Annotated in this window: 50 protein-coding genes; 13 read left to right on the top strand and 37 right to left on the bottom strand. The window is 49.0% G+C overall.

Annotation, left to right across the window (positions count from 1 at the left end; translation table 11 throughout):
• Window positions 1–97: 97 nt before the first annotated feature.
• From kduD to ADU23_RS15675, 4 genes are all read right to left on the bottom strand, one after another.
• Window positions 98–853 (bottom strand): 2-dehydro-3-deoxy-D-gluconate 5-dehydrogenase KduD, encoded by a 756-nt coding sequence (gene kduD, locus ADU23_RS15690; protein ID WP_053374584.1) that lies wholly within the window; start codon window positions 851–853, stop codon window positions 98–100.
• A gap of 3 nt (window positions 854–856) precedes the next feature.
• The gene (locus ADU23_RS15685) at window positions 857–1651 is read right to left on the bottom strand and encodes a DeoR/GlpR family DNA-binding transcription regulator (protein ID WP_053374583.1); all 795 of its coding nucleotides are present in this window, start codon (window positions 1649–1651) and stop codon (window positions 857–859) included.
• Between the two features lie 25 nt (window positions 1652–1676).
• The gene (gene kduI, locus ADU23_RS15680) at window positions 1677–2507 is read right to left on the bottom strand and encodes a 5-dehydro-4-deoxy-D-glucuronate isomerase (protein WP_053374582.1); all 831 of its coding nucleotides are present in this window, start codon (window positions 2505–2507) and stop codon (window positions 1677–1679) included.
• Window positions 2508–2692: 185 nt separating this feature from the next.
• A complete protein-coding gene (locus ADU23_RS15675) occupies window positions 2693–3232 on the bottom strand; it encodes an NAD(P)H-dependent oxidoreductase (RefSeq protein WP_053374581.1) in 540 nt (179 codons plus the stop codon).
• A gap of 255 nt (window positions 3233–3487) precedes the next feature.
• Between ADU23_RS15675 and ADU23_RS15670 the strand changes: the two genes are divergently transcribed.
• Window positions 3488–3895: a winged helix-turn-helix transcriptional regulator gene (locus ADU23_RS15670; RefSeq protein ID WP_053377657.1), complete on the top strand. Its 408-nt coding sequence runs from the start codon at window positions 3488–3490 to the stop codon at window positions 3893–3895.
• 214 nt (window positions 3896–4109) lie between these two features.
• On the opposite strand, the gene ADU23_RS15665 is transcribed toward ADU23_RS15670, so the two are convergent.
• The 3 genes from ADU23_RS15665 to ADU23_RS15655 form a co-directional block, all read right to left on the bottom strand.
• Window positions 4110–5126 (bottom strand): DUF2332 domain-containing protein, encoded by a 1017-nt coding sequence (locus ADU23_RS15665; RefSeq protein WP_053374580.1) that lies wholly within the window; start codon window positions 5124–5126, stop codon window positions 4110–4112.
• A gap of 310 nt (window positions 5127–5436) precedes the next feature.
• A complete protein-coding gene (locus ADU23_RS15660; protein WP_082311300.1) occupies window positions 5437–5823 on the bottom strand; it encodes an HIT family protein in 387 nt (128 codons plus the stop codon).
• 70 nt (window positions 5824–5893) lie between these two features.
• Window positions 5894–6670, bottom strand: a complete 777-nt coding sequence (locus ADU23_RS15655) for an SDR family oxidoreductase (protein ID WP_053374578.1) — start codon at window positions 6668–6670, stop codon at window positions 5894–5896.
• Between the two features lie 207 nt (window positions 6671–6877).
• Between ADU23_RS15655 and ADU23_RS15650 the strand changes: the two genes are divergently transcribed.
• Window positions 6878–7996, top strand: a complete 1119-nt coding sequence (locus ADU23_RS15650) for an ATP-binding protein (RefSeq protein WP_231637408.1) — start codon at window positions 6878–6880, stop codon at window positions 7994–7996.
• Window positions 7997–8136: 140 nt separating this feature from the next.
• On the opposite strand, the gene ADU23_RS15645 is transcribed toward ADU23_RS15650, so the two are convergent.
• The 10 genes from ADU23_RS15645 to ADU23_RS15600 form a co-directional block, all read right to left on the bottom strand.
• Window positions 8137–8751 carry a DUF4362 domain-containing protein gene (locus tag ADU23_RS15645; protein ID WP_053374577.1) on the bottom strand — a complete coding sequence of 205 codons (615 nt, stop codon included), beginning with the start codon at window positions 8749–8751 and terminating at the stop codon, window positions 8137–8139.
• A 105-nt stretch (window positions 8752–8856) separates the two neighbouring features.
• A complete protein-coding gene (locus tag ADU23_RS15640; protein WP_053374576.1) occupies window positions 8857–10899 on the bottom strand; it encodes an alpha-glucuronidase family glycosyl hydrolase in 2043 nt (680 codons plus the stop codon).
• A 28-nt stretch (window positions 10900–10927) separates the two neighbouring features.
• Complete coding sequence (locus ADU23_RS15635; protein WP_053374575.1) at window positions 10928–11953, bottom strand: endo-1,4-beta-xylanase; 1026 nt, start codon at window positions 11951–11953, stop codon at window positions 10928–10930.
• 19 nt (window positions 11954–11972) lie between these two features.
• Window positions 11973–12893 (bottom strand): carbohydrate ABC transporter permease, encoded by a 921-nt coding sequence (locus ADU23_RS15630; RefSeq protein WP_053377655.1) that lies wholly within the window; start codon window positions 12891–12893, stop codon window positions 11973–11975.
• Between the two features lie 39 nt (window positions 12894–12932).
• Window positions 12933–13907, bottom strand: a complete 975-nt coding sequence (locus ADU23_RS15625) for an ABC transporter permease (RefSeq protein ID WP_053374574.1) — start codon at window positions 13905–13907, stop codon at window positions 12933–12935.
• A 96-nt stretch (window positions 13908–14003) separates the two neighbouring features.
• The gene (locus ADU23_RS15620; protein WP_053374573.1) at window positions 14004–15704 is read right to left on the bottom strand and encodes an ABC transporter substrate-binding protein; all 1701 of its coding nucleotides are present in this window, start codon (window positions 15702–15704) and stop codon (window positions 14004–14006) included.
• Between the two features lie 136 nt (window positions 15705–15840).
• Window positions 15841–17571 carry a sensor histidine kinase gene (locus ADU23_RS15615; protein ID WP_053377654.1) on the bottom strand — a complete coding sequence of 577 codons (1731 nt, stop codon included), beginning with the start codon at window positions 17569–17571 and terminating at the stop codon, window positions 15841–15843.
• 94 nt (window positions 17572–17665) lie between these two features.
• On the bottom strand, window positions 17666–19246 hold the full coding sequence (locus ADU23_RS15610) for a response regulator (RefSeq protein ID WP_053374572.1): 1581 nt from the start codon (window positions 19244–19246) through the stop codon (window positions 17666–17668).
• Between the two features lie 23 nt (window positions 19247–19269).
• Complete coding sequence (locus tag ADU23_RS15605) at window positions 19270–20064, bottom strand: Nif3-like dinuclear metal center hexameric protein (RefSeq protein WP_053374571.1); 795 nt, start codon at window positions 20062–20064, stop codon at window positions 19270–19272.
• 182 nt (window positions 20065–20246) lie between these two features.
• A complete protein-coding gene (locus ADU23_RS15600) occupies window positions 20247–22220 on the bottom strand; it encodes a glycoside hydrolase family 127 protein (RefSeq protein ID WP_053374570.1) in 1974 nt (657 codons plus the stop codon).
• 136 nt (window positions 22221–22356) lie between these two features.
• Between ADU23_RS15600 and ADU23_RS15595 the strand changes: the two genes are divergently transcribed.
• Window positions 22357–23232, top strand: a complete 876-nt coding sequence (locus ADU23_RS15595) for a helix-turn-helix domain-containing protein (RefSeq protein WP_231637407.1) — start codon at window positions 22357–22359, stop codon at window positions 23230–23232.
• Between the two features lie 140 nt (window positions 23233–23372).
• Here ADU23_RS15595 and ADU23_RS15590 read toward each other — a convergent pair whose 3' ends face one another.
• Window positions 23373–24398 carry a dienelactone hydrolase family protein gene (locus ADU23_RS15590; protein WP_053374569.1) on the bottom strand — a complete coding sequence of 342 codons (1026 nt, stop codon included), beginning with the start codon at window positions 24396–24398 and terminating at the stop codon, window positions 23373–23375.
• A gap of 176 nt (window positions 24399–24574) precedes the next feature.
• On the opposite strand from ADU23_RS15590, the gene ADU23_RS15585 reads away from it, so the two are divergent.
• Window positions 24575–25786 carry an aspartate aminotransferase family protein gene (locus tag ADU23_RS15585; RefSeq protein WP_053374568.1) on the top strand — a complete coding sequence of 404 codons (1212 nt, stop codon included), beginning with the start codon at window positions 24575–24577 and terminating at the stop codon, window positions 25784–25786.
• 240 nt (window positions 25787–26026) lie between these two features.
• On the opposite strand, the gene ADU23_RS15580 is transcribed toward ADU23_RS15585, so the two are convergent.
• Window positions 26027–26761 (bottom strand): SDR family oxidoreductase, encoded by a 735-nt coding sequence (locus ADU23_RS15580; protein WP_053374567.1) that lies wholly within the window; start codon window positions 26759–26761, stop codon window positions 26027–26029.
• Window positions 26762–26863: 102 nt separating this feature from the next.
• On the opposite strand from ADU23_RS15580, the gene ADU23_RS15575 reads away from it, so the two are divergent.
• Window positions 26864–27106: a hypothetical protein gene (locus ADU23_RS15575; RefSeq protein WP_053374566.1), complete on the top strand. Its 243-nt coding sequence runs from the start codon at window positions 26864–26866 to the stop codon at window positions 27104–27106.
• A 26-nt stretch (window positions 27107–27132) separates the two neighbouring features.
• Here the strand turns inward: ADU23_RS15575 and uxaC are convergent, their stop codons facing one another.
• Together uxaC and ADU23_RS15565 are read right to left on the bottom strand one after the other, a co-directional pair.
• Window positions 27133–28539, bottom strand: coding sequence for a glucuronate isomerase (gene uxaC, locus ADU23_RS15570; RefSeq protein ID WP_053374565.1), 1407 nt, complete (start codon window positions 28537–28539; stop codon window positions 27133–27135).
• An 18-nt stretch (window positions 28540–28557) separates the two neighbouring features.
• On the bottom strand, window positions 28558–29850 hold the full coding sequence (locus ADU23_RS15565; RefSeq protein ID WP_053374564.1) for a Gfo/Idh/MocA family protein: 1293 nt from the start codon (window positions 29848–29850) through the stop codon (window positions 28558–28560).
• Between the two features lie 129 nt (window positions 29851–29979).
• On the opposite strand from ADU23_RS15565, the gene ADU23_RS15560 reads away from it, so the two are divergent.
• The 4 genes from ADU23_RS15560 (at window position 29980) to ADU23_RS15545 (ending at window position 34089) form a co-directional block, all read left to right on the top strand.
• A complete protein-coding gene (locus ADU23_RS15560) occupies window positions 29980–30834 on the top strand; it encodes an AraC family transcriptional regulator (protein ID WP_053374563.1) in 855 nt (284 codons plus the stop codon).
• Between the two features lie 150 nt (window positions 30835–30984).
• Window positions 30985–31989: a Gfo/Idh/MocA family protein gene (locus tag ADU23_RS15555; RefSeq protein WP_053374562.1), complete on the top strand. Its 1005-nt coding sequence runs from the start codon at window positions 30985–30987 to the stop codon at window positions 31987–31989.
• Window positions 31990–32028: 39 nt separating this feature from the next.
• Entirely contained in the window at window positions 32029–32976 is a 948-nt protein-coding gene (locus tag ADU23_RS15550) for an AraC family transcriptional regulator (RefSeq protein WP_053374561.1), read from the top strand.
• Window positions 32977–33009: 33 nt separating this feature from the next.
• Complete coding sequence (locus ADU23_RS15545; RefSeq protein WP_053374560.1) at window positions 33010–34089, top strand: Gfo/Idh/MocA family protein; 1080 nt, start codon at window positions 33010–33012, stop codon at window positions 34087–34089.
• Window positions 34090–34251: 162 nt separating this feature from the next.
• Here the strand turns inward: ADU23_RS15545 and ADU23_RS15540 are convergent, their stop codons facing one another.
• From ADU23_RS15540 to ADU23_RS15505, 8 genes are all read right to left on the bottom strand, one after another.
• Window positions 34252–35205: an aldo/keto reductase family protein gene (locus tag ADU23_RS15540; protein ID WP_053377652.1), complete on the bottom strand. Its 954-nt coding sequence runs from the start codon at window positions 35203–35205 to the stop codon at window positions 34252–34254.
• A gap of 89 nt (window positions 35206–35294) precedes the next feature.
• Window positions 35295–35990 (bottom strand): SDR family oxidoreductase, encoded by a 696-nt coding sequence (locus tag ADU23_RS15535; RefSeq protein WP_053374559.1) that lies wholly within the window; start codon window positions 35988–35990, stop codon window positions 35295–35297.
• Window positions 35991–36051: 61 nt separating this feature from the next.
• Complete coding sequence (locus ADU23_RS15530; protein WP_053374558.1) at window positions 36052–36510, bottom strand: VOC family protein; 459 nt, start codon at window positions 36508–36510, stop codon at window positions 36052–36054.
• A 254-nt stretch (window positions 36511–36764) separates the two neighbouring features.
• Window positions 36765–37814 (bottom strand): LacI family DNA-binding transcriptional regulator, encoded by a 1050-nt coding sequence (locus ADU23_RS15525; RefSeq protein WP_231637406.1) that lies wholly within the window; start codon window positions 37812–37814, stop codon window positions 36765–36767.
• 427 nt (window positions 37815–38241) lie between these two features.
• Window positions 38242–38391 (bottom strand): 50S ribosomal protein L33, encoded by a 150-nt coding sequence (gene rpmG / locus ADU23_RS15520; protein ID WP_053377650.1) that lies wholly within the window; start codon window positions 38389–38391, stop codon window positions 38242–38244.
• Between the two features lie 42 nt (window positions 38392–38433).
• Complete coding sequence (locus ADU23_RS15515; RefSeq protein ID WP_053374557.1) at window positions 38434–39684, bottom strand: GTP-binding protein; 1251 nt, start codon at window positions 39682–39684, stop codon at window positions 38434–38436.
• A gap of 267 nt (window positions 39685–39951) precedes the next feature.
• Window positions 39952–41025, bottom strand: a complete 1074-nt coding sequence (locus ADU23_RS15510) for a Gfo/Idh/MocA family protein (RefSeq protein WP_053374556.1) — start codon at window positions 41023–41025, stop codon at window positions 39952–39954.
• A 5-nt stretch (window positions 41026–41030) separates the two neighbouring features.
• Window positions 41031–42158, bottom strand: coding sequence for a Gfo/Idh/MocA family protein (locus ADU23_RS15505; RefSeq protein ID WP_053374555.1), 1128 nt, complete (start codon window positions 42156–42158; stop codon window positions 41031–41033).
• A 173-nt stretch (window positions 42159–42331) separates the two neighbouring features.
• Between ADU23_RS15505 and ADU23_RS15500 the strand changes: the two genes are divergently transcribed.
• From ADU23_RS15500 to ADU23_RS15490, 3 genes are all read left to right on the top strand, one after another.
• Complete coding sequence (locus ADU23_RS15500) at window positions 42332–43189, top strand: helix-turn-helix transcriptional regulator (RefSeq protein WP_053374554.1); 858 nt, start codon at window positions 42332–42334, stop codon at window positions 43187–43189.
• A 97-nt stretch (window positions 43190–43286) separates the two neighbouring features.
• Complete coding sequence (locus ADU23_RS15495; protein ID WP_053374553.1) at window positions 43287–43715, top strand: MarR family winged helix-turn-helix transcriptional regulator; 429 nt, start codon at window positions 43287–43289, stop codon at window positions 43713–43715.
• 54 nt (window positions 43716–43769) lie between these two features.
• Window positions 43770–44990: an MFS transporter gene (locus ADU23_RS15490; RefSeq protein ID WP_053374552.1), complete on the top strand. Its 1221-nt coding sequence runs from the start codon at window positions 43770–43772 to the stop codon at window positions 44988–44990.
• Here the strand turns inward: ADU23_RS15490 and ADU23_RS15485 are convergent.
• The gene (locus ADU23_RS15485; protein ID WP_197286070.1) at window positions 44985–46823 is read right to left on the bottom strand and encodes a PAS domain-containing protein; all 1839 of its coding nucleotides are present in this window, start codon (window positions 46821–46823) and stop codon (window positions 44985–44987) included. The two genes, ADU23_RS15490 and ADU23_RS15485, sit on opposite strands and share 6 nt — an antisense overlap.
• A 244-nt stretch (window positions 46824–47067) precedes the next feature.
• Between ADU23_RS15485 and ADU23_RS15480 the strand changes: the two genes are divergently transcribed.
• A complete protein-coding gene (locus ADU23_RS15480; protein WP_053374550.1) occupies window positions 47068–48066 on the top strand; it encodes an NAD(P)/FAD-dependent oxidoreductase in 999 nt (332 codons plus the stop codon).
• A gap of 37 nt (window positions 48067–48103) precedes the next feature.
• Here ADU23_RS15480 and ADU23_RS15475 read toward each other — a convergent pair whose 3' ends face one another.
• The 7 genes from ADU23_RS15475 to ADU23_RS32160 all read right to left on the bottom strand — a co-directional run.
• A complete protein-coding gene (locus ADU23_RS15475; protein ID WP_053374549.1) occupies window positions 48104–48751 on the bottom strand; it encodes a helix-turn-helix transcriptional regulator in 648 nt (215 codons plus the stop codon).
• A gap of 303 nt (window positions 48752–49054) precedes the next feature.
• Window positions 49055–50263, bottom strand: a complete 1209-nt coding sequence (gene odhB, locus ADU23_RS15470; protein ID WP_053374548.1) for a 2-oxoglutarate dehydrogenase complex dihydrolipoyllysine-residue succinyltransferase — start codon at window positions 50261–50263, stop codon at window positions 49055–49057.
• Between the two features lie 6 nt (window positions 50264–50269).
• Window positions 50270–53185, bottom strand: a complete 2916-nt coding sequence (locus tag ADU23_RS15465) for a 2-oxoglutarate dehydrogenase E1 component (protein WP_053374547.1) — start codon at window positions 53183–53185, stop codon at window positions 50270–50272.
• Between the two features lie 319 nt (window positions 53186–53504).
• Complete coding sequence (locus tag ADU23_RS15460) at window positions 53505–54473, bottom strand: acetylxylan esterase (RefSeq protein WP_053374546.1); 969 nt, start codon at window positions 54471–54473, stop codon at window positions 53505–53507.
• A 146-nt stretch (window positions 54474–54619) separates the two neighbouring features.
• Window positions 54620–55327: a DNA alkylation repair protein gene (locus ADU23_RS15455; protein WP_053374545.1), complete on the bottom strand. Its 708-nt coding sequence runs from the start codon at window positions 55325–55327 to the stop codon at window positions 54620–54622.
• A 453-nt stretch (window positions 55328–55780) separates the two neighbouring features.
• On the bottom strand, window positions 55781–57307 hold the full coding sequence (locus ADU23_RS15450; RefSeq protein ID WP_053374544.1) for a leucyl aminopeptidase: 1527 nt from the start codon (window positions 57305–57307) through the stop codon (window positions 55781–55783).
• Between the two features lie 190 nt (window positions 57308–57497).
• Window positions 57498–57671, bottom strand: a 174-nt coding sequence (locus ADU23_RS32160) for an IS3 family transposase (protein ID WP_157266115.1), incomplete at its 5' end; no start/stop codon positions are given.

Here is a 57671-nt window from a genome sequence, read left to right as displayed (position 1 = left end):
AATTCGCACTATACGCATGTATTAACTGTATTATACGAAAAAAAGGCTTCCCCACTCGCAGGCTGCGCTGCGCTGGGAAAGCCCTATTATAATCGTTCTACCTAACTAACCAACCGCCGTCTACTGCCAATATATGACCATTCATATAATCAGAGGCAGCGGAGGACAAAAATACGGCCGGGCCAATCAAATCCTCAGACGTTCCCCAGCGTCCCGCAGGGATGCGCTGCAAAATTTGGGCGCTGCGCACCGGGTCCTCACGAAGCGCTTCCGTATTGTCCGTGCTCATATATCCAGGCGCAATCGCATTCACTTGCAAGCCTTTGCCCGCCCATTCGCTAGCAAGCGCTTTGGTGAGCCCTGCTACCGCATGTTTGCTGGATGTATAACCAGGAACGTTAATCCCCCCTTGGAAGGAGAGCATCGATGCGATATTAATGATTTTGCCGGAGCCTTGCTCGATCATATGCTTGCCCGCAAGCTGGGAAAGGACAAAGACCGAATTCAAGTTAACGTCGAGCACATCCTGCCAATCCTCATAGCTATGCTCAGCAGCAGGAGTCCGGCGAATAATGCCGGCATTATTGACCAAAATATCGATGCGTCCCAGTTCATCAACCGTACGTTCGATAATGCCCGCAAGCTTGGCGCGATCCGAAATATCGGCTTGGATCGTAATCGCCTTGCGCCCCAGCGCCCGAACGGCGTCCGCTGCTTTGTCAGCAGGCGTGCTGTTCGTGACAAGCGCCACATCGGCGCCCGCCTCGGCTAGTCCAAGCGCAATCGCTGCGCCAAGCCCACGGCCTGCGCCCGTTACGATAGCTGTTTTTCCCGTTAAATCAAACAAACCCATCGGTTATGTCCTCCCTCTCGCACGCTTCCCGCTTTCTGGAAGCTCCGCCTTCATCATCTTTATATCAAGTGCCTCGTATTTCGCTGCAACCTCGGACGAGATGCCATCATCGGTAATGATATAGTCAATCTCGCTCAGCTCAGCAAAAGTAATCAAGGCGCCTTTGTCGAATTTGTTATGATCAGCCAGACAATAGACAGTCTTGGCGTTCTCCAAATACAGCTTCTTCAGCTTCGACAATTCCTCTGTAAAGATCGTAAGCCCGTATTCCAAATGAATGCCCGTGGTGGATAGGAACAGCTTATGGACATTCAACCGTTTAATCCACTCCTGCGATTCCGCGCCAATGAGCAGATTGTTGTGGCGGTAGCCGCCGGGAATAACGAGCCTAACTTGATCCTTCAAGGTCAGCTCCCGAATAATAAGCAGATCATTCGTAAGCACGGTTACGGGGATATTCGGCAGCCGCTTCGCCATCTCAAGCGTCGTGCTGCCCGCATCCAGCGCGATGATATCGTTAGGCTCGATGCAGGTGAGCGCAAGCGCCGCAATGGCCGACTTCTCCTGTTGATGCTTGCTGTTTGGAAATTGCAAGGGATAAAGGCTATCTTCACCCTCCTGCTCCACGACAGCTCCGCCATGCGTTCGTTTCAGAAGTCCCTTCTCCTCGAGCTTCTCCAAGTCCTCGCGAACCGTCTTTTCTGTAACGCCAAATTGCTCGCTTAGCTCGGAAACCTTAACCGCGCCAAGCTGCTCTAATTTTTCTATAATTTTACGATGCCGTTCAGCAGCAAGCATGGTGCACCCCCTGTAGCGAATGTTTCTATTTTAGCTCGCTTGCAGGTACCGCGTCCATGTCTGTAAAGGTATAGTTCTCACCTGCCATCGACCAGCAGAACGTGTAGTTGCTCGTCCCCACGCCGGAGTGGATCGACCAAGGCGGCGAGATGATCGCTTGCTCGCTTGCTACAACCAGATGTCTCGTCTGCGAAGGCTCGCCCATCATGTGGAATACGCGTGCGTCAGCGTTCATATCAAAGTACAAGTACGCTTCCATGCGGCGGTCATGAACATGCGAAGGCATTGTGTTCCAGACGCTTCCTGTTTTGAGGCTTGTTACGCCAAGCATAAGCTGGCAGCTTTGGATGCCGTCTGCATGAATGTATTTGTAAAGAATACGTTCGTTGGAAGTTTCTTGCGAGCCAAGATGAGTTGGATTCGCTTCCTCCATCGTCATCTTGCGCGTAGCGATCTCGGCATGCGCGAGCGCAGAGCAGAAATAAAGCTTCGCAGGGTTCGCCTTGTCAATGCTTGAGAGCAGCACTTGGCGTTTGCCTTTGCCGACATACAGCACGTCAAGCTTGTTCAGCTCATATACTTCTCCATCAACGGAAATCGAAGCCGGGCCGCCAATATTCAAAAATCCAATTTCGCGGCGCTCCAAGAAAAATTCGGTTTTCAGCGTAGCCGCATCCTCCAGTTCAAGTGCTTCGTTCACCGGCAGCGCCCCGCCTACAATCATCCGGTCATAATGCGAATAGGTCATCTTCAGTTGATCCTGCTCGAACAAGCTTTCGATCAAAAACTCGCTGCGCAGACGTTCCGTATCATATTGCTTCACATCAGTTGGGTTAGTTGTATGACGTACTTCCATTGGATAAAAGCCTCCTAAACGTTTTTATAGCGCTAAGTCAGCTTCGCTGGACTTACGCTTATGTTTGTTATTGTTCGTTTTTATATTAACACACATTTACGAACATAAAAAGAACATTTTACACAATAAAAAAACGACCTCCGTCCGCACAAGCTGCGAAGAGGCCGTTGTTTCATTTGCAGATATTAATGGGCGAGTACGTTAAATGGCGTTTCGATATGCTTCGCATACTTTTTCGCTTCTTGCGCGAGATATTCATCCGTGCCCCTATTCGCATTATAGGTAACGAATGCAGGCAGATAGACGCCGTTGCATTTGGCAATCGTGCTCTGTATCGGTCTTAATAGCTCGCTGATCGTGTGCCAGTTGGCGCCGCCCGAACGGTATTCATTCTCTGTGCCTCCGGTTGTCGTGGCAACGATAAACTCTTTGCCCAACAAATACTCGCCGCCAGCTCCAAATGCCCAGCCGTACGTTAATACATCATCAAACCATTTTTTCAAAAGCGGCGGGCAGCTATACCAAAATAAAGGAAACTGAAATACAATCCGGTCATATTGGAGCAAGAGTTGCTGTTCTTTCTCTATATCGATATTCCAGTCGCGGTACTCATTATACAGGTCTCGGACATGAATGTTGGAATTTTTTTGCAGCTCAAGCAACCATGCTTGATTGGCACGTGATGTATTTAATTGGGGATGCGCAGCAATAACCATTGTTTTCATGAGGATCATCCATTCTCGTTTTTTTCGTAATATCGCGATTTACAATCCCCATTATTAATTGAAATCTTATTTTTGAAAAGTACGCTTTTTAATCATACTAAGTTCTCTAGCACGTACCATGGATGTTAATTGAAGTGTTGGAGCAGTACCAAAAACCGTACTAAGTACACTAAAACAGCGTACTGTTTTATTTCCGGATACTTTGATAAAGTAATCGTTAGACATATAAGCATAAGTTATGGGAGGGATGGAATGATGCGCGAGGAAATGAACGAATCTAGCACGACACAAGGCATTTTGGCTACGTTACAGGTGATCGGGGGAAAATGGAAGCCCCTCATTTTGTTTATTTTGCTGCATGAAGGCACCAAAAGGTTTGGCGAGCTCAGGCGCCAACTGCCGAGAATCACGCAAGGGATGCTCACCAGTCAGCTTCGCGAGATGGAACGGGATGGGCTCATCATTCGCCGCGTCTATCATGAGATTCCTCCCAAGGTCGAATACTACTTATCCGATCATGGCAGCACGTTAAGCTCGGTCCTTGCCGATATGTGCGGATGGGGGTTTAAGCACATCGAATTTATGAAGGAAGCATCCGCCGATGCGAACGACAATGAGCCTCGCAGCGATGACACTAGCATGCATTGTGCTGAGCATCGGTGATTTTTCCTGTTTCAAATCCCGTATCTTAAACTGAAGATTAACACCTGTAGAACTATGAAAGACGATTATAGCGTGATTAAGAGCTTCCTGCCTCCTTAAGTAAGCACCTTATTCACCCGCGCTGTTCGTCGTAGCATTAGCCTGATAGGGAAGGGATTTATCGACTGCCGCAAGCAGCAGCGTTAAATGCAATCGCCTTTGCATACCCATACAATCAAACCATCCAATGAAACCAGCGGCCATGGCCATCTGCCTCCGCTATCGTTTCCATATACTCTTTGCTACCCAAGTAGTAATCAAGGTGAAGATTTAAATCATACATATTATTATAGAGGTGAAACACGTCTCTTTCTTTGCCCAGCTTTTGTATCGTCGCGATTAAGGCCGCTTTGTCTGCATTAGACATTTGGTTCGCTACATGCGTGTGAAAAACACATAATGCAGATCCCTCGGGGACCATTGCAGCTGTCTCAGCAAGCAGCTTGACGCCATTTCCCTCTATAAGCTGGATCGCTTGTTTTTCAAAATAAAGGGCCGCTTTCTCAAAATTCGTAATTCGTTCCTTATGCTCCGGCCATATCAATGAACGGAGCCATAGATAGTCCTCAGCATCCTCAAGATCATTTACATGCAGATCGATTCCGATTCTTGCCGTTACCGGCGGGCTATCCTTGAGAAGATACGGCAAATTGCCTCCTCTTATTTCCGAGCGGAGCACCAGCTCCGATGCTGCATCTCCGTATCTTTCATGATCGTTATACGCATAACCGTACTTATCCCAAAAAAGCTGCAAGCCCGCGCTCGTTCCCAGTTCAATTAATGCTAACGGCTTCCTTGCCTTTTCAAAGATATAACAAAAAGCAGGGTACATATATGCACATCGCCTAACCTCATTCGTCTGGACAAGCTTGCTTTGAAGGAGCGGAATGATTTCGTGTTCATGCTCTAAGCAAAAACGCTTAAAATAAGGGAAGGCTGTCTCCGGTTCACGCGGATCGTTTACGATGCTGGCATAATACGCTTTCAAATCATCGTCATAACCTTTCAATAACAAGCAATGGACCGCTCCGAAAAAAAGATTCGGCTCAGGCTGCCCCGCTCTGCAATGAGCAGCCATTTGAAGCAGCTTATCGTCTTCGGCGATTTCTAACGAAAGACGTTCATATAGACGGCTTGAACCTGTACAATCCACTGCGAACCTCTTGAAACGATCGGATATTCCGGTTGTCATCAATGCCATCCCTCCATTTTCTACTTAACGGCATTGTAACACCTCTGTCGATAAGAAATATTTCAAGTTTTTTATGGTCTGCATAGAAAATGTTTATCAAGGTATTGGCGTGAGCTTGTCCTTATCTATGCTCTCCTCAGCCACGCAAAAAAGAGGAGATTCGCCTCTCCTCTCGTTGGCTAACCTGCTATTGCATTCCTGCCGGAATAAGTCTATTCATTATACTTATTTCCCGCTTTTGCCCAATTATTCGGAGATTAAAGATAAAAACTAGCTCTATGCCTCTCTGCTTGACTTGCTGTTGACGAAGCTAAACAGATAACTGCTGGCTAACTAACGTCATCAACTGCTCCCGGGTATCGCTCAAACGCCCCTTCGCGTTCGTCGTATCAGCCGGCTCAACCCATGCAAAACCATCCGACTCATAACGCGGAAAAATGTGCATGTGATAATGGTTCAGCTCATTAAATGTACCGCCATTTTGAATAACCGTAATGCCATCCGGCTGGAACCGTCCCTTCAGCACCTTCGCCAGCATGGCGGATGTCTTCATAATTTCAAATGCGGCTGCTTCGTCCAAATCATCGACATCAACGTAATGCTGCTTGGGAAGGATGAGAATATGCCCTTCATTTAGAGGCGCATGGTCAAGGAAACAAGTGACCAGCTCATTCTCATAAACGATATGCGTTTCCATTTTATTATTTGCAAGTTTACAACCTAAGCACTGACGGTCTTCCACTTCCAGCTCCCCTTTTGCATGCTAGCTATTTGCCCAAAAACCCACCTTCGGATTTTATCACTTGTCCTGTAATCCACTGGGACTCATCGCTCGCTAAGAAGCTGATCGCCCTAGCTGCATCCTCCGGCAATCCGATCCGTCCCATAGGGAACATCGGCAGGAAACCTGCTTTCATCTCTTCATTCATCCAGCCTGAATCGGTGGGGCCAGGATCAAATCCATTAACGGTAATTTGGAGCGGCGCCAATCCTACCGAGAGCGGCTCGATCAAACCAATCAAAGCACCCTTCGTTGCAATATACGCCAGATTATCCGGGTCAGGTCCTTTGGACACCATAAATATAATTCTTCCGGGCGTCCCTTTGGCATTTTTCTCGAAGCTTTTTGCAAATTCTGTGCTAAGCAAAATCGGCCCGCGATTGTTCACGACATAGTGCTGATCGAGCAATTGAATGTCTAAACTCCGAAAATGGGTTGGTACGCAGTAGGTGGCATTGTTGATCAAAATCGAAGCGCTGCCTAACGACTTTTCAACTTGCTCCATAATAAGAGCCGGTGTCTCAGGATTAGCAAAATCCGCCTCCATGTGGCTTGCCCTAATGCCCAAGCTTTCCAATTCATGGCGCAGCTTCTCCGGCCAATCCTTCTCACTGCCGTTGCCTTCCGTCTCATCAAAGGGCTGCCAATGCGTAAAAAAGATATCTGCCCCTAACCGTGCCAGCGAGCGGCAAATCGCCGTTCCAATCCCCGTTGACCTGCTGGCGCCGGTAACGATTGCTATTTTATTTTTTAATGAGATCATTTGCTGTTCCCTCCAGTTGTTTCCACGATGTTCTGCTCCATATACTTTCTACGCCTCTCCGTCCTTGACCTGCTGAACATTAACCCCAGTGAGTGGATGCGGAGAACATTAAATCTACGCAGAGCATTTAGTTATCATTTACAACATCAATCCGGCATGTTATAATTTACGTAGTTACGTAATTACGTTTTAAAAAACAACAGTGAGGTGATTTGCTTGACTACAGCAAGGGATTACGGTTCAGAGCTGGATTTATTGACCAAAGATATGAATGAGCTTAAGCAGCTGGTAAGCCAATTAATCAGCGCCCGCTCCCCGCAAAAGCTTTTGAAGCCGGATGATCTAAATGAACAAAGCACTAATGCAGCCGTTGAAAATGAATTAGGAGCCATCTTTTATTCTGGCCAATATCATGGTGGAAATGGTTTTCGATGGGCACCTAGACAGCAAGACGTCGCGCAATTGCTTGACCTGAACAGTGATAAAGTAGCTAAAATATTGGCCGCCCTCGGCAACAAACAACGTTTGGACATTTTAACAGCCGTCATGCGCCAGCCGCTTACCGGTTCTGAGATCGTGGAGCAATTGAATATGGGGACAACGGGCCAGCTCTATCACCATACCAAGGCTTTGCTAGGCGCCGACCTGTTAATGCAAGAGGAACGCGGCGGTAAGTATTCACTTCCTCCACATCGTTCGCTTCCGTTTCTATTGCTGCTCGCCGCAAGCTCTGATTTGCTTGATACAACAGATTATATGGAGCTGACAGAGGTCAGAAATGACGCCGAGTCCTATCTAGGCGCAGGCCGCGATTATGATCCTCATCATCTCTTGTGGTCAGTCGTTGAAAACACCCTTCTAGAGCATCAAGCCGGCTATTCCACCGAGGTCACCATCATTGTTCAAGACGATAAAAGCATCACGGTTGCCGATAACGGACGGGGCATTCCTACCCAAGCTTTCCCGCATTCCACGAAGACCCCGGTGCAAGCCGTACTAACTGGAATCGGCCATTTTAACGCTAGTGCATCCATCCTTGCTCCGGGCGGACTCAAAGGCATTGACATGCCTGTCGTTAATGCGCTCTCGGAGAAGCTTTCCGTGGAGGTCCGCCGCGATGGCAAGGTGTTCAGGCAGGACTTTAAGCATGGCATTCCACAATCCGAGCTCATGATCATTGGCGTGACGAAGGAAACGGGTACAACCTTGACATTCACGCCGGATCAGCATGTTTTTGGAGCCCGCTTTGACAAAACGATACTAACTAATCAAATAGCTGAGCTGCGAAAAAACTATCCGAATTTAAAAATTGAACTGCTCGATTAGTTACTTCGAACATGACAAGACAAAAAAGCAAGAGGCTCTCTTTTCCAAAAGAGAACCTCTTGCAGCTTAGAAGCACCTACAGCTTCTTCATAAAAGATAATACATGCTCTTTGAGCTGCTTTTTCTCGTCGTCAGACAGCTCATATCGTATAGGAGGTGACATGAACAGCATCCATTGTGCCGTCTTTCACGTGGTTTACGAATTGTTTCCACTTGCTTGCGTTGCTCCATTTGCCATGCAGATTCACGACATCTCCATTATTCTCCGCCTGATCCGAACTGTAGCGCTGCTCCATAATCAGCTTCTTCAGCTTTTCTGTCGACGAAGCCGTCAGTCTATAACCGGTGCCTGTATCGCTTACCTCCGTGTACATGCCGATCTCCGACTTTGGATGCAGCCATAGATGCAGGCTGCGCTGCGAGCGGCCAGTAGCGATGACAATATCGTAATCCGGCTTTGAGATATCAAGGATACCTTCTATTTTTCCAGCCATCTTTATCGCCTCTTCAAATACCTTTATATCCGACGATTGTTTAAAAACACCATATACCGCAGCATTCACTTTGCCAAACTGCAACGATCTGCTTACCGTAACCTGCTCGGCAGCAACCCTTTCACCGGCATTCGGTGTCGTCGCTAATTCATTATTGCTTCCGGTTGAAGCAGCTGGCTGCTCTGATTTTGGCGTACAGCCCACAGCTGCCGTCAAGCATACGGCCAATAGTAGTGCAGTCCTTATTTTTGTCATAAACATACTACGATCACCTCATGATTACAAACGTTTACAAATTTGTAAAGGTTGCATCAAACGAGCGGCAAACAGCCCTCTACCGAATCACGGTAAAGGGCTGTTAAGGTTTTAATAGATTTTGCGGCCTAGCGCATCAGGAATACCCGATTTTCGGAAAAAATACGTATTAATAATATCGCGCCACTGCTTGGCGTGTTTCGCTTGATCGGACAATCGATTCGCAATCGGAACAAACCTTGCTTCGTCGATTTTGCCCGCTAAGCCCGCCCATTCCCGCTCCAGCTTCTCCGCTTCCTCCACGCCCCAAAAATGAGTATCGTAAATATGCTGGATGACTGTTTTTCCAGAATGGAGCTTATGGGTATAGGGCACATGGTGGAAAAAGAGAAGCAGCTCGTCCGGACACGTCTCAAGGTTATCATAAAGCGAAGCATTCGGTTCCTCATACTGCGCCGTATACCCTGTTCCGCTTGCCCGTGTCCGGTCTACGCCAATGCCATCCCGGTCTGCAAAATGATAGGTTCCCCACCGTGAATACTCATAGCCATCTACATCCGGGCCATAATGATGGTTCGGCGCAACCATCCAGCCAACGCCAAGCGGCGCCGTGTAGCTTTCATAGATCGACCACGACTTCATCAGCATCCCGCTCATCGTGGACGTAACGAGCGGATCGACTCCGAACGTAGCGATTGTCCATTCGATGGAAATTTCCTCGGCTGATAGATTCGGATTCCAGACGAGCCGGCCGTAACCGTAAAGATTAGCTTGTGCGAGAATATGCCCGGTCCAGCTTTCGTCATTCCCAATATTGGATACGGCAGCAATCCCGCTTTGCTTCATGCCAAATATCGAGCCATCGACGATTCGTTTTACTTCCGTTGCCGCGCCTTCCGCATAGGTATCAAAATCCAGCGCCTGCTTCCACTGCGGCACCAAGTAGCATAAATGCTTTTGCTGGCCGGTATACTCTTGCGTAATTTGAAACTCCAACATCTGATTCGTTTTTTTCATCGCGCCGAACAACGGGGAAACGGGCTCCCGCACCTGGAAATCCATCGGCCCATTTTTAATTTGCAGCAGCACATTGCCCCGAAAACGCCCATCCAGCGGTTTAAAATGGTCATAAGCCGCACGGGCGCGATCCGTCTTCCGGTCCCGCCAATCCTGCATGCAGTCATATACGAAGCACCGCCAAATAACGATGCCGTCATAGGCCGAGAGCGAATCAGCAAGCATGTTCGCCCCATCCGCATGATCACGCCCATAAGCGAACGGGCCCGGCCGATGCTCGGAATCTGCCTTCACGACAAAACCGCCAAAGTCAGGTATAAACGAATAGATCCGCTCTGCCGTTTCCTTCCACCAGCTTTGCACGCCCGCATCAAGCGGATCTGCTGTGGACAAGCCTCCTATTTGCAAAGGCGCTGCAAAATTAACGCTTAGAAACAACCTAATGCCGTAGTCGCGAAAAATGCCCGCAATGCCCGCTACTGATGGCAGCAGCTCCTCGGTAATGAATCCCGTCTCCACCTCATGGACATTCACATTGTTAATGGAGATCGCGTTAAGTCCGACGGAAGCAAGCAGCCTGGCATAGTCTTTTATGCGCTGCAAATCGGTCGTTATCGCTCCATTCTCATAAAAAATAGAACGTCCCGCGTACCCTCGCTCAATCGAACCATCGGCATTATCCCACTGATTAATCATGCGCAGTTGGTTGCTGGGCGACTCTTCCGTATTAAGCTCCGCTACAGGCTTGCCTGCGCCTATGTGACGCAGCAGATGGAAAACGCCATACAAGATACCCGCTTCCGAAACTGCGGCAATCGTTAAATGTCCATTATCGGCAGCTTGCTTGAATTGAAGCGCAAATCCCTCTTTCCCAAGCTTCCAATCCTCCAATTGCACTCCATCCGATATAACGATGATTTGAAGGCAGCCGCCGGCATCGGGCTTTTTCTGAATGGTTGGCGTTATGCCGAGGCAAGCTTGGATGCCCATAAGCAGCTCCTTTATTGCCGTTTCCAAGACGCCGGATGGTTCACCGCCATAGACAATCTGCTCAACTATAGCTGAATACTCCGCTTTCAACTGTTCATCCTTCAGCGGTGAATCATTCAGCCAAGCCTTATATGCATGGCTATTCACTAAACAAATTGCCTCCTTGTTAGCTGTCTTAGCTCCCTTTAGACTGCGAAGCCTGCTTGACGACGCGCCAGAACGAGCCTTTTGGCTCATGGCTTTCATTAAACAGCAGCGGCCAGTTTTTCCGCCCGCGAACAGGGAAGTCGCTCAGCCATGTATAATCATCCGCAGCCCCCCAGAAGGTGACGGCATCAATATGATTCCGGTATTCCTCCAGCAAATGAAATACGGCTTCATACCGCTGCTCCTGCAGCTCCAGCATCTCGCCCGTCGGGCTGGCTAAATCTGTCCGCAAATCATCATGCCGGAACATCGATATATCAAGCTCAGTCAATTGCAATCTTAGACCAAGTGACGCATATTTCTCGATGGCTGCCCTGATCTCATCTAAGCCGGGGCTATACAAGCTCCAGTGGGCTTGAAGTCCGATGCCATGCACCGGCACACCCTGCTCGAGCAAGCTTTTGACCATTTGATAGATCTTATCGCGCTTCAGCGGATTGGACTCATTATAATCATTGTAAAAAAGCTGTGCCTTCGGGTCTGCTTCATGAGCGAACTCGAACGCTTTGGCGATAAATTCCGGTCCCGCAATAGCCAGCCACTTCGATGGGCGCAGCGGGTCTGAGCCCTCATCCGTAATAACTTCATTTACTACATCCCAAGCATAAATGTCCTCTTTGTAACGCTTCACAACCGTATCGATATGTGATTTCAAGCGATCAAACAGCTTTTCACGGCTAACGGGGCTTCCATCCGCTTCTTGAAAAAGCCACTCCGTCGTCTGATTATGCCAAACCAGCGTATGCCCTCTCATTTTTTTGCCATGTTCTTTTGCGAAAGCTACGATTTTGTCTGCCGCTTCAAACGTATAGGTATCCTCTGATGGATGCACGCTCACAAATTTCATTTCATTCTCAGCGGTCAGGCTGTTAAAATGTTTCGCAATTAAATCGCCTGCCTGAACGATCGTGCGCGGATTAACCGCTGCCCCAATATCAAAGGAGCCGCTAAATGCTTCGTACAGCTTAGGAATACCGCCATCCATTCTGCTCATGAATCTTCCCCCTATTCGATTAACCCTTCACGCCGCCTACCGTCATGCCTTTTACAAAATATTTTTGCAGGAACGGATACACCATAATGATCGGCAAGGACGCCACGATGGTCATCGTTGCGCGGATCGCGAACGGCGTCACCGTATTGGCTCCCGAGTTGTTCGCATTGGCAAACGCGTCGCCAGCCGTCTTCGTCGTCAATGAGGCGTTGGAGTTTTGCAAAATTTTCTGAAGCTCATATTGCAGCGTGCTAAGCTCGATATTCGATGAATTGTAGAGAAAGACGTCAAACCACTGATTCCATTGATAGACTGCCGAGAATAGAGCAACGGTTGCCAGCACGGGAACGCACAGCGGCAGCACGATGCTGTAAAACATTTTAAAATCGCCCGCTCCGTCAATTCTCGCAGATTCCAAAATGCTCTCCGGCAACCCTTCAATAAAAGAACGAATAATGATCAAGTTGAACACGCCGATCAAGCCCGGAAAAATATAAACCCAAAAATTGCTCAGCAGCCCTAAGTCGCGAATCAAGAGAAAGTTAGGGATGAGGCCCCCGTTAAAATACATCGTCAAAATAAACGCGATCGTAACGAACTTGCGGAGGACATACTCCTGCCTCGTAATCGTGTATGCGACCATCGCCGAACAAAATACGGTAGCTACCGTACCGATGACGGTACGAAGAATCGAGATCAGCGTCGCATGGAAAATCGTTGATTCCTTTAATACATAAGCATAGTTGTCTAGTGTCCATATCCTTGGCAGCAAATAAATGCCGCCCTTAATCGAATCGGTCGCATTGTTAAGCGATACGGCGGCCGTGTTCAAGAAGGGATATAAGGTTACGATCATAAGCAAGGTGAGAAAAATATAGTTGCATAGATCAAAAATAAGATCGCCGCGCGACGAGCGTACCCGGCTTACATTTTTGGACATCGATTCTGTTGCCCTATTATCCACGTTGTACCCCTCCTTTTAAAACAGTCTGGACTCGCCCATTCGCTTCGCAAGATTGTTCGCTCCGAACAATAGGATAAAGCTGATGATCGTCTTAAACATCCCCGCCGCAATCGAGAGCGAGTAGTTGCCTTGCGCAATGCCGTATTTCAGAACAAATATGTCAAGGTTTTCTGAATAATCGATGTTCATGCCGTTGCCCAGCAAATACTGCGGCTCGAATCCCGATTCCAGCAAATACCCGATATTCATAATCAGCAATACGATAATGACCGGCTTGATGCCCGGCAGCGTGACGTACCACATTCGTTTAATCCGGCCTGCCCCGTCCATCTCCGCCGCCTCATATTGCGCGGGGTCAATCATGGTCATTGCAGCCAAATAGACGATTGTATTCCAGCCAACATCCTTCCAAACGGAGCTAGCTCCAAAAATGCCCCAGAAATATTCCGGTATGCCAAGAAATAAAATTTCCTCGCCCTTCTCGACAAAGCCGCCCCATAGCAGCAATTGATTGATGATGCCATCCGGCGATAAAGTCGTTTGAATGATGCTGGCCGCAACGACCCAAGAAATAAAATGCGGCAAATAGCTGACCGTCTGAACGATCCGTTTAAAGGCGACCTTACGTACCTCATTCAATAGCAATGCCAGCGTAATCGCCGTCACGAAACCAAGAATCAGGTTGATTCCGCTCATCGCAAGCGTATTTCTTAAAACGCGGATAAACCGTTCATCCTGAAACAGAAACTGAAAATGATCAAACCCGACCCATTTTTGCTCGCTAAAGCTTTTGGCCGGCTTATAGTCTTGGAAGGCGATCGTCCACCCCCATAGAGGCATGTATTTAAAAATAAACAACCACGCTAGAAACGGTACGGACATGAGCACTAATACGCGTTGCTCGACCAGCTTTCTGGCAAAATACTTCAGTCCTGTCGGCTTCTTTGGCAACACCGGATTTGACGTTGACATTGTTGGTTTACTGTCCATCTTATCTCTCTCCTTCCGGACTGAATCGGGCTGTGGAGAAGGAAAGGCCGGCGCAAGCTTGCTTCATCCGGCCTTTCGCCACAACCTAGATAACGATTATTTTGCAGCTTCGATCAGCTTTTTCACTTCTTCTGTCGTCCATTTCTCGTAGGCTGCCGTATCGAGCTTGCCAAATGCGTCAGTATACTCTGTCCATACCTTTTCGAAATCCGCCGGTTTCGAGAGGACAAGCTTAGGGAAATATTTTTTCGTGAGTTCGTCTTTTTTCGTTTCCCAAATTTGCTGCTCGGAGCCTTGCTCCTTCGGAATGCCCCATGCCGGGTACCATGGGCGGTCATCCGGAGCCGCGAACAACTCGGCATAGGTTTTTACGCCGTATTTATCAAGAATCGCTTTATCCTCATTCGTTAAGCTCATTTGGAATACTTCAGGCTGCAAGCCAGGAGCAACGGAGTTGCCGTCTGGAAGAGATGAGCCGTTGCCGTACAGCGGCCAGTTCCACGAATAATATTTGAAGCCGAATTTTTCGTTAAACGCTTCATCGATCTTCGCGATTTGCTCAGCCGTACGGTACATCCGGCCTTTGTCGTCCACTTCGTACGTTTCGCCCTTAATGCCCCATTTTTGAAGAATTTGGTTCTCGTCCGTCAAGAGATTATCCAAATATTGAACGATGCGGGCAGGGTCCTTCGCGCTTACGGTAATGCCCATGCCGCGGTTTTTAACGAAGCCTGGAGGATCCAGGTACTGGTCCTTCTGACCGTCAAAGGTAACAGGCAATGGGAAATACACAAAGTCATCCTGCGTTGGGTCTTGCTTGGCAGCGTCTTTAAGCGCATTTTGCGCATTCGCGAACTGCCAGCCATAATCGAAGAAGCCGACTACTTTATGGGAAGTCAATTTCGCCAAATACTGATCGTAGTTGTCTACGAAGGAAGCTTTATCGAACAAGCCCTCGGCGTTGATTTGGTTCAATTTTTGCAGCCAACGCTTCGTATTGCCATCCGCTGCATACGTCTTCGCATCAAAAGTCGTCATATCCACGATCACGTTGCCGTCATTCGGATAACCTGCCAAATGGTTCGGCGGGTTGGAGGTTGCGAAAAATCTCCAGTCATGCGTCAAGGAAACGATACCTGTCAAATCCTCATCCTTATGCTTCTCTACGAAATTTTTAATTAGATCCATATACTCATCAAGCGTTTTGATCTTCGGATATCCCGCTTCCTTAAGCACGCGGCGCTGCACCCAGAATGCGCCTTGGTTAATGTTCGGATCGGGAATATACTCGCCAACCGTATTCGAGAAAGGCAGGAAGTAAATTTTACCGTCCGCAGCTTTCATTTGGTTGAAATAAGGACCGTACACGCGTTTAATGTTGGGACCATATTGTTCTATAAGATCATCAAGCGCGATGAAAGCTCCCGCATCCAGAATTTTATCGATAGCCGCATCCGGGATCATCACATCCGGGTAAGCGTTAGAGGCAATCATCGTTCCGATCTTCGTATTCAGGTCGCCTACCAAATGCTCGATTTTAAAGTTAACACCCGTTTGGTCCTCAAGCAGCTTTCCGATCGTTGTCTCGTTAGAGTTCGTATCCTTGGCTGCCGCAACGCCGTTAAAATAACTAAACGTCACTTTTTCAACTGGCTTATCCGTTTCACCCTCCGTCGCCGTAGTTGGACTGCCAGCGCCGTTTGACGGTTTTGCTTCTCCGCCGTTGTTATTATTCGAGCATGCAGCAGTGAAAATCATGAAGGCAGCCAAACAAACAAATAATAATTTCTTTGTCACTTTTTTCTAGCCCCTTTCAAGTCTAAATATATTTTGTAAGCACTTTCATTATAGGAAAAATAAAATACTTTGTTTACCCGATAAACTATAGTTCGTGCTTTAAAAAACATATACGTTATTCGCATCTGGGATGGCTTTAGAGTTCAACGGGAACGACTACCCGAATAAAAGTGCCTTGTCCACGCGAGCTTTTGATTAACAGCTGAAAGCGGTCGCCATAGATCAGCTTCAAGCGGTATATAACGTTTTGGACGCCAATTCTTTCCCCCAGCTCTTCTTCGCTCTCCAAATAACCATAAAACTGCTTCACTTTCTCCTCGTCCATTCCAATTCCGTTATCGTTGATCGAGAAGATTAACATGTCCGCCTCGCGCTCGACGCGCACGTCAATTTTGCCGCCGTTTCTCAGCGGCTCAATGCCGTGAATGCTCGCATTTTCGACAAAGGGCAAAAACATCATTTTCGGCACCATGCAATCTTTGGCGGAAGGGGCAATGTGTATCTGATAATTCATGCGGTCCTCGAACCTGTATTTCTGAATTTCCAGGAAGCAAACGATAAATTCCACTTCCTCGCTAACCATCACGCGGTCCTTGCCCCAGGTCAGCGATGTACGGAATATTTTCGCCATATTATGAATGATCTTAGCCGTCTCCGTCTCATCCTTGATTAAGCTGCGCATCCGAATCGTTTCCAGCGCATTAAACAGAAAGTGGGGGTTGATCTGGCTTTGCAGCGCATTGAGCTGGGCTTTCCTGCGCTCGAGCTCTAATGATTTGGTCTGAATATCCGCGATATACACATCATCAATCAAGCTTTTGATTTGGATCGTCATCCGGTTGAACTCACTCGTTAATTGCCCGATTTCATCGAGTGACTCCCCTTGCTTGATCGTATCAAAATGCTGGTTTTTCACTTTCTTCATATGCCGCAAAATACGAACTAACCTCTCGTGCAAGGAGCGCGTAATCCATAATATAATGAGCGTCGGGAAGAATATATTTAGGCATGCCAAAACAATGACAAATTCCCGTGATTGGCGTACATCCCTCAGCACCTCTTCCTCGGAAATCGTCCCTACAATACGCCAGTTCTCCAAGTAGCTTACATAGGCATTGTTAGCGTCAAAAGCAATCGAATCGGCTGGAAAGTCCAGCGAGTCATAGGCAACAGCTTCTTTTCTCCAGTCCACCGCAGGGTCCGTCGTAAATTCAATAAGCCCCTTGTCATCGACCAAATAGATGTTGCCCTGCAGGTTCTGGTTTCGGAAAATCTGTTCGATCGTGCTCGTCTTCAAATCAATTTTCAAATACTTTTTCCATTTATTTTTTGATTCGTAATAGTTCATCTCGCGGATAATGCTGAACGTATCCCGAACGGCCGTTTCCTCGCTTCTCAAATATAAGTCCTCTTGCTGCGTCCGGATAAAAATCGGATAGGCGTTGTTTCTTTTTTCCAGCAGCTTGAACCAATCCGTCTGTTTCACTTCGTTCGACAAATAACCAACGCCGCCTGAATGCAGCATGGTCGGGTTTTCAACATAAATTTTGATGCTTTGGATGGAAGTATAAACGGGGGTATAGCTATTCAAAATTCTTCGAAAATAGGTATCGTAGGCTTCGATATAGGCAGCAGGCTCCTGATAATCGGTTTCTAAAATTTGATTTAAATTAAAATCGGTATAAAACACCGATGAGATCGTAACGGCATCCTCAACCTCGGAGCGGAATTCATTGTTGATCTGCTCCACTGCCCGTGCAATATCCTTCATTCGTTGATTTTTCACATTGTTAGTCGTTACATTATAGAAAATCACGTTGGTTAATACGATTGGAAGAAACACGGAAAAAAGATATAGGATGAGCATCTTATTCCTCAGGCGAACATTGTTAAGACTAAGGTGCAGCTTCACGCGTTTATTCCCCTTTTCCAGTGCAATCGGATGATGTTGGAGTGCAAGCTTAAATGAGCTTATTGCGGTATTCGGTCGGTGTCATATGCTCGATTTTCTCGAATTGGGTGACAAAATAATCAGCGTTGCTGAATCCGACCATCTCGGCAATCTCATAGATCCGCATGGTGCAGGATTGGCGCAGCAGCTTTTTCGCTTCGTTCACCCGCAGCTGAAGCAAAAACTCATTAAAATATACGCCGTACGTCTTTTTGAACAATTGCCCTAAATAGACCGGATTGACGTAAAACTGCGCCGCGATGCTCTTCAAGCTCATATTTTGCGAATAATTAACTTCTATATAGCTTTTAATTTTTTGAATGCCGCCCTTCTGCTGTTCCTTCCTAAGCTCCGCAATATGCAGCTGGCTTTCTTCGATAAATGCGGTAAACAGCCGCTTCAATTCGCCTAGCGATAAATTAATGTCATGCCAGCCAAGCAGCGGTCTGAGCGTCAGCAATGCTTGCTCGTCCCCCTCCATGCTCCGAATGGTCTTCAGGACGCCCATCAAGCACTGTTGAATGTTCATCTTCACGGCCTCTGGCGCGTAACGCTTCTCGCGAAAATCGTGAAACCACCTATCGATAGTCGCTTTCACCGCTTCCAGCTGCAGCTCCTCCATTTGCTCCATAAACCGATTAAATGCAGCCGAATCAAATCCGATGTAATTCAGCTTCTCGGCTTGGATCTGCTCGGAGATGACGATTCGCTGCTCTTCATTTACATATTTATATAAAATCGCTTCTTTCGCAGCCATGTAGGATTCACGAATGTCTGACAGCTTATGGACGGGAGATCCCGCATACAGAAACACGCCTTTGCCAAAATGAGCATCCAGCGCCGCCCTGAAATGGCTCAAAAATCGCTCAAGCTCCCCATTGAAGGGCGCAAAGAGGGAGCTGGGCAGCAGAATGCCGATACGGTTGCGATGCTCATGCAGACAGATGGGCTGACCCGCAGCCGTAATTCGATTCAGCTCCTGCTCCACGACCTCCTTGAAACGTGCATCTGAAATTTGAGCCTCGGCAGGCTGCCAGCCGTGGTTGTCATTCAGCTCAGCGAACAAATAGTATAAACGTTCTGCTTGTCTCAATTGCAGACGATGCTCCCATTCTGCAATGGATGCTTCGTTTGCTTCTCCGAGAATAAGGGATTTAATCATTTCGCCGCCGAGCAGCCGGTCGCTGCGCACCTGCTCCTCTTGCTCAAGTCTCAGCCTATGGTTCAGATTATCAAGAATCGCGCTGAATTCAACCTCATCAATCGGCTTCACGACAAAGTCATGGACGCCGTAACGCATCGCTTGCTGCGCATAGTTGAAGTCGTTGTAACCGCTTATAATAATAAAATAAGGAGTGGCTATATTTTCCAAGGTGACGCGCCGAATCAGCTCAAGCCCATCAATAACAGGCATACGGATATCCGTTATAACAAGATCAGGCTGTACGCGCTTGATCAGCTCAAGCGCATCCTCGCCATTGTCTGCTTCCCCTACAATATGAAAACCGCAGGCTTCCCAATCGATCAGCTTCATCAAGCCTTTGCGAGTAAATGATTCATCATCGACCAAAATTGCACTATGCAAATGCATCATTTTCCCTCCTAATTAGCGGTTTATAACACTCGGAACACGGGGTCCACAGGTAAAAAATGAACGGGAATATGGGCATAACGACTGCCGAGCCGATCGGCAAGCAGCTTCATGCCCGGCTGCTCGCTTTCCAGATGCCCAAGCACGACAAGCGCATGGCTCTTGCCGATAAACATGGCATCTCGCACATACTCGGGCGTCTCCCACTCTGGGCCCTCGCCATAAAGGATCACGTCTACATGATGTTTGGCGAACAAAGGAATCGCGTTCTCAGCCCCTCCTCTGTAGCCGGCAAGCAGGCCGATGCGGCTGCAATTCATCGATAAATCGCCAGCAGCGCGAATATAGCCGATGCCCAGCTGTTTTTTGATATAGCCGATGACTTGTTCGAGCTTCATCGGTTGGATAGTTACGAGCGCAGCGCTCGGCAAATATTCCGTTAGATGGTTCTGCCAATCCAAAGCTTCAATAAGCCCCTCCATAATGCCATCGGGCCGATACCGATGCCAATAATCATGGAAACGATAAACAGCCAATTTATGCTCTTCGATAAACCGTTTTTTAGCCTCGTAAACAAGATCGTCCACACCCAGCGGTTCCGTTTGGTCATGGTGGCTAAAAAACGTGCCTTCATGCGTTATAATTAAATTCGCCCCAAGTTGAACCGCCTCTTCAAGCACCTGTTGCGTCGCCATAAACGTAACGGCAATGCCCTTGGCTTCCGCTTGGGAATCGCCAAACTTTAGTGTATCTACGCGACTTGCAATCGAATCAACGGATGCCGTTAAATCGTCTATTACTTGCTGTATTTTTATCATCGCATCGATCCGCCCTTAATGGTTCGTTTCTGGCATACATTAATTAAATTGTAATTTCAAAAAAAAATCTACACAATGTAAAAAGTATAGTGTCAACCCTATAAACTATAGATTTTAAAATCCAAAAAAGGCGACCGCTTCCGAATTCAGTCCGGGAAGCAATCGCCTTCTATTTAAGTTTCCTAGATACGCTCCTTCACCCAAACAGCCATCTCGCCTTTGCCTCGATTGGCCCAAGCGTAGTAAGGGATAAAGGTGATATTCGCTGGCTCAAGAGCCGCTTCGGCATTGGAGCGGTATAGCTGCGAGCCCCACTGCTCGAATTGCAGCTTAAGCCCCTCCGCCTTGATTACCTGAATGCCGCCAATGAGATTTTCTGCAAAAGCAGCTTCGAGCTTCGCATCTTGCGGCAGCAGCAGCTGCCCAAGCAGCGGTCCGTTATCCGCTTCCTCTACGCAATAGACCAGCGGCCCCCGCTGCAAGGCAACCTTACCTGCGTTTTGTTTAACCAGCGGATGGCTTCTTACACGCTGAATAGGCATCTCTAGCGCAAGCTCCACAACATCGCCGGATATCCACTGCCGCTCGATACGAGCATAGCCGTCTACGATTTGATCCGCTATTGGGTACTCCTCTCCATTTATGAGCACCGCCGCATTCTCTGACCAGTCCGGTATACGCAGCGCTAGGGCAAACGAAGCCGGCTGCTCCAGCGTCACTTCGAAGCGTGCCGAGCCTTCCCACGGCATGCTGGAATGCTGATTAAGCTTAACTGTTGTATCGCCTAACGCAAGCTCCATCTCTCCGCCGATATAGAGATGCGAATAAATCGTATTCCCTTTCGTTGAATACACATACTCGCCTAGCGATGCCAGCAGCCGAGCGATATTCGGCGGGCAGCAAGCGCAGCCGAACCATTCCTGGCGAACAGGCTTCACGTGATTAAAGTTTTTGTTTTTGCCGTCGCACACGTCTGGCGTTACCTCTAGCGGATTCACGTAGAAGAAATGCCTGCCGTCACGCGACATCCCGGCAATAACGGTATTAAACAATGCCCGCTCCATAACGTCCGCATATCGGCTGTTAGGCTCGAGCTGCAGCATTCTGTGGGCGAAGAAGATCAGACCAATCGACGCGCATGTCTCCGAATAGACCGTGTCATTGGGCAAATCATAGTCAAAGGAGAACGCCTCGCCATGCGCCACCGAACCAATGCCGCCCGTAATATACATCTGCTTCGAGGCAATGTTGTCCCATAACCTGCGGCAAGCTTCAATTAAAGACTCGTCTCCCGTCTCGCGCGCAACATCCGCCATGCCCGCCAGCATGTAAACGACGCGTACAGCGTGGCCAACCGCCGCTTCCTGCTCGCGCACAGGAGCATGGGCTTGAAAATATTCCGGTTCGATATGGATTTTGTTATTGCTCCAATGCGTCGTTCTGCCTCTGCGGTCAGCCTCTGCCTCGAAGAAGCTTGGCTCTTGTCCGCGCTTGTCGATGAAGTAGCTGCTCATCTCCAAATATTTGCGATTGCCCGTCGTCTCATAGAGCTTCACCAGCGCAAGCTCGATCTCTTGATGGCCGTCATAGCCGGCAATTTGATTGGGTCCATCGCCGAAGACGACTGCGATATCATCCGCAATGCGGCATACGATATCCAGCAGCTTCCGCTTGCCAGTCGCTTTATAATAAGCAACACCGGCTTCAATCATATGACCGGCAGAATAAAGCTCATGGCACTCCGTTAGATTGGTCCATTTGCTGCCGGGCTCCTTGATCGTGTAGAACGTATTCAAATAGCCGTCAGGCTGCTGCGCTTTGCCAATAATGTCGATCATCTCGTCAGCAACCTGCTCAAGCTGATCATCCCGCTTCGTCTCAAGCAGGTACCCTACCGCCTCCAGCCACTTTGCCACGTCGGTATCCTGGAAGACGAAGCCGTAAAACTCACCTTCCGTAAGTCCGGCCGCGATCTTAAAGTTGCTAACCGCCCCGCTTCGCTCTGCTCCCTCTACGCGGTCGTTTATCGCATCCCACTGATAAGGAACAACGACGTCCCTCACTAGATTAATATAATAATTCCAGAAATCATCCTTTATTTTAACTTGCTTAAGTGAAACCGGCTTTGCGTTATCCTTGCTCGCCGTTTGCCCCATAATCTATCGCACCTCTCTTAGCATCTATTAAATTTCATACTGCTGATTTCTATTGTATGGGTTAAAATAAAACATAAATATGAACGGATAAAACTTATTTCTTATAAAATTTCACACAAACTTGGAGGGAGTAAGCATGATGCCGGAAGCACAAGATCATGTCTATTTCGCAGCGCCTCCGCTGCCCTATTATTTAGAGAGCGGCGTGACCGTCCACAAACGCGGCGATCAGCATCCGAACCGGAAGCAGCTCGGCGTATTTGATCTGCTTATCGTTGAATCCGGCTGCTTATTTATCGGCGAGGAGGACCGGAAATGGAGCCTGACCGAAAGGCAAACGCTGCTGCTGCTTCCAGACCGTCCCCATTACTCGGTGAAGCCATCGGAGGAGCGGACTGTCTTCTACTGGGTCCATTTTCAGTCTGTGGGAGAGTGGCAGCAGTCCGGGCTCGACCATGCCAGCATCAGCCATGAAGATCATTACAATCGTTTCCTAGCGTCCCCCTATTCGCTCCATCTCCAAAAAGCATGGACGCTCCCTTACCCCGAGCAAACGTATCGCTTGATGCGAACGTTGAACAAAGCGGGAGGGGAGCGCCAATCAAGCGCCTTCTGGACGCAGCAGCAAACTTTCGAGGAGCTGCTGCGCATGATGGATTTGCGGCAAAATGACAGCTATACAAGCCCATCCGTTACGCTCGCGGAGAAGGCGGAGGCTTATATTAAAAACAACTACCGCACCGAAGTGACGAGCAAAACGATGGCGGAAGCGCTCAATTTTCACTACAACTATATTACGAGATGCATGAAGCAGGTTTATGGCATGACGCCTATCGACTACTTAGCGAAATATCGGCTTGAGCAGGCTAAGCTGCTGCTGCTGAAGACCGAATGGCCAATAGCTGAAATTGCCCAATACGTCGGGTTCGAGAATGTCCCTTACTTCTCCAATTGCTTCACCCGTCAAATCGGACTGGCGCCGACCAAGTTCCGCAAGCGGTATACGACTTAAATGAAAGAAGAGGCGGTCCCCGGAAGACAGCCTCTACTGCGATTATGTATGGCGAATGATGACACCCCCAGCGGCCTGCCCATTCAAATCGATGGTGTAATATAACGCCTCCCGCTTTCACGCCTGAATGCAGCTGGTTATCATGGCGCTTTAACAAGCGTCCGCTTCAGCCAGTCGTAAGCAAGCCGTCCGCTTATTTCATGCGTGCCTGGAAATACGTCGATTTCGAGCTTGCCACTCGCTCCCTCGGACTCATAAATTGCCTGGATTTCTGCGGCTGCCTTCCGAAACCCTGCCACTGGAAAAATCGGATCACGCTCACCTGATTCCAGAAATAGCGGGCGAGGCGCAATAAGCCCGATTAGCTCTGGAAGCTCCGCGTGAAGGAGCAGCCCCGGCGTGTAGTTGTCGATGCAGTGATGGACGGCGAAGATGCTTTCTTTGACCGTATTCGTGAAGCCAGTCAGCACAGCTGCCTGTATCCGAGCTTCCAGCACAGCAGCCACGAAGCCAATTAAGCCGCCGCCGGAGAAGCCCATAAGGCCTATCCGGTCCGCATCGACCTCTGGCCGTGAAGAGAAGCATTGAAATGTCTTTAACGCTTCCGCTACGCGCAAGCCGGTAAGCGTCTTCCCAAGCATCATCAGCTGCGTCGACAAGTTGTGGCAGGAATTTGGGGAATCAGGATTATGCGCAAGATCGGCAAGCAGCCTGCGTTCGCCGAAGCCGATGACATCGGGAGCGATAACGGCCATCCCCCTCTTAACTAGCTGCACGGCAAAATGCTGATGGATGCCGGGCTCAGACTCATCAGGAGAGCCATCCTTCAACAGCCCAACAATTTCTCGGCTGCCGTAGCCATGGCCATGCAGCGCCAGCACGCCTGGCAGCGGCCCTTTGGCGCCATCTGGAATAAGCACATAAGCGGCAAAGGCCAGCTCCGGTGTAGCCGACAGCTCCACGCGTTCGCGAATATATCCGTCGCACTGAACGCGCTCCAGCAGCTTAGGGGCATGATCAGCATTAGGCTCAAAATGGCCGATCAACTCGCGCAGCGCCGCTTTCAGCTTAGGCTTCCGTTCGTTTCGGAGCTGCAGATTTTGATTGCGATGCCGATCAACCGCTTCGTTATACAGCTTTTCTAAATAAGAATCTCCATTCCACATTTAGGTCTCTCCTCCTTTGATAATGCTCTTCAGCAAGCTTTTTAAGAAGAAATAGCTATGTCTGTGATTTCTTATCGTGACTTTGCTTGACATAATAAGATTTAAGTAGGGTATTGAATTTTTATTCTCTATGTTGTATATTTATGCAATGAGATGAATAATCGGGAGGCACGTAAATGATTCAGATGGAAAATTCGGTAACGGCAGCTTTATTGGAAACGGCTCAGAAATCGGTTCTTTTTACGGCACGCCGTCCTAGCATTGTGATGGAACGCGGCGAAGGGATGCATTTATGGGATACGGATGGAAAACGTTACTTGGACTTTGTCGGCGGCTGGGCTGTAACAAGCTTGGGACATTCCCCTGCTGTACTGCAGGAGGCTTTGTCACGTCAGGCTTCAACGTTAGTGCATGCAAGCCCCGGTTACTATAATAAGCCTATGATTGAATTCGCCGAGCTGTTGACCAGCGTAAGCGGCATGGACAAAGCTTTTTTTGCGAGCAGCGGCGCCGAAGCGAACGAAAGCGCAATAAAGCTGGCAAGAAAGCATGGCGCAGTTCATATGAATGGCGCCTATGAAATCATTACGTTAAAGAACAGCTTTCACGGTCGCTCCTTGGCCATGATGTCTGCGACAGGAAAAGAGCAGTGGAAGGAGCTTTTTGCGCCCAAGGTGGACGGCTTCAAGCATGTGCCTATCAATGACCTTGATGCTTGCTTCGCTGCGGTTACGAACGAGACCTGCGCGATAATGGTCGAGCTTGTACAAGGTGAGGGCGGCGTCCATGCTGTGGATGAAGCTTATTTGTATGGCCTGCGCAAAATGTGCGACATGTACGGCATGCTGCTTATTTTTGATGAAGTACAGACGGGGATGGGCAGAACGGGCAAGCTTTTTGCCTATGAGCATTACGGTATTATGCCCGACGTTATCACCCTCGGCAAAGGCATTGGCGGCGGCTTCCCGCTATCGGCGATGCTGACGAAAAGCAAATACGATCTATTCGAGCCGGGCGACCAAGGCGGAACTTACACGGGAGCGCCGCTTGCAATGGCAGCAGGCTACGCCGTGCTTCAGGAGCTATTGGAGCAAAATTTGGCGAGCAACGCCAAGACGCAAGGGCAGTATCTGACAGCTAGCCTGCGCAACCTATCCTGCGAAGTTCCGATTTCAAATATTCGCGGCAAAGGGCTTCTGCTGGCATTCGACGTACCAGAGGGGACCGCGCCCGAGCTTGCTGCGATTTGCTTGCAGGAAGGGCTGCTCATCAACGCATTAAACGCGTCAACGATCCGGCTCGTACCGCCGCTAATCGTAACCCAAAAGGACATCGACCAAATGCTGAGCATCCTGTTCCGCGCTTTCGGCCAGCTGCAAGCTGGTTAAGCTTAGTCAGCAAGTGCAGGGCAGAGGCGATAATCCGCATCAGTTAAGCCCACCCTCGAACAACTCGTCCAATTCCGATTCAGGAAGGACGAGTTTTTTTATGGGTGAGAAGCAATCTGCTCGCATGGCGCAGCATCTCCAGTTACTTTTCCAAGCACGCTCCAACAAACAATTTGCAACGCGGCTCCTTCTTACTACTCTGATTATATGCGAAGCGAACGGTTCGTACGCCAACCTCCGCTACCAATTCAGCGCGTTCCCCGCATAATCAACATACTCGCAATCGGCTGCGGCCGCATTCGTATTTAGGCGTGCCTCGACTAGCCGCAATATTGAATCGGCTGACTGCTCCGGTGTGAGAGCCGCACCCGCATCAAGCTTGCCCTGCATATACGTCTGCACCCAGCCGGGATGTACGACGAGCACTCGGCCGCCGTGCGGCTTGATGCCATTGTGGACGAGCTTCGATTGCATGTTCAGCGCAGCCTTCGACATGCAATAAGCGTACCAGCTATTTCGGTGGCAATCGCCGATGCTGCCTGCCTCTGACGAAATATTAACGAGAAATTTCGCTTCGCTCTTTAGCAGCAGCGGCATAAACGTCTGGCTCATCCGAAGGCTGCCTAAAGTGTTGACGTTATACACCTCCATCATTTCCGCATAATTGAGCGGATCAAGCACGGTCGCACCAATATCGCCCAAAATGGCACCGTTATTGATCAACAAATCAAGCCGGTCCGTCAACGCAGACGTTGCCCGCCACGCCCCAGCCACCGACTCATCGCTTGATATATCTAGCCGCAGCACGTTCAGCCGATCGGAATATGTATCCTTAAGCTCCGCAAGCTGAGGTACTTCCTCAGCATATTGTCCGGCAAACACATGATAACCCTGCTTAAGCAAACCTTTAACAAGCGCTAACCCTACCCCACGGTCCGTTCCGGTTACGAATGCTGTTTTCGTCAATTGACCCACTCCTCTAATAATCTTTTAAAAAGGTTGCGAATGTTGGATAAGCCGCTTTGCATAATTTAGATACGGTTGTAAAGCTCCCAATCAAGCAGGAGGGCTCCTATTTTGCGTAAACGTGCTGCCAAAAATAAAGAATTTACGATATACGTCATTCCGGCGTGGAAATGGAAGGAATTTATCGCCTTCGAGCTTATCGGCGGCACTGCCTTCTATTTGCTTTGCCGTAAAACCGCTCATTCCGAGCTGTTTGGCGTCGCTGCCAACATAGCCGGGCCGCAAATGCTCAAATACTTAATGGCGGCTTATCGGCTGGACGCAAAAAACGTTCCGCAGCCCCCGCCGAGCTAGCGGAATTGCAGAACGTTTCTTAAACGCTAGAAGCCGAAATATGCTTTCGCATTGCGGTAGGAGATGTTCTGGACCATATTGCCCAGCAGCTCCATATCCGCCGGGGCCTCGCCATTTTCAACCCATTCGCCAAGCAAATTGCAGAGCAATCGTCTGAAATACTCATGCCTGGTGTAGGATAAGAAGCTGCGGGAATCAGTAAGCATCCCGACAAAGCGGCTAAGCAATCCCAGATTAGCAAGCGCATTCATTTGATCTAGCATACCATTTTTTGTATCGTTGAACCACCATGCAGAGCCGAGCTGAATTTTTCCCGGCACCCCGCCGCCTTGAAAGCTTCCAATAATAGAGCCGAGCACGTCATTGTCCTTGGCGTTAAGCGAATAAACGATTGTTTTCGGAAGCGCATCATCCGTATCCAGCGCATCAAGCAGTCTGGCGAGCGGGTACGCTACTGCGCTATCGTTGATCGAGTCAAAGCCCGTATCCGGTCCAAGCTTGCCGAACATGCGCGAGCTGTTGTTTCTTGCCGCATTAATATGGAATTGCATCGCCCAGCCGCGCTCGGCATACAACCTTCCAAGAAAGAGAAGTGTGTACGTTTTGTACTGCTTTTCCTCTTCCAAGCTTACCGTTTCCGCATTCAAGGCTTTGGCAAAAATAGCAGCTGCATCCTCTTTCGTCGTCTCGGCGTAAGCGACATAATCCAGAGCATGGTCGGATACCTTACAGCCCACCTCGTCAAAAAACTTCACTCTCGCCGCAAGCGCATTAAGCAGCTCATCATAGCTGCCGATTTTGCTTGAAGCCGCGGCGCCAAGCTTGCCGATCCACTCCAAGAACGTCGCGCGGTTTATTTCGAGCGCTTTGTCCGGCCGGAAGGACGGAAGCACCTGCACGTTAAAATCTTCTAAACCCTTAATCGCCACATGGTATTCAAGCGAATCAGCCGGATCATCCGTCGTGCAAATGACCTCTACGTTCGACATTTTGATCAAATCACGCGCTCGATACTGGCCGGTTGCCAGCTTCGCATTGACCTTCTCCCAAATCACCGGCGCCGTTTTCTCATTAATAAGCTCGTTCACGCCAAAATAGCGGCGAAGCTCCAAATGCGACCATTGATACAGCGGATTGCCAACCGTTTGCGGAACCGTCCTCGCCCAAGCCTCGAAGCGCTCGTAATCAGTCACGCCCTCTCCGCCGGTTACGTAACGTTCCTCAACGCCATTCGCCCGCATCGCCCGCCATTTATAGTGATCGCCGTACAGCCATGCCTCCGTAAGGTTCGAGAAGCTTGTATTCTCGAAAATTTGCTGCGGGCTTAGATGGCAGTGATAGTCAATAATAGGCATGTCCTTCGCAAAATCATGGTATAACCGGATTGCCGTTTCGTTCGATAACAAAAAATCGTCGTCCATAAATGGCTTCATTCCGTTTCCCCCAGTACACTATTTGTGGAATTTCACAAGGTCATCGATCTGTACGGCAAGCCCCGTCTGAATGGAACGATTCGCTGCAATGCCCGTTAGAATCGATCTTGCTCCGTCAATATGATTAGCCGCACGGTTGAACGGGTCCTCCACTGGCGTCCCGAACAAATCGTTCAGCAGGACTGGATCGCCGCCGCCGTGGCCGCCAACGCCGACCTCTACATCAACCTCATAAGGGGCTGCGAACATGGGGAACACCTTAATCGTTTTTTCCTTCAAGGCGCCCTCTTGTGATTTCTCTCCGCCCGAATTGACATACGATTGCTCGACGATATTCATTTCAATGCGGCCCTTCGTCCCATTAAAAGCGATGCGATAGCCTTCCCATGGCAAGTATGCATTTAACGAATAGGTTAAAATCGCGTTGTTTTTGTAGCGGACAAGCACGCCCATCGTGTCTTCAATGTTGATTCCGTCTCCGAACACGCTTTGGTCGCGGCGATAGCCATCCTCATGCTCCGCATCCAAATACATCGCTTTTAAATGGTCATTTTTATCCAAGTGTAGCGCAAACGGATCGTTCTCAGCAATCGGGTTTCCAGTCGCTCGCTCATAAAACTTCGTTTCGCCGCGCTGCTCGGCATTTTCACGTCCGTAGAACAATAGGTCGCCAAAGGCGAACACCGACTCCGGCTGCGAGCCGATCCAGAAATTGACGAGATCAAAGTGATGCGTCGATTTATGCACGAGCAGACCGCCGCTGTTTTGCTTGTTGCGATGCCATCTTCTGAAGTAATCGGCGCCATGCTGCGTATTCAGAAGCCATTCAAAGTGGACGGAAGTTACTTTCCCGATTGTTCCATTCGCGATAAGCTCCCTAGCTTTCGTATGATGCGGCGCGTAGCGATAGTTGAACGTCACCCGCACATTACGGCCCGTGCGCTCCACCGCATCCAAAATATCCTGGCATTTTTTCTCGTCAACCGTCATCGGCTTCTCGGTCACGACATCGCACCCAAGCTCCAGCGCACGAATGATGTACGTATGGTGCGTCCGGTCCATGCTCGTCACGATAACCGCATCAGGCTTCTCCTGCTCGATCATCCGATCAAATTCATTGGACTTGTATGTTTTTACTGCTTCATATTTATATTTATCCGCTAAAATGCGGTTCGCATAGTCCATCCGGGTTTGGTTAATATCACAAAATGCGAGCAGCTCCGACGTCTCTCTGAAATCGGTTGCAAGCGCACCGTAAAAAAATTCGGCCCTGCCGCCGCTTCCTACCAATACATAACGTTTTTTTGTCATACTATGATTCCTCCCTCAATTCGCTTGCTTTCATCTTACTGCATGAGAGTGATATAATTCTATGCATATGATGCTGATTTTTCACAAAACACCGCTTATTTTGCGAAAATATTAAAAAGGAGCGAATCGATGAAAAATATTCCGCTGGAATTCCACAGCTTTGGCGCCACTCCCGAGCTGTATATAGAATATACCAAGCGCGCAGCTCCATTCACGATGGAAGATGACCATTATCATGACTATTACGAAATATACTATATGCTCGCAGGCCAGCGGATCTATTTTATCCGTGACCGCTCTTATTCTGTCGAGCAAGGCGACCTTGTTTTCATCCAAAAGCATGAGCTTCATAAAACGATGCAAAGCGGCGATGCCTCGCATGAGCGGCTGATCGTTCATTTTGATGATGCAACGATCCGCTCTCTAGCAGGCAAGCATGCCGAACTTCTATTAACACCGTTTAGGCAAGCCTCCCATATTATCCGTTTGCCAAGGCAAGAGCAGCTTGCTGCTGACCAATTGATGCGAAGGCTGCTTGCAGAGATCGAACAGCGCCCCGAAGGGTTTGAGCTTTTCCCGCCGCATGCGGTAACCGAGCTGCTGCTGACCGCAGCCAGATACTTGCAGAAGCATGAGCCTGCCCCGCTCCACCATGCTACGCCCATGCATGCAAAAATATCTGAAGTGATCCGCTATATTAATGCTCACTTTGCAGAGCCGCTTAGGCTTGGCGTGCTAGCTGACCAATTTTTTATCAGTTCCTACTATTTAAGCCGAATGTTCAAGGAAATGACCGGGTTCACTTTTTCCGATTACGTCATTCTCACGCGCATTAAGGAAGCGCAGCGACTGCTGCGCGAAACCGAAATCAGCATTACCGACATAGCCGCCGCGGTCGGCTTCGATAACTTTTCCCATTTCGGCAAAACATTCAAAAAAATCATCCGTGTATCCCCGCGTGAATATCGCAAGCTGTACTTGTGAATGATTAATAGAAGTGTCGTAATTTCGTATATAGATGGTCATTAAATTGCACTAAAAATAAGAACGCAAATATGTTAGATTATATTTGTTGTCATATATTTATATACGAATTACGAATTCACTAATAGACGCCCAGGGAGAGATGAACCGATGATTCGAATTGGTAAAATCAGCTATTGGCATGTACACGCATGGGATTATACGAAGCAAGCACAGGAGCATCCAGGTACGGAAATCGTAGCGGTTTGGGATGAAATCGCAGAACGCGGCCAAGCGGCTGCTGAGAAGCTGGGCGTTACTTTCTACGAAAATTTAGACGAAATGCTAAAACGCGACGATATTGACGCGGTAATCGTTGACGCGCCGACTGTTAGACACCAAGAGGTTATGGTTGCGGCTGCTAAAGCCGGCAAACATATTTTCACAGAGAAGGTTGTTGCGGCAACTTTAAAAGAAGTTAACGTTATACTGGATGAAGTAGCTAAAAATAATGTAAAATTAACGGTATCGCTGCCTCGTTTAAATGACGGCTATACGCTCGCGATTCGTGATATATTGTCACAAGGCGTACTTGGGAAGATTACGCTGGTACGAGCTCGTTTATCTCACAACGGTGCGACAGCAAACTGGCTTCCCGAGCATTTCTACAACCTGGAAGAATGCCGCGGCGGCGCGCTGATCGATTTGGGCTGCCATCCGATGTATTTGACTAGACTGTTCATGAATGAAATGCCTAAAGAAGTTTCGGCTCATTTCGGCTATGTAACTGGCAAAGAAGTGGAAGATAACGCGGTATCGGTTCTGTCTGCTCCGTCCGGTGCGATCGGCATTGTAGAAGCTGGTTTCGTTAACAATCATTCACCGTTCACGCTGGAAGTACATGGCACGGAAGGCTCGCTGCTTTACGGCACGCCAGATAACAAGCTGCTGCTTCGCACTTCCAATGCAGGCGCTGAATCCTCCGAGGCTTGGACAGCTCAGCCGATTCCGCAAGCAAGAGAGAGCGCTTTTGACCAGTGGGTATCGCATATCGAAAACAATACGTCGGCTGACGAAAATGTAAGCCTTGCCATCGACTTGACTAAGCTGATGGAAGCTTCGAATCTGTCCGCTCGCGAGCATCGTGCCGTTAGAATTGATGAGCTGAGCGAGTAACCGCTACCGTAAAGCGGAGTACACCGAGGAGGAATCGGCATGCCTAACTTTCCTTATGAGGTCATGCATGAGCGTCAGGATGCGCTGGAGCGTCTAGAGCTATGTATCAGGTGGGGACCCTATGACATTCATGTGCTGCGCTTCCATCTGACCCAATTTCCTCCCGGCAGAATCGTCGGATTTCACAAGCATGCGGAATATGAGTTCCATTTCATCCCGCAGGGCAAAGGGAAAGTCATCATTGTCGACCAGGAATACGCGCTTAAGCCCGGCATGTTTTATTTAACCGGACCCGAAATTATGCATTACCAAGAAGCGGATGCCCTTGAAGCGATGGATGAGCTCTGTCTGCACGTGGACATCATTGACAGGAGTGCTCAGGATAATAGCGGCGCCTCCCATTCCGACGACGATTGGGAAGCCGCCGAGGCGCGTGATTGCATCGAGAAGCTGAGAAATCTTCCTCATTTTCCGACTGCCGACCTGCACCAAGCGATGCCTCGTTTTCTTGAAGCTTATCAAGCCTGCAACGATAATTTCGTCGGAAGCTATACGACCATTAAGCAAACGGTAATCCAAATTTTGCTGCGTGCCGTTCGCGCTTACGATAGCGCAAGCGAGCAGAAGCAATTTCCAACGCGCGATATGAAAGCTTATCGCTACCGCCTTGCTTTGGAGTATATCTACGCGAACTATGACGGCTTCATTACGCTTGAAGACGTAGCAGACAAGCTTAATTTAAGCTCCAGGCATATTCAGCGGCTGTTCAAGGAGCTTCATCACGGGCATACTTTTAGTCGTATTCTCGAAGACATTCGTCTTGCTGTCGTATGCCGCGAGCTGCAGGAGAGCGAGCAATCCGTGGAAAAAATCGCGAAGCTGGCCGGTTTTGCCGGCGGCAACTACCTGCATGCCGTATTTCGCAAAAAATTTGGCGTTACGCCCTCCGAATACCGGAAGAGCTCGCGCCAAGCCGTACCGCAATGATCGATCATACCAAACCACTAGGAGGCTTTTAACATGTCCAAAATATATAAACTTGCTATTATCGGCTGTGGAGGAATTGCTAACGGCAAACACTTGCCAAGCCTTAAAAAACTAAACAACGTTGAAATCGTTGCATTTTGCGATATCGTCGAGCACCGTGCTATCGAAGCGGCTGCCCTATACGGCGCTGAAGGCGCTCGCGTTTACACGGATTACAAAGAGCTTTTGACTGACGCCTCCATCGAGATCGTTCACGTTTGTACGCCAAACGACTCACATGCGGATATCGCGATTGATGCGCTTGAAGCAGGCAAACATGTTATGAGCGAGAAGCCAATGGCAAAAACAGCTCATGACGCACAGCGCATGGTTGACGCGGCTCGCCGTACAGGCAAGAAGCTGACTGTTGGCTACAACAACCGTTTCCGTCCAGACAGCCAACACTTGAAGAAGCTTTGTGAAGCTGGCGAGCTTGGCGATATCTATTACGCTAAAGCGCATGCGATTCGTCGCCGTGCCGTTCCGACTTGGGGCGTATTCCTGGATGAAGAAAAACAAGGCGGCGGACCGCTTATCGATATCGGTACCCACGCTCTTGATTTGACGCTATGGATGCTTGACAACTACAAGCCAAAAGTCGTGCTTGGCACTTCGTACCACAAGCTTTCGCAGCGCGAAAACGCAGCAAACGCTTGGGGACCTTGGGATCCAGCGAAATTCACAGTTGAGGATTCTGCATTCGGTATGATCGTCATGGAGAACGGCGCTACAATCGTGCTTGAATCCAGCTGGGCGCTTAACACGCTAGAGGTTGACGAAGCAAAATGTACGCTTTCCGGTACAGAAGGCGGCGCTGACATGAAGGATGGCCTTCGCATTAATGGCGAGAAGCACAGCCGTCTATACGCAACAAAAGTGGATTTGAACGCAGGCGGAGTTGCTTTCTACGATGGCAAAACCGAGAGCGACGCAGATCTTGAAATGAGAATGTGGCTGAAAGCAATCGACGAAGATACCGATCCAGTTGTAACGCCAGAGCAAGCTTTCGTCGTTTCGCAAATTCTTGAAGCGATCTATGAATCATCCAAAACCGGCAAAGCCGTATACCTATAAGCAACAAAAAGGAGCTGCCTCGCAAGGTCTGATAAGACCCTGGAGGCAGCTCGTTTTTTTCGCGACAAACGACTAGCTATCTATCTTCCAAAAAGGGAGCTGCCGCTATGACGAGCGCTATTGCTGCTCCTGTAATAATCAAGGACGGCTTGCGCGTTTGCATTAGTCCGCTAAAATAGCGTCAATTCGAGCAAGAAGCTCATCTGATAGTTTAAGCTCGCTCGCTTTGCTGTTTTCTACAATTTGCTCGGGACGGCTTGCGCCTACTAAAGCGCTGGCTACATTCGGTTGTCTCAGTACCCATGCAATCGCTAGCTGCGCAACGGAATAACCAAGCTCAGCCGCCACTCCTTTTAGCTGCTCCACGCGGGATAGATGCCAATCGCTCAAATAACCGCCGATGTACATGTTCGAGCTTGCATCCAGCGCGCGGCTGCCCTGAGGCTTGCCTGCTTCCCCGCTGCTATACTTGCCCGTAAGCACGCCTTGCGCGAGCGGCGAGAACACGACCTGGCTGATGCCGTTACGTTCGCCGAGCGGGATGATCTCCTTCTCGATTGCGCGGTGGAACATATGGTACTGCGGCTGGTTGACGACGATCCGGTCCAGCAAATATTTATCCGCTACCTGAAGCGCCTCCTGCATCTGGGCTGCCGTCCACTCGCTTACGCCGACATACAGCACCTTTCCGGATCGAACAAGATCCTCAATCGTCCTCAGCGTTTCATCAACCGGCGTATTCGGGTCAAAGCGATGACAATAATATATATCTACATAGTCGAGCCCCAGCCTCTTCAAGCTCGCGTTCGCCTGCTCCAAAATATGCTTGCGCGACAAGCCGCGATCATTCGGGCCTGAGCCCATGTCGCCAAATACTTTAGTAGCGATGACATAAGATTCGCGCGCGTAGCCCCGCAAAGCTTCGCCAACGACCTCTTCCGCTTTGCCGCGCATATAGACGTTAGCCGTATCGAAGAAATTAATGCCCAGCTCGTAAGCCTGCGCAATGGTTTTCGCTGCCGTTCCGTCATCAACGGAATTTCCGTACGTCAACCAGCTTCCAAGACTGATCTCGCTTACCTTCAAGCCCGTTCTTCCAAGTCTGCGATAATTCATAATAACCTCCGGCAATTTTATTTTTGCGACATGGTTCATTCTTGAATGACACTACCTCAATAGTCTCCGAGAAGAAGTAACTAAGTATGCTACAAATTCATTGGGGCGCCTTTATGATCAATAAATAATGCGTCGGCTTGCGTCTTCCGCTCAACGATATCCAAAATGCCCGCAGCTGAAACGCCTGCATCGCCCGGTGCCTTCTCGCCGCCCATATCCGTTTTGATCCAGCCCGGATGAAGCGCGTGAACGACAAAGCCGTGTGGAGTGAGCTCGCGGCGAAGCTGAGCCGAGAACATGTTGAGTGCCGACTTGGACAGCGCATACGAATAATCGCCGCCATAAGCGCCAGAGAAGCAGCCCGCTTCCGAGCTAATGTTTATAATGCTTTGCCTCTCACCCTTGCGAAGCAGCGGCAAGAAATGCTTGAGCACGACAATCGGCCCAAATAAATTCGTTTGGAACGATTGCTCCATTTGCTCCATATCAAGCTGCTCCAGCTTCTGATCCCTGCCAAGCAATATCGCAGCGCTGTTAATGATAGAATCAAGGCGGATTTCCCGGCCTTCTATTTGCTCGCTGGCATAACGAACCGAGTTCTCGTCCACGACATCTAGCGGCAGTATCGTCAATTGGCCGGGGAATCTCGTAATCAGCTCCTGCAGCCCCTCCGTAGAAGAGCCGGGACTGCGAACGCCTGCCAACACGTGATGACCTCTTTCGCACGCTTCGTTTGCTAGCGCTAAGCCCAGCCCTCGATTGGCACCTGTAATTAGAATGTTCATGCTGCTATTTTCCTCCTATCCATTCATTCCTCGAAATGTGAAGCGTTTTCGCAAAATGCCGTTAGTTTTTATCGTTCTCCAGCAGCTCCAGCATAATCTTAAGCTGCTTGAACGTATCCAGATAAGCGTAGCGTCCTCCGGTGTACTCTCCCTTTTGAACCAAAGCCATGCCGTTCTTCTCCATTAATGCAACCTTCTCTTTCATTCCTTCGACGACAAAAGCGATATGATGCGGGCCTTCTCCATGCTGATCAAGATGCTCCCTCCACGTGCTCGGGTGCTCATCCGGCTCAATCAGCTCGAGCTGCAGGGAGCCCATATCAAAAAAAGCAAGCTTAGCGCGAGCCTCCGACGACTCGCCGTTATAGGCGGTTTGCGCTTTGTCGACCGTATCCGTCCAAAACCAGCTTGGCTTCTCCACGCCAAAAAAATCCGCATAGGCTTGTGAGGTTTCATCAATATCATGTACTAAAAGTCCGATTTGCGTGATTGTCTTTGTGCCGAGTATATTTTTATCCATGTTGATTGCATCTCCCTATAATGGTTGATTTTATAATGAATGAACGTCGTATTTGCTTAAAAAATCGATTGCGCTATCTCCAAATGATCCAGTAACACGACCAGCCCTTACATCCACATCCCCCCTCTCAAAAGGTCGAGCACCATTGTAAACACGCGTTTATTTTGTTCTAAAAAATAAAGCTGCTGCTCTATCCCAATTAGAGCAGCGTTCAAATGTGCATTCAGCCTCACTGCTATATGGCTTGCTTGCTTCTACTTCTCAGCTGTTAATCTTCGGCAAGATTCACGGACAACAAGCTCCGTGCTTACCGCAAACGTTTGGAATGCCGTGCTGCCATTCTCAATGCTGGAGATTAACGTTTTTGTCAATTTATCCATCATATCGGCAAAATCAACCCGAATCGTCGTTAAAGCCGGACTATAATGGGCACTTAAAATGTGATCATCAAAACCGATTACCGAAACATCCTGAGGCACGTTGATGCCTGACTCCTTGAAAGCACGAATAGCTCCGAAGGCTACGCTGTCGTTAGCGGCAAAGATCGCCGATGGCAGCTCCGTCTTCGCTTTCAAAAATTCCTTAATCGCCTTATAGCCGCTTTCCTCGTTAAAATCACCCGGCAGCATCCATTGCTGCGCGAGCGGCAGCTGATGCTTGTTCATCGCGGCTTGGAACCCTCGCCATTTCGATGGACCAGAATACCGGTTCATGTCTCCGTTGATCATCCCGATTCGCTTATGACCCAAGCTCACTAAATAATCGATCGCTTGGCCAACGCCGGTTTCGTTGTCAAAGTTGAACACCATCCGGTTTGGCTCGGAGCGTCCCGGCAAATGCTGATCGACAATGGCGACCATAAAACCTTCAGCGATAAGTTCCTCGATTAGCGGTTCGTGATTGGCTGCACCAATAAATACGCCGCCATCGATTCTTCGCTGATAGAAGCTTTCCTTGATCGCGCGGGTTTCTTCCTGCTCCTTCATATCCCGAACGATATGGGTCAGCACGTAATACCCATGAGAAGAGGCGCTGTCAATAATTCGGGCAAGCAGCAGGCTAGAGAGACTGTCGCCGGATACGCGGCCGGAATCAATCATGAATAATCCGATCGTGCGCGTACGCTTGCCTGCCAGCACTTGAGCGGATAGATTGGGGTAATAATTGTGCTGCTGAATAACCTTCATCACTTTCTGTTTCGTCTTCTCCGGGACATTGGCATAGTTGTTAATTACTCGGCTGACCGTGCTTCTGGAAACGCCCGCCAGCTTGGCGATTTCCGTGCTGTTTATTTCCTTGCTCAACCAAAGACCCTCTTTCCGTAAACACGTGTTTATGGGCATATGGTACCAATGATCTGAAGCGCTGTCAATTCATAATTCTACGATTATAAAAAATCTCTATTACAAATCTGTGCAGAAGCGCCCTGCAATTGTATAAGTTCCTGCGTTCCAAGCGGCATAGCTACTGCTCCTAAACTTATCTTGCCTTGTGTAAGCTCCTCAGCTCCACCATTTGCACCTTTCTGCTGCACTAAATACAGTGTAGCTTAATGCTCAAGCCAGCTATCCAAATAAACTAGCAGCCCCTATCATTTAAACAGCTATGTCGCGGCAGTTGCTAGCCGCCTCTTCCTCCTGCTTGCCGCAAGCAGATATAGAAAAAGGGCTATGTATCCGTTCAGCCAAAAAAACGACCGGACGTGATCGTCCAGTCGTCTCATCGCTGCTATTATCTTGTTTCTCTATGAACGGTAACCCGTTTAAGCCGCGGGCTGTATTTTTTAACCTCGAGCCGCTCCGGCGTTGTCCTTTTGTTTTTTGTTGTTGTATAGTTGCGGTCGCCCGTTTCTGTACAAGCAAGCGTTACGATTACTCTCACCATGTTCACCTCCTAATCGAATTTCAATGCAGATAATGCTTTCTAATGAACGGCTGACTCCATCTGGACATTTGCTGTATTTGGGAATTCATCTTGGAATTCATCCCAATTGAGCACCAGTTCCGCGTCGTTTAACAAGCAGCGATCCAGTGAATCGATCAGCTTCGCCCGATTCATTTCGATGCCGATAAATACGACTTTATTGATCCGGTCTCCGTATTCCTCATGCCAAATGCTCGCAAGCCCGGGATCTTCTTGCAAAATGGACTCGCGTTCCGCTTCAGGCAGTGCAGCCGCCCACTTGCCCGCTGGCCCGAATTGGATGGAAGGACCGGCTTGGCTTAAGCTTTGAGCGAAATCATTTCTCGTCGCAAGCCATACCATTCCCTTGGCACGCACAATATCCTCCGGCCATTCCTCCATCCACTCCATAAGGCGCTGCGGATGAAACGGCTTTGCACGCTCATAGACGAAGGAGGATATGCCGTACTCCTCCGTTTCAGGCGTATGTGCCGGTGCTTCCATTTCTTTGATCCAGCCAGCCGATTGGCTAGCCTCGTCAAAATTAAACAAAGAAGTAAACAATATTTCCTTTGGATCGACCTCGCCGTTAGCAGTGCGAATGAATTTGGCGCGAGGCTGCAGCGTTCGAAGAACCCCCTCCAGCTCCTCCAGCTCCTCTTCGCCGACAAGATCACACTTGTTCAGAATAAGCACGTCGCAAAATTCGATTTGATCGATCAGCAGATCAACGACCTCGCGCGTGTCGTCCTCGCCCACGGCTTGACTGCGTTCCAGCAGCGTCTCGCCTGACGAATAATCATGCCAGAAGCGATACGCATCAACGACCGTTACCATACAATCAAGCCTGCAAAATGAAGTCAAATCAATGCCTTGTTCTTCATCGATATACGTAAAGGTCTGAGCGACAGGCACCGGCTCGCCGACGCCAGTCGATTCAATCAGTATGTAATCAAACCGGTTTTCCTTCGCCAGCTTCTCGACTTCCTTCAGCAAATCCTCGCGCAGCGTGCAGCAAATGCAGCCGTTGGACATCTCGACTAGCTTCTCATCTGTCCGGGATAAGCCGCCGCCCTCCTTAATGAGACTGGCATCGATATTCAATTCGCTTAAATCATTAACGATAACAGCGACCTTAAGACCATCGCGATTGTTTAGCACATGATTCATAATCGTGGTCTTGCCGGCGCCCAAATAACCGCTCAATACGGTAACTGGAATTTGGTTCGTTGTATTGTATTTTTCGTTATTTAATATGTGGTTCACAGTCATCGGTTGCTCCTCAATTCTATTCTTGGTTGATAATTAAACGTAATCATTACGATTATAAAATAAAGAAAAAATCGAACCCGTCGACTAATAGTAATTATTACGTTTTAAACAGTATAGCAGCAGCACCCAAGCCCGTCAAGATAGTAACCATTACAAATAAAAAACCTCCACTCGCCCCTTCCTCGTATCATGTACATTAAAAAAAGCTGTCCCCGGTCAATGACCGCGAAGACAGCTCCGCAAACCTCACTTATTTTCGTTATGACGCTACTCTACTTTCTTTGCATGCTTCTGAGCCAGCAGCGACAGCTCTGCCGCTTTGAACGTATGCTCCTGCGTCATCGCATGCTCCGTTCCGTTTAAGCAATCAAGTATAAGCTGACCAAAATATGGAAAACCCACCTTACCGCCCAGCTTCAAATGCTGCTCGCCATCGGCATTAACCAGATATAGCTGATCGCCGTCCTTCTCGCGGGCAATATCGATATACTTACGCATTTCGATATAACCTTCCGTTCCGAGAATGACTGTCCTGCCGTCGCCCCATGTGCCAAGACCGCTTGGTGTCAGCCAGTCCACACGTAAATAACCGGTTGCCCCGTTCTCCCCCACAAGCGTCACATCGCCAAAATCCTCAAGCTCCGGATAGTCTTTATTTGCATAATTAGCGACCTTGCTGTTCACGACGGTGGCATTGCGGTTGCCTGTAAAATATAGAAACTGCTCAACTTGATGCGATCCGATATCACAAATAATGCCGCCATACTTCTCCTTCTCAAAAAACCATGCCGGTCTTGACGCTGCATTCAAGCGATGCGGCCCAAGTCCAATCACCTGCACGACACGTCCGATTGCGCCCTGCTCAATCAACTGACCGGCATATACGGCGCTCTCCACATGCAGTCGCTCACTGTAATACACGGCATATTTTTTGCCTGTCTCGGAGAAAGCGACACGCGCGTCCTCGAGCTGCTCTAGCGTCGTAAATGGCGCTTTATCCGTAAAATAGTGCTTGCCGCTTCGCATCACGCGAACGCCAAGCGGTCCTCTCTCCGAGGTGATCGCGGCAGCAGCCACTAGCTGAACCTCGGGATCTGCGAGCACCTGCTCCTCCGAGTCAGCCGCCTGCACCCGCGGATACTGGCGAATAAACGCCTCTACCTTAGCAGAATCGGGGTCATACACCCATTTCAAAGTGGCTCCCGCTTCCATGAGCCCATTGCACATTCCATAAATATGACCATGATCGAGACTAACGGCGGCGATTACGAATTGTCCGTCCTCTACTACCCGATTCGGTTTTCCTTTTGGCGCGTACTTCATGCCATCTGCTTTGCTCATAGCCGTTAGTCCTCCTTCTGATAAGATGAATTTGAAATCCGCTCTTGCAAATGCTGATGGAACAGCTCTTCGTCAATCGGAAGGTCAACCCAATTATCGGTCCAAGTAGAGAGAAGCATCGCATTGGAAAGCATCAGCCCTTTAATGCCTTCCTCGCCTGGAGCGATCAATGCTTCGTCAAACAAAATCGCATTTACCCAGTTTTGCGTAATCCCTTTATGATCAGGATAGCTGCCTTTAACCGGAATCTCGCATTTCCAGCATTCCGGCTCCCCGAAGCCGCCGGTAAAGCTTTTATTAAATTCAGACTCAGACACGCGCAGCCGCCAAAAGGTTAACGTATTATTTTCGATTACGATTTTGCCGCGATCACCGCTTATTTCGAGCCTGTTCGTGCCCGGCGCTTCGCCTGTTGTCGTAACGAATACGCCAGTTGCGCCATTTTCGTATTCTACGAAAGCGGTCACGTCATCCTCAACCTCGATATTGCGATGCTTGCCGAAATAACAGAATGCACGGACGCGTTTTGGCATCATGCTGATCGTCCACTGCCACAGGTCAAGCTGATGCGGATCCTGATTGAGCAGCACGCCGCCGCCTTCGCCAGCCCATGTCGCGCGCCAAGTCCCGGAATCATAATAGCTTTGTGAGCGGTACCAGTTCGTAATAATCCAGTTGGTCCGTTTTACCTCGCCAAGCTCTCCGGCATCAATCAGTTCCTTCAGCTTCACATATAACGGATTTGTCCGTTGGTTGTACATCATGCTGAATTTCACATTTGCCTTGCTTCCCGCCTCGTTCATCTGACGGACCTGCTTCGTGTAGACGCCAGCCGGCTTCTCGCAAAGCACATGCAGGCCGCGCTGAAAGGAAGCGATTGCAAGCTCTGGATGCGAGTAATGCGGCGTAGCGATTAGAACGCCGTCAATCAAGCCGGAATCCATCATTTCATACGGATCGGCATACAAGCCTACTTGATCGCCTAGCTTTTCTTTGGCCCATTGCAGATTAGGCTGCAAGCTGTCGCTTACAGCGGTAACTTCAACGCCGCTTACCTCACCCTTAAGTAAGTATCCGATATGCCCCTTGCCCATATTTCCAAGCCCAATAATACCTAAACGAACGATCTGCATTCGAATGCCGCCCCTTTATTTGAAAGTTTATTAACTGCTTTTCCCACTCATTTGAACCTGCTTTCATCGTAGCACTTCAAGCTCACGCCGGCTTCATTCGCATTATCCTGTTTGCGCTTTTATTTGACTGTGGTTGGTGTATAATGAGGGTATTTACAAGGGGAGGCAAAATGATGAGCACGCAGCACCAAATTAGCTTGCCTTACACGATGGGTACAAGCTCAGACTTTAGCGCTCAAATTCCATACCATACCCATTTTCATTATGAAATTTATTATTTTCATGCCGGGAAGGTCAATTATCTGATTAATGACCGCATTCACGTTCTTGAGCCAGGCGATCTGCTGCTCATGCACGGAATGACGCTGCACCGGGCAAATGTCGACCCAAGCGAGGAATATGTCCGCTCGATCCTCCACTTTGACCCCTTTTATTTCAAACAATTTATTCAGCCTCTGTTTGCTGCCGACCTGCTGGAGCCCTTCCAGAAGCTTCAAAACGTCAGACTGCAGCTGCGCGGCTCGGAGAAGGCCGAGGTTGAGGAAATCCTCCTCAAGCTAGGCCAATTATACGATCAGCAGGATCCCTTTTCGCAGCAGCGTTTTCAGGCAAGGATGCTCGACTTGTTAATATTGATCAATCAGCATTGCCAGAAGCCGCTTAATGAAAAACCTACATTCCCCTCCTCCAAGGAGCAGCATGTGCAGGCGATCATCTCCTACATTGAGCTTCATTACGGCGAGGATATCACGCTTGAGGGCATTCAAACGGAGCTTCATTTAAGCAAATTTTATTTGGCCAAAACGTTTAAAGAGGTTACCGGCAGCACGATCTTCCAGTTTCTCATGCTGCGCAGAATCTATCAAGCCAAAATCGATCTCATTGACAGCGGCAAGCCGATAACCGAGGTCGGATACGAGGTCGGCTTCAAACATCCCTCTCATTTCAGCCGCGCCTTTAAGCTGCATACCGAATTGACACCCGAACAATATCGCAAGCAGCATCAACTGCTTTCCGCTGGCCAGCAATAAACTCCAATTGGAAATTTTCGATTGGAGCAGTTGACCCATTTAGTTGATAGGCGTATTATTGTTATATCAACTAAATGAATGGAGCAGGTGATCGCAAGTGGAATTCAAACAGTCCGTAGGCTATGTCATCAGCAATACGGGACGCAAGCTAAACCATAAGCTGCAGCAGCTTTTTCAAGAGCACGACGTTACGCCTGAGCAATGGTCGCTGCTTATGTGCCTAGATGAGCATGACGGCATTACGCATAAAGATTTGGCACATCGCACCGATAAAGATCCTGCCAACATAACGAGATTAGTGGATCAGCTGGAGCGCAAAGAGCTCGTAAGGCGCGTAGCAAATCCGGGAGATCGGAGATCACAGCTTCTCTACTTAACCCAAAATGGCAGAACGAACGCTCATGCGCTCGCGCCGATCGAGGCTTTTTTAGTGACGCAGATGCTTAAGGATATTAGCGAAGAAGAAATTCAAGCATTTATGAGCTTCATGGCTAAAATTAAAAACAACGTGGAGCAGCCCATGTAAGCTCCCGGCTTCATAAACCCATTGCAACGCTGCCAACTGAGAGGGGAACACCTAATGAACACCAATAAATTATGGAGCGCTGACTTCATAAAAATATGCTTAAGCAGCTTTTTTCTATTTTTCTCCTTTTATACGCTGGCGACCGCGTTGTCGGTATATGTGACGAACGGACTCGGCGGTTCTGATACGCAAGCAGGCTTGTCCATGACCGTATTCGTCATCGCCTCCGTGCTGCTTCGTCCCTTTGCCGGACAGCTTATGTCCAAATATGGCGAGCATAAGATCGTCGTCATTTCCTTATTGTTATTTTTATTATTTTCGATGGCATACTTAGGCGTTTTTGGCTATGCCATGCTTTTGCTTGTCCGCTTTTTTCACGGAGGCACCTTCGCGATTGCTACCACTTCCACCAATACGACCGCGATCGGCATCATCCCTGAGCATCGCAAAGGAGAAGGCATTAGTTACTTCAGCTTGTTCATGAGCCTCGCAATGGTCATCGGGCCTTTTGTCGGATTAACGATAACGACGCATGGCGGCTTTACCGCTATGTTCGCTTTATGCGCGGTTTGCTCGCTGATCGCATTTGTGCTTGGCGCTTCAACTAGGCGCAAGGCTGACAAGCAGGTACCTGCTGCCGCAGAGGTTCAACCAAAAAAATCCAAAAGCAAGCTGCATTGGCGTGATCTTATCGAGAAAAAAGCCGTTCCGATTGCGTTTAGCGGATTTGTTGTCGCGTTCGCCTATAGCGGCTTAGTTACCTTTATGTCCGTCTATGCTCACGAACAGGCCATTGATCAATATGCCAGCTATTTCTTCGTTTGCTTCGGCATCATGATTGTTTTGCCGCGTCCGATTGTCGGCAAATTGCTCGACCGCGTAGGCGAGCATGTTATCGTCTATCCTAGCATTGCCATATTCACGATTGGCATGCTTCTGCTCAGCCAAGCCAGCTCGCCAGTGCTGCTGCTCGTCTCTGGTGCTGTTATCGGCCTTGGGTACGGGGCATTGCTGCCTTGCTTCCAGACGATTGCGGTACTTGCTGCCCCTGCTCACCGCAGAGGACTCGCCACGGCAACCTTCTACCTGCTGTTTGATCTTGGATACGGCATAGGCTCTTATACGCTTGGATCACTTGCATCCAGCTATGGCTACAGAGTGATGTATATTTTCTGCGCTATTATTATCGCCTCTTCATCGATCATCTATTTCACGCTTCATCACAAGCGCAAACGGTTGACGAATGCAGCCAGCGAAGAGGCCTATGTATCATAAATTCAGCTCCAAATGGTTGTTCTGAACGGGCAATGTAATCTCGACGACTGTCCCTTCATTGGGAGCACTGCTAAGTTGAAGCGTACCCTTGTGCGCTTCAATAATGCGCGTGCTGATCATAATGCCAAGCCCAGTCCCCTTCTCCTTCGTCGTTAAGAAAGGCTCACCAATTCTCTTGATTAATTCCTCCGGTATGCCTGAGCCCTCATCCTTTATCCGAATATGGACGTAGCCGTCCTCCATCGTCATAACCGACAAAGCTACCACGCCGCCCTGCGGCATCGCTTCTAACGCATTTTTAATAATATTCAAAAATACCTGCTTGAGCTGATCCACGTTCCCATAGACCGATGGCCTCGTTTGATCGTAAACAACCTTCAGCTCCACATTTAACAATATCGCCTGCGTCTCCAATATCGAAATAACGCTCTGCAAAATAGGCTCAAGCGGCTCGTAATTAAACTGCGTAAAATGAGGCTTCGCTAACGTCATAAACTCATTTACGATCAGTGTTATCCGGTCTATTTCATTCGCCATAATCGTAAAATAATGCGGCGTCTCCGGATATTTTGCGCTGAGCAGCTGAGTAAAGCCTTTAAGCGCCGTCAAGGGGTTGCGTATTTCATGAGCCACGCCTGCCGCAAGCTGTCCGATTGCCGACAGCTTTTCCGAACGAATTAGCAACTCCTCCGAGCGTTTGCGGTCTGTCAAATCACGAATGACGGTGAGCATAACATCCTTGCCCAAGTAATTGTTAATTCGGATGCTTGATAGCTCCACATCGATATGCTGCCCATCCGGCCTTATAATCACTCGTTCTTGAAACGGCGTCGGATCATCCGAAAACGTTATATTCTCCATCGTTTCCAAGAGCGTATCATGCCCGTATGGATGGATCAACTCAAGCAAGCTTTTGCCAATAATATGTGCGGTATCGCTTATTCCCATTACCTGCATCGCCAGCCTATTCACATAAAGAATCGTGCCTTGATCGCTCAGCATGATGGGTTCGGGAACAAATTTAATTATTTTCTGATAGAGCTTTGCGCTGTCGCTCAGCGTTTTTTCCTTGTCACGCTTAAAGGTAACGTCCTGCAAGGTGCCGAGCAAGGAAGGATGTCCGTTAAACATAATAATCGAGCTGTTCCCTTCCAAATAGATGATGCTTCCGTCTTTCTTGGTGCCTTTTAATTTGAGAGGAAATTGATCGATTCCGTTCATCATGCCATCCAGAACATCATTTGTAATTTGAATAATATCTTCCTTTGACACCAAATCAAAAGGCGAGAGCGTAAGCAGCTCCTCCTCTGTATACCCATACAGCTCGGCCAAATACGGATTCGCGTAGACGACTTTATGCTTTTGTCCTACAAATACGCCTGCCACGACGTTTTCCATCAAGCTTTTGTACATATAATCCTTCTCATGCAGGGATGCTTCCATCCTGATCTGGTCGGATATGTCATGAATGATAAGCTGAACGGCCGGCATACCGTCAAATTTTACCGCTACCGCTCTGAGCTCCACCTCTACGATCTCTAGATCGAGTCGGAGCAGCTTGTAATATATAAAATTAGATGGGTTGTCTTCTCGTATCAAAAAGTTAATGTTTGCATTAAACTGCTCCAAAAAATCGGGATGAACAAACTTGCTCATGTGATTGGTGATGATATCGTTATCGTTGCTCGCACCGATCATGCTTCGAAATGCACGGTTGGCAAAAACAATCTCACCCTTCAACAAAACGATAAGCCCGTCTGGAAGCATATCGACGAGATGCTGGTATCTTTCTTCACTCTCTTTTAATTGCTCGCCTACTCCAACTATTTTCATATAGGTTTCCCACCTCATCCAAGCAAATAGCTTCGTCTGATTGTTTACTTTCAACATCGCTAGCCTGCTTCCTGCTGCACCCCCCAATTTAAATAGAATAGAATTTTAATAGTTGCAATTGCGTTTTTCCTTCCCCCATGAAAATGCAGCATTCACGCCGCTCATTGACACGTTCTTGCCCATAAGGTACATTTATTATATATTTTTATATAATATATATAATTATCAAGGGAGAGAAACTTCAGTGACGAATGAATCCTCAAATACATTTACGGACATCACCATTATTGGCGGCGGTCCCGCTGGGATGTTTGCCGCGTTTTATGCGGGCATGCGTCAAGCAAGCGTAAAAATCATAGACAGCATGCCTCAGCTTGGCGGGCAGCTTGCCGCTTTATATCCAGAGAAATACATATACGATGTAGCTGGATTCCCGAAAGTGACCGCACAGCAGCTTGTCGAGCAGCTGGATGAGCAGATGAACCATTTTCCCGTACAGGTATGCCTTGAGCAAAAAGTGCTTCAAGTGATCAAAAAAGAAGAGCATCACTTTGTGATCGTTACCGATAAAGCGGTCCATTACAGCAAATCTGTTATTATAACCGGTGGAGTTGGCGCTTTCGAGCCGCGTCGATTGGAGCTTCCCGAAGCCAAACGATACGAGCATGCCAATTTGAACTATTTTATAAAGGACTTATCGCTTTACGAAGGAAAAAGGGTCGTCATCAATGGCGGCGGCGATTCCGCTGTCGACTGGGCGCTCATGCTTGAGCCAATTGCAAAAGAAGTGACGCTGATTCACAGGCGCGACAAGTTTCGGGCGCATGAGCACAGCGTAGTAAATTTGTTGAAATCCAAGGTGAAGGTCGTAACGCCCGCGGAAATAACCGAGCTGCATGGAGAAGAGCAAATAGAAGAGATTACGATTACGGATGTCAAATCAGGCGAAAAAACAAAGCTTGCTTGTGACGCTCTTATCGTGAATTTTGGATTTGTCTCCTCGCTTGGTCCCATTACAGAATGGGGATTAAACATTGAGAACGGGTCCATCCTGGTGGATACCCGAATGGAGACGAATATTGCGGGCATCTTTGCAGCGGGAGATATTACAAGCTATCCGGGAAAACTAAAGCTTATCGCCGTTGGCTTCGGAGAAGCGCCTACCGCCATCAACAATGCCAAGGTTTATTTGGATCCTGCCGCCAAGCTCTCGCCGGGACATAGCAGCAGCATGAAGCGCTAACGAATAAAAAGAACAGTGAGCGGCCTTAGACGGCTGATCACTGTTCTTTTTTCTTTTTGATAGAATAAGTGCATCGCTGCCCGCCCTTGGCCAGACACTCCGTCCTCGCCACCTCTGCATCGCCAAGCAGCGATTGAAACAATTGCAGCTCGCATTGGCATGCATGCTGGTATTTGGTCGCGACTTGCTCGATTGGACAATTGTTTTCCTTAATTATAAATTCATCGTCATTGATTTTTTCCCATTCGACCATATAACCGTTTTCGTTCTGAATTTCGGCAAGCGCCAAAACCCGATCCGTAAGTCCTTTGCCTAACATGCTTTGGTCATATTTATGAGCCATTTTATTTTTACGCCCTTCGAAGAGCGATTCTACAGCCGATTTGCCAAATTGATCGGAGAGCTCGTCCAATAACTCCAGCGTTAATGAATGATATTTATGCGGGAATAAGCTCCCGGCATGCTCCGTTAAGCGATATACCGCCGTCGGCCTGCCCATCGATTGCCTCACCGTTTCGGACGATATAAGTTTCTCTTTCTCCAACAATTGTATATGACGTCTGACAGCCATGACTGTTATGCCTAATTCTTCAGTCAGATCCTTGATGCTTAGGCTGCCCTTCGTTTTTAGTAGCTGAACAATGTATTCTCTTGTTGATAGCTGGCCTTGACCTATAGCAGCCATTTCTAATCACCTTCCGATAATGACCATTTTGTGCGTCGCTTGCTAAAGAAGAATACTGCAATAATAACACTTTCTAAAAACAATGTCTCCAAGCAGCCGCTATTTTTATAAAGAAAACAGACCAACGCTAGTCGCGTAGGAGCATACCACATACCGAAAAATACCGGTTGCGAGAGGATACATCTCCTTGTCCAAAATCGATCTTCCGATTATTTTTCGACACTATTTTAACCGCAGCCAAAAAAACCGCCCCTAAAGTAGATTTCTCTACTTCAAGAGCGGCTCTTATTGAACTATCTATGATTAGCCTTCAAGAAGAAGTGCTTCTGGATCTTCAAGAAGCGCTTTGACCATCACGAGGAAACGAACAGCTTCGCTGCCGTCTACGATACGGTGATCGTATGACAATGCGATGTACATCATCGGACGGTTTTCCATACGGGTCTCATCGATCGCTACCGGACGGATTTGAATTTTGTGCATGCCGAGAATACCAACTTGCGGCGCGTTAAGAATTGGTGTAGACAGCAAGGAGCCGAATACGCCGCCATTCGTAATTGTGAAGCTGCCGCCTTGCAGATCAGAGATCGCAAGTGTGTTCGATCTTGCTTTGCCGGCAAGCTCAACGATGTTTTTCTCGATCTCAGCAAAGCTTAGACGATCTGCATCACGAACGACCGGTACAACAAGGCCTTCTTTAGCAGATACGGCAATGCCGATATCAAAGAATTTTTTCGTAATAATGTCTTCGCCGTCGATTTCCGCATTAAGAAGTGGGAAAGCTTTCAGCGCGCCAACTACCGCTTTCGTGAAGAACGACATAAATCCTAGATTCACATCATTTTTCTCGAAAAACGCTTGTTTGCGGCGTTTGCGCAAGTCAAGAATCGCAGTCATATCCACTTCGTTGAAAGTTGTCAGCATCGCTGCCGTACGTTGTGCTTCAACTAGGCGGTTTGCAATCGTAACCCGGCGACGGGACATCCGTTTGCGCTCTGTCGGTTTCGCATCTTTGCTTGCACTAGCTGGTTCAGCTTGTGTAAGCGGAGCGGATTTAACCGGTGTTGCTACCGCTGGTGCAGGAGCTTGTCCTGGCGCGGATAGATCAATGCCTTGCTCACGAGCACGCTTGCGAGCTGCTGGTGAAGCATTGATTGCTGCGCTATCGCTTGCAGGAGCCGACGGCTGAGCCGCAGGCGCAGCTGGCTGAGCCGCAGGCGCAGCTGGCGCTGCCACTTGAGCTGCCGGCACTGCTGCCGGTGCGGACGCGCCGCCCGCTGCTTCTCCGATCGAACCGATTGCTTCGCCTACAAGTACAACGTCTCCGTCTTGCTTCGCAATGCGGGATACAACGCCGCTGTTGTCAGCGCTAATTTCAATGTTAACTTTATCCGTTTCAAGCTCTAGCAGGACATCTCCCTGACTAACGGAGTCGCCTTCCTTCACGAACCATTTCGTAATTGTTCCTTCAGATATGGACTCGCCTAATTCTGGTACTATAATTTCAGCCATTAGTCATTACCCCCTAATCAAACTTGTTTCAACTGGTTTGCCGTTCAAAGCTGTCGAAATAATCCATTTTTGTTCAGCGGCATGTACCTCTTGGTGTCCGCTTGCTGTACTCGAGCGATCAGGTCTGCCCACATAACGAACGGCTGCCTTCTTAGGTGCCAGCGCACGCAAACGCGGCTCCATGAAGCTCCACGAGCCCATGTTTTGCGGCTCTTCTTGTACCCATATAATTTCTTCCAGCTTGTCGAATTGCTTCACGATGCGCTCGATCTCTGCGTGAGGGAACGGATACAGCTGCTCCACTCTCGCAACGCGCAGCCACTCGTAATCCTCAGCGTTTGTAGATGAAAGCGCCTCTTCGATATCAATAGCAACCTTACCTGTGCAAAGCAGAAGCCGTTTCACTTTATCCTTCTGTTCCTTCGGCTCCGTTAGGCTGAATTGCGGCAGCACCGGCTTGAAGGAGCCTTCGCTGAATTCAACGCCGTGGGATGCGACGCGCGGATTACGGATCAAGCTCTTAGGCGCCATAAGAACGAGCGGACGCACCTGCTCTGTGCCTAGCAGCGATGCTTGCTTACGCAGCAAGTGGAAGTATTGAGCGGACGATGTTAAGTTCGCAACCGTCCAGTTGTTGTCAGCAGATAGTTGAAGGAAACGTTCCAGCCTTGCGCTGGAATGCTCCGGACCTTGGCCTTCATAGCCATGCGGAAGCAAAATCGTGATGCCTGATTTTTGCGACCATTTTGCACGGCCAGCCGAGATGAATTGGTCAAAGATAACTTGTGCAACGTTAGCGAAGTCACCGTACTGCGCTTCCCAAATCACAAACGTTTCAGGAGCAAATACGTTATAGCCATATTCAAAGCCTAGCACTGCCGTTTCCGACAACGGGCTGTTATGAACAGCAAAGGATGCTTTCGCTTGCGGCAGCATATGCAGCGGTGAGAACTTAGCTGCATTCGCGTTATCATTAAGCATGATATGGCGATGCGCGAACGTTCCGCGCTCTGAATCCTGGCCGCTTAGACGAATTGGCGTACCGTCTGCGAGAATCGTTGCGAATGCAAGCGTCTCTGCATGCGCCCAATCCACTTTCTCGCCATCGTTCAAGGCAGAAGCTCTGCGCTGCAAAATCCGTTGAAGCTTCGTATATTCCGTGAAGCCTTCCGGACGGTTAAGCAGCTCCAGGTTAATGTCGCGAAGCGTCTCAAGCGGCACTGCCGTACGAGCCTCTTCGCCAGTTGGAAGCACCGACTTCTGCTGCTCGCCGCGGATTTGCGGTTTGCCTTCGTTTGCTTTCATCGCATCGTAGGCTGCTTGCAGCTTGCCGTTCGTACGTCCGCGAAGCTCCTCAATTTGCGCATCCGTGATCGCTTTCTCGCCTTTCAACTGCTCGCTGTAAAGCACGCTTACGGTTGGGTGGCTGCGAACCTTCGAGTACATGAGCGGCTGCGTTACATCCGGATCATCCATTTCATTATGACCGAAACGGCGGTAGCCAATCAAATCGATAACAAATCCTTTATTGTAGCGGAGACGGTATTCACACGCGAGGCGTACTGCCGCCAAACATGCTTCCGGCTCATCCGCATTTACGTGCACGATTGGAATATCGAAGCCTTTCGCCAAATCACTTGCGTAATGAGTCGAACGCGAATCGATGCTGTTCGTTGTAAAACCAAGTCGGTTATTCGCAATAATGTGCAAAGTACCGCCATTGTGGTAGCCTTCCAGCTTATTGAAGTTAAGCGTCTCGGCAACGATCCCTTCGCCGATGAATGCTGCGTCGCCGTGAACGCAGATCGTAACCGCTTTTGACGGATCCTGCTCCGGCATACCCGGCTTGCTGCGATCTTCTTGCGCGGCGCGCGTGAAGCCTTCGACAACCGGATTTACGAATTCAAGGTGACTCGGGTTGTTGGCAAGGGTAAGATTCGCACGAATCGTTTCGCCTTCCTTCACGGCCCGGTCTGCGCCCAAGTGGTATTTCACGTCGCCAGTCCAGCCGTAGTTAAGGCCCATGGACCCTTCAGACGGGATAAGCTCTTTGTTTGGCGCATGGTGGAACTCAGAGAAAATCTTCTCATAAGGCTTGCCAAGCACATGCGTCAGAACGTTAAGACGACCGCGATGCGCCATGCCCATTAGAATGTTATTTGCTCCGTCATGCGCGACTGCACGGACGATTTCGTCCAGAACAGGCACGAGCATATCAACGCCTTCGATCGAGAAGCGTTTTTGTCCAACGAATGTACGGTGAAGGAAGTTCTCGAAATATTCAACTTCCATAAGACGTTCAAGCAGAGCCGAACGCTCTCTAGCTGACAGCGGCGCTGGGAAGCTTCCCGATTCCGCTTGCTTGTTAAGCCAGTTCCGTTCGTTCTCATCATGAATATGTGTAAATTCATACGCCGCCGAACGGGTATAAATTTCTCTCAAGCGGCTAATAGCTTCCCAGCCATTTGAGATCGATGCCGGCGCATTATCCCAAATAAGCGAAGCTGGAATAGCGGCCAAATCTTCTTTCGTAAGCCCAAAGGTCTCTGGCTCAAGCAGCTTCGTGTCTGCTGCAGGGCTAAGGCCGAGCGGGTCTATATCCGCAGCTAAATGGCCGTATCTGCGTATGTTCAGCATAAGCTGATGTGCAGCCACAACCTTCTTCAACATATTTGAATCAATCGGACCAGGCGCCGCTGCAGTTGATGCAGCCTTTTGCTCGCTTGGCTTAGCCGATGTGCTCGGTGTTGCTCCAATTGATACAGCCGGCGGTGCTCCAAAACGTTCAAACAGCTCACGAACCGTTGACTCAACGGAATCAGGATCGGTTAAGAAACGTTCGTACTGCTCCTGCACATACCCAAGATTGGGGCCATAGTAGCTTTGCCAAGGCGAATAATTACGCTCATCATGGTTGCTCATTGCAGAAAATTCCACCCTCTCTATTCATTGCCATCCTATTATTTTCTAAGGCGAAGCTCGCCATACATGCCCGCCAACTTGCACTTGCTCAAACCGTCTCCAAATTGCTCTTATGTGCATGGTAATTATAAGATACCATCATTCGTAGCTGTCTTTTGGACACCTCTTAATAGCTCCCTTATATTTTAGTACATAGTACGCTCACCTTCCATGACCTTATTGGCATTGATATCATCCATTTAAAGCATTGATTGTCGTTCTCGGACAATCAAGCGAGCATCAATTGGATAGAGCATCCAGAAGCCATGGAATCCGAAGGCTACAGCCTTGTGAACGCTTCCTGCAAAAATAGAATAGCCGACCGAGTCTGATATTCGCTCACTTCATGGCCTGAAAATGGGTAGTCATTCAGCTGTTTATGAGAACGAATCCGATTATATACGGCGTAAACCGTCTCCGGCAGACAAACGGTGTCCTTCCAGCCGACTGATAGCAAGACAGGCGCTTTGATGCGCTCAGCCAAATTTAATAAATCGAAATGGGCAAGCGTCGTCAGCACGGTAACCAATCGTTCCGGATACCGCTTAATATAATGGGCAATTTCGGCAAGCGAGCCTGTTGAATGCATGATGCCGTAATCCATATGGCACATGTTCGGAATATCAGACACAACCGCGCTTACTTTCGGATTAAGCGCGGCAGCAAGCAGCGCCAAGCCGCCGCCTTGGCTTGCGCCTACAACAGCTATTCGGGTATCATCCACCTCTGGCTGAAGGGCAGCCACATCGACCGCTCTTACTGCGTCCATCGATATAGCAAGGTAATAGCTTTGCTCGATACTTGCGATCCCCTGCGAAACCCAGCCTTTTACCGCACCTTCGCTTGCGGTTAGCAAATTGCCGGTTTCTCCGCCTTGTCCGCGCGCATCGACTGCGAATACAGCATACCCAAGCAGAAGCCAAGCTGCATAACGCTCCGGCAGTCCTTTGTCATTTGTGTAGCCCTGATAGATAACGACGCAAGGAAGCTTCTTCCCTCCCAAGCCTTGTTCCTGCCTCGGAACGATATACAAGCCATGAATCAGCGTATCGTCGCTGCCTTTGTACGTTAATCGCTCAGTCCTTACCGACGTAATAGGAGTATCCAGCGTTTCTCTAGCGATTTCGAGCGGCTTCTGTTCATAACGGGACAACGTATTCAGCCAGTACTTGTCCAGCTCGTCCGAGCCAATGGTTGCTGGTGGATTATACGCTAACCAATCCTTTTTGCGACGATTAATTGCATTCATCTCAGTATACCCCTATTCCGTTGCGTATTTTCGTTCCTGCTCCTCATTTTCGCTCAAAAAAAAAACCTTTCTTCGCAATCGATATGCAAAAGAAAGAGCTTTTTTCATCCATATCTAATTCCGCTTCGAGCAGCATTGCATGCCCATTAGCAAATACAGGTTTTTTTTCTAATGCCCGCCTTGCCCATGGATACAGCCTTGTTGATATATGCATCTGCCATAGGAACTTTGCATGCCGTCTTGCCCATATCAACATGCACCTTGCCGATGCTTGCAGCGGCTGCCAATGCATCCTCGCGAAGCTCCTCGATGTAAATGCCAACTGCCATGACGAAGCTGTTCATCGTATATCGAACGCGGTTCTGCTCCGAATGGATCGTATGCTGAACCCGCTTCAACAGCTCCCGGATTTCATCCAAATCCAGCTGTTCATCGGGTGTCAGCGAAATATAATTCGCATAGGTGCTCCAGCCGCAGGTCGCGATCATTTCCTCGGATGAATGTAGCCACTCCATCGCAAGCTCATGAGCATAAGCGCTCTCAGCAGCTACCCCTGCTACCGAAAATTCGGCAGTCGCGTACCAATGGGCTTGTTTCACCCACTGCTGGAGCGTTTCCTTCGCTACCGTTTTTGGATTGACCGTAAGTCCGGCCAAATACATGGCGTCGCTGTTTCCGGAGTCATACAGCTTGTGCGCCAGCTCTTGATCCTTCTTCACATATTTAACAAGCTTTTTCAAATCGCCGATTTTCACGCCGAAGATCGGCTCCATCGCGCCGTGCCGGATAAAGGTCATCTTTGTTTGTTCAGTTCCAAGACGCTCAAGCTCCTGCATTACCTCTTCATAAGTCATAGGCTTGTCCTCCTGCTCGCGGCTGCAATGATCGGAAGCGCCCTCTAAGCAGCGTCCGCGTCGCATATTTGCTGTTTCAATTACACCAGTAATAATCACTGATCATCATTACGATCATCTGTATCGTTGTATAACCGTTACCCATGTGTAGTTCCGTTTAACAATATCGAGCATGACGTATGAGAATAAGGCACGGAAATCTCAAAGCGATGCATATAAAAAGCAATCATGAGCTGGACAAGGTTAGCAAAAGCCGGTAACGCAAGCAAGCGCTATGCCGATTGCATCCGATTTAGCGCCCAAATAGAGGAGGTACGCTGCAAGCAGCGGACCCCCAGTAAATTTCCGATAATAGTTGCAGGATAACAGCCGTATGCAAGCCATGCCGCTGTTCGGGCAATCTCCGCCTAGGCAGCAGGATATCCTTAAGCATACTAACCCTTTCCACTCTGCTTACTCTTGATCGATGATCAATTCAATTAGGGTTCTAACCATGACGCCGGTAGCGCCTTTAGGCTCCCAGCCTCTGCTTGATTCGAGCCAAGCCGTTCCGCCAATATCAAGATGCACCCAAGGCAGTCCCTCTGCAAAATGTCCGATAAACAGCCCGCCGGTAATCGTACCCGCTTCTCTGCCTCCGCTGTTTTTCAGATCAGCCGCATCGCTTCTGATTTGCTTCTTATATTCCGGATAAGACGGCAGCTGCCATATTCTCTCGCCCGAACGTTCCGATGCCGACTGTACCTGTTTGAATAGCTGATCATTATTGGTCACAGCGCCCGTTGCTTGACTACCAAGCGCTACCGAAACTGCGCCAGTGAGCGTAGCCACGTCTACCAAACGGGTCGCGCCCCTTGTAATGGCGGTCGTTAGACCATCGGCCAGCACCAGTCTGCCCTCGGCATCGGTATTTACGACCTCAACCGTATGGCCGCTCATCATGCGAAGCACGTCGCCTGGCTTAATCGCGCGGTCAGAAGGCATATTTTCAGCAGTTGGAATGACCGCGATTACGTTGATGGCAGGCTTCAGCTCGCCAATAACGCGCATCGCTCCAAGCACAGCAGCCGCTCCGCCCATATCGGAGATCATTTCCTGCATGCCTTCGGCTCTCTTCAGGGAGATGCCGCCTGTATCAAACGTAATGCCCTTGCCGATCAGCCCCCAAGCCTCTTCCGTGCTTGGATCTCCCTTATAATGAATAACGATCATGCGAGGCGGATTTATGCTGCCTTGGCCTACGCCTAACAAGCCGCCCATTCGCTGCTCAGCCGCACTCCACTCGTCGATGACTTCAATCTCTAAATCAAGCTCTCTGGCCATCTCTTCCGCATGATAAGCAAGGCGCTCAGGCGTTAGGTCATTACCTGGCAAGTTGGTCAAATCGCGGGCTAAGTGAACGCCTTCGGCAAACAGCTTGCCTTTGGCGATACCTTGCTTCCATAATTCGGCGTCTCCTTCGGTTATAGCTGTTCCCTGAGGCACAAAAGCGACCTCCTTCAGCGAAAAGCGCTCGTTCTGCTCGCGCTTCAGCGGCTCGCGCGCATGAAGCGCGAGCAGCAGACCCTCGGTCAGCGCTTGCGCCGTACGATCGGCTCCAAGCTTAGCATTAGCAGTACACGAGAGCAGCGATTCTGAAAGCAGCACCTGAACCGTTTCAGCACGCAGTTTTTTGAGCGCTTTGGCTGCTGCCGCTGCCGCAAGGCGCAGACTTGTAGCCCCGCCATCCTGCTCAAGCCCAACAAATACGATGTAGGCTGCCGGATAAAGGCCTAGCGTTGCGATGATCTCGGTTTGCTCCGGCTCAGCCTTAAACAATCCTTTCGCATTCAGCCCTCTTAGCGCTTCATCGATTTGCGGCTGTACGATCGGTACAGCCGTTCCTCCTTGAATAAGCTCTTTCTTGCTGACAAAACGAATGACTGCATCATTAGCCGCTTGTTCTGTACCGCGAACCCCATATGTGAATTGAACACTCATTTGTATTCCCTCGCTTTCTTAGTCGATATATCCATGTATGTATCTTGCTTAATTGATACAATCAACACGTTTTTCAAACTCATTATACCGAACGTCCTGCGACTTTTCCATGTTTATAATAAAGCGATAAAGCAAAAAGCCCCCTCCGCTATGGTCAAGACCCCATATAGCGGACACTGAATAAAAGACCCTACCTAACAAGCTGGAGCCGGTACTGAATCGGAGCCAGCTTGTTTAGTTTTCTTTGCGGACGCTTGTTGTTGTAAAAGTGTATATATTCTTCAATTCGGCTTTGTGCTTCTTCTACAGATCGAATATCATAAGGGTAGAGTGCTTCTGTCTTCAAATGCGAGAAGAAGCTCTC

This window comes from Paenibacillus sp. FJAT-27812 (assembly GCF_001273905.1).
Lineage (GTDB): Bacteria > Bacillota > Bacilli > Paenibacillales > Paenibacillaceae > Pristimantibacillus.
The sequence above is the reverse complement of the archived record's forward strand: the minus strand, read 5'-3'. Positions and strand labels throughout refer to the sequence as shown.

Coding starts and splice junctions, on each gene's coding strand:
- kduI (WP_053374582.1), bottom strand. CDS start 2,507: ATGGAAGTACGTCATACAACTAACCCAACTGATGTGAAGCAATATGAT.
- ADU23_RS15555 (WP_053374562.1), top strand. CDS start 30,985: ATGATTCGAATTGGTAAAATCAGCTATTGGCATGTACACGCATGGGAT.
- ADU23_RS15655 (WP_053374578.1), bottom strand. CDS start 6,670: ATGATCTCATTAAAAAATAAAATAGCAATCGTTACCGGCGCCAGCAGG.
- ADU23_RS15635 (WP_053374575.1), bottom strand. CDS start 11,953: ATGAGCAGAATGGATGGCGGTATTCCTAAGCTGTACGAAGCATTTAGC.
- ADU23_RS15600 (WP_053374570.1), bottom strand. CDS start 22,220: ATGGGGCAAACGGCGAGCAAGGATAACGCAAAGCCGGTTTCACTTAAG.
- ADU23_RS15665 (WP_053374580.1), bottom strand. CDS start 5,126: ATGACAACCGGAATATCCGATCGTTTCAAGAGGTTCGCAGTGGATTGT.
- ADU23_RS15560 (WP_053374563.1), top strand. CDS start 29,980: ATGAAAAATATTCCGCTGGAATTCCACAGCTTTGGCGCCACTCCCGAG.
- ADU23_RS15630 (WP_053377655.1), bottom strand. CDS start 12,893: ATGTCCAAAAATGTAAGCCGGGTACGCTCGTCGCGCGGCGATCTTATT.
- ADU23_RS15565 (WP_053374564.1), bottom strand. CDS start 29,850: ATGACAAAAAAACGTTATGTATTGGTAGGAAGCGGCGGCAGGGCCGAA.
- ADU23_RS15675 (WP_053374581.1), bottom strand. CDS start 3,232: ATGAAAACAATGGTTATTGCTGCGCATCCCCAATTAAATACATCACGT.
- ADU23_RS15505 (WP_053374555.1), bottom strand. CDS start 42,158: ATGCAGATCGTTCGTTTAGGTATTATTGGGCTTGGAAATATGGGCAAG.
- uxaC (WP_053374565.1), bottom strand. CDS start 28,539: ATGAAGCCATTTATGGACGACGATTTTTTGTTATCGAACGAAACGGCA.
- ADU23_RS15660 (WP_082311300.1), bottom strand. CDS start 5,823: ATGGAAACGCATATCGTTTATGAGAATGAGCTGGTCACTTGTTTCCTT.
- ADU23_RS15590 (WP_053374569.1), bottom strand. CDS start 24,398: ATGTGGAATGGAGATTCTTATTTAGAAAAGCTGTATAACGAAGCGGTT.
- ADU23_RS15685 (WP_053374583.1), bottom strand. CDS start 1,651: ATGCTTGCTGCTGAACGGCATCGTAAAATTATAGAAAAATTAGAGCAG.
- ADU23_RS15615 (WP_053377654.1), bottom strand. CDS start 17,571: ATGCTCATCCTATATCTTTTTTCCGTGTTTCTTCCAATCGTATTAACC.
- ADU23_RS15465 (WP_053374547.1), bottom strand. CDS start 53,185: ATGAGCAACCATGATGAGCGTAATTATTCGCCTTGGCAAAGCTACTAT.
- ADU23_RS15510 (WP_053374556.1), bottom strand. CDS start 41,025: ATGAGCAAAGCAGATGGCATGAAGTACGCGCCAAAAGGAAAACCGAAT.
- ADU23_RS15585 (WP_053374568.1), top strand. CDS start 24,575: ATGATTCAGATGGAAAATTCGGTAACGGCAGCTTTATTGGAAACGGCT.
- ADU23_RS15475 (WP_053374549.1), bottom strand. CDS start 48,751: ATGGCTGCTATAGGTCAAGGCCAGCTATCAACAAGAGAATACATTGTT.
- ADU23_RS15610 (WP_053374572.1), bottom strand. CDS start 19,246: ATGCATTTGCATAGTGCAATTTTGGTCGATGATGAATCATTTACTCGC.
- ADU23_RS15670 (WP_053377657.1), top strand. CDS start 3,488: ATGCGCGAGGAAATGAACGAATCTAGCACGACACAAGGCATTTTGGCT.
- ADU23_RS15450 (WP_053374544.1), bottom strand. CDS start 57,307: ATGAGTGTTCAATTCACATATGGGGTTCGCGGTACAGAACAAGCGGCT.
- ADU23_RS15550 (WP_053374561.1), top strand. CDS start 32,029: ATGCCTAACTTTCCTTATGAGGTCATGCATGAGCGTCAGGATGCGCTG.
- ADU23_RS15605 (WP_053374571.1), bottom strand. CDS start 20,064: ATGATAAAAATACAGCAAGTAATAGACGATTTAACGGCATCCGTTGAT.
- ADU23_RS15460 (WP_053374546.1), bottom strand. CDS start 54,473: ATGAATGCAATTAATCGTCGCAAAAAGGATTGGTTAGCGTATAATCCA.
- ADU23_RS15500 (WP_053374554.1), top strand. CDS start 42,332: ATGAGCACGCAGCACCAAATTAGCTTGCCTTACACGATGGGTACAAGC.
- ADU23_RS15490 (WP_053374552.1), top strand. CDS start 43,770: ATGAACACCAATAAATTATGGAGCGCTGACTTCATAAAAATATGCTTA.
- kduD (WP_053374584.1), bottom strand. CDS start 853: ATGGGTTTGTTTGATTTAACGGGAAAAACAGCTATCGTAACGGGCGCA.
- ADU23_RS15595 (WP_231637407.1), top strand. CDS start 22,357: ATGATGCCGGAAGCACAAGATCATGTCTATTTCGCAGCGCCTCCGCTG.
- ADU23_RS15485 (WP_197286070.1), bottom strand. CDS start 46,823: ATGAAAATAGTTGGAGTAGGCGAGCAATTAAAAGAGAGTGAAGAAAGA.
- ADU23_RS15645 (WP_053374577.1), bottom strand. CDS start 8,751: ATGTTTATGACAAAAATAAGGACTGCACTACTATTGGCCGTATGCTTG.
- ADU23_RS15455 (WP_053374545.1), bottom strand. CDS start 55,327: ATGACTTATGAAGAGGTAATGCAGGAGCTTGAGCGTCTTGGAACTGAA.
- ADU23_RS15545 (WP_053374560.1), top strand. CDS start 33,010: ATGTCCAAAATATATAAACTTGCTATTATCGGCTGTGGAGGAATTGCT.
- ADU23_RS15530 (WP_053374558.1), bottom strand. CDS start 36,510: ATGGATAAAAATATACTCGGCACAAAGACAATCACGCAAATCGGACTT.
- ADU23_RS15535 (WP_053374559.1), bottom strand. CDS start 35,990: ATGAACATTCTAATTACAGGTGCCAATCGAGGGCTGGGCTTAGCGCTA.
- ADU23_RS15515 (WP_053374557.1), bottom strand. CDS start 39,684: ATGACTGTGAACCACATATTAAATAACGAAAAATACAATACAACGAAC.
- ADU23_RS15625 (WP_053374574.1), bottom strand. CDS start 13,907: ATGGACAGTAAACCAACAATGTCAACGTCAAATCCGGTGTTGCCAAAG.
- ADU23_RS15540 (WP_053377652.1), bottom strand. CDS start 35,205: ATGAATTATCGCAGACTTGGAAGAACGGGCTTGAAGGTAAGCGAGATC.
- odhB (WP_053374548.1), bottom strand. CDS start 50,263: ATGGCTGAAATTATAGTACCAGAATTAGGCGAGTCCATATCTGAAGGA.